At 59.5% G+C, this 57671-nt stretch carries 52 protein-coding genes and 1 pseudogene (2 of these 53 running past the window's edge); 18 read left to right on the forward strand and 35 right to left on the reverse strand.

Annotation, left to right across the window (positions count from 1 at the left end; all coding sequences use genetic code 11):
- From PspS49_RS11285 to PspS49_RS11350, 14 genes and pseudogenes are all read right to left on the reverse strand, one after another.
- Positions 1-1048, reverse strand: a pseudogene (locus PspS49_RS11285) (RHS repeat-associated core domain-containing protein) (its annotated part extends 1427 nt beyond the left edge of the window); the annotation flags it as partial.
- A gap of 277 nt (positions 1049-1325) precedes the next feature.
- Positions 1326-1631, reverse strand: a complete 306-nt coding sequence (locus tag PspS49_RS11290; protein WP_095120213.1) for a hypothetical protein — start codon at positions 1629-1631, stop codon at positions 1326-1328.
- A 211-nt stretch (positions 1632-1842) separates the two neighbouring features.
- Positions 1843-2313 carry a hypothetical protein gene (locus PspS49_RS11295; RefSeq protein WP_160039302.1) on the reverse strand — a complete coding sequence of 157 codons (471 nt, stop codon included), beginning with the start codon at positions 2311-2313 and terminating at the stop codon, positions 1843-1845.
- 343 nt (positions 2314-2656) lie between these two features.
- Complete coding sequence (locus PspS49_RS11300; protein ID WP_160039304.1) at positions 2657-3082, reverse strand: SMI1/KNR4 family protein; 426 nt, start codon at positions 3080-3082, stop codon at positions 2657-2659.
- Positions 3079-8016, reverse strand: a complete 4938-nt coding sequence (locus PspS49_RS11305; RefSeq protein WP_160039306.1) for an RHS repeat-associated core domain-containing protein — start codon at positions 8014-8016, stop codon at positions 3079-3081. The genes PspS49_RS11300 and PspS49_RS11305 overlap by 4 nt, the downstream gene beginning before the upstream one ends.
- Entirely contained in the window at positions 8013-8753 is a 741-nt protein-coding gene (locus PspS49_RS11310) for a DUF4123 domain-containing protein (protein ID WP_160039308.1), read from the reverse strand. Before PspS49_RS11310 ends, PspS49_RS11305 begins: the two co-directional genes overlap by 4 nt.
- Positions 8743-10785 (reverse strand): type VI secretion system tip protein TssI/VgrG, encoded by a 2043-nt coding sequence (tssI, locus tag PspS49_RS11315; RefSeq protein WP_160039310.1) that lies wholly within the window; start codon positions 10783-10785, stop codon positions 8743-8745. Before tssI ends, PspS49_RS11310 begins: the two co-directional genes overlap by 11 nt.
- Positions 10786-10915: 130 nt before the next feature.
- On the reverse strand, positions 10916-11431 hold the full coding sequence (locus PspS49_RS11320; protein ID WP_007919523.1) for an Hcp family type VI secretion system effector: 516 nt from the start codon (positions 11429-11431) through the stop codon (positions 10916-10918).
- Positions 11432-11861: 430 nt separating this feature from the next.
- Positions 11862-13241 carry a VOC family protein gene (locus PspS49_RS11325; RefSeq protein ID WP_160039312.1) on the reverse strand — a complete coding sequence of 460 codons (1380 nt, stop codon included), beginning with the start codon at positions 13239-13241 and terminating at the stop codon, positions 11862-11864.
- 88 nt (positions 13242-13329) lie between these two features.
- On the reverse strand, positions 13330-14550 hold the full coding sequence (gene glcF / locus PspS49_RS11330; protein WP_160039314.1) for a glycolate oxidase subunit GlcF: 1221 nt from the start codon (positions 14548-14550) through the stop codon (positions 13330-13332).
- 2 nt (positions 14551-14552) lie between these two features.
- Complete coding sequence (glcE, locus tag PspS49_RS11335) at positions 14553-15602, reverse strand: glycolate oxidase subunit GlcE (RefSeq protein ID WP_160039316.1); 1050 nt, start codon at positions 15600-15602, stop codon at positions 14553-14555.
- Positions 15602-17101, reverse strand: coding sequence for a glycolate oxidase subunit GlcD (glcD, locus tag PspS49_RS11340; protein WP_160039318.1), 1500 nt, complete (start codon positions 17099-17101; stop codon positions 15602-15604). Before glcD ends, glcE begins: the two co-directional genes overlap by 1 nt.
- Positions 17102-17239: 138 nt before the next feature.
- Positions 17240-18166, reverse strand: a complete 927-nt coding sequence (locus tag PspS49_RS11345; protein WP_150774494.1) for an alpha/beta fold hydrolase — start codon at positions 18164-18166, stop codon at positions 17240-17242.
- Between the two features lie 21 nt (positions 18167-18187).
- The gene (locus tag PspS49_RS11350; RefSeq protein ID WP_160039320.1) at positions 18188-19642 is read right to left on the reverse strand and encodes an NAD(P)/FAD-dependent oxidoreductase; all 1455 of its coding nucleotides are present in this window, start codon (positions 19640-19642) and stop codon (positions 18188-18190) included.
- Between the two features lie 177 nt (positions 19643-19819).
- On the opposite strand from PspS49_RS11350, the gene PspS49_RS11355 reads away from it, so the two are divergent.
- From PspS49_RS11355 to PspS49_RS11365, 3 genes are all read left to right on the forward strand, one after another.
- Complete coding sequence (locus PspS49_RS11355) at positions 19820-20893, forward strand: diguanylate cyclase (protein WP_160039322.1); 1074 nt, start codon at positions 19820-19822, stop codon at positions 20891-20893.
- A 215-nt stretch (positions 20894-21108) separates the two neighbouring features.
- On the forward strand, positions 21109-22347 hold the full coding sequence (locus PspS49_RS11360) for a M20/M25/M40 family metallo-hydrolase (protein WP_160039324.1): 1239 nt from the start codon (positions 21109-21111) through the stop codon (positions 22345-22347).
- A gap of 692 nt (positions 22348-23039) precedes the next feature.
- Entirely contained in the window at positions 23040-23342 is a 303-nt protein-coding gene (locus tag PspS49_RS11365) for a hypothetical protein (protein ID WP_038369113.1), read from the forward strand.
- A gap of 132 nt (positions 23343-23474) precedes the next feature.
- Here PspS49_RS11365 and PspS49_RS11370 read toward each other — a convergent pair whose 3' ends face one another.
- The 8 genes from PspS49_RS11370 to PspS49_RS11405 all read right to left on the reverse strand — a co-directional run bounded on the left by PspS49_RS11370 (position 23475) and on the right by PspS49_RS11405 (position 31732).
- Positions 23475-24344, reverse strand: a complete 870-nt coding sequence (locus tag PspS49_RS11370) for an oxaloacetate decarboxylase (protein ID WP_007919546.1) — start codon at positions 24342-24344, stop codon at positions 23475-23477.
- A gap of 167 nt (positions 24345-24511) precedes the next feature.
- Complete coding sequence (astA, locus tag PspS49_RS11375; protein ID WP_016983246.1) at positions 24512-25546, reverse strand: arginine N-succinyltransferase; 1035 nt, start codon at positions 25544-25546, stop codon at positions 24512-24514.
- 58 nt (positions 25547-25604) lie between these two features.
- A complete protein-coding gene (locus tag PspS49_RS11380; RefSeq protein ID WP_150774497.1) occupies positions 25605-26621 on the reverse strand; it encodes an arginine N-succinyltransferase in 1017 nt (338 codons plus the stop codon).
- A 118-nt stretch (positions 26622-26739) separates the two neighbouring features.
- Positions 26740-28089, reverse strand: coding sequence for an APC family permease (locus PspS49_RS11385; RefSeq protein WP_007919552.1), 1350 nt, complete (start codon positions 28087-28089; stop codon positions 26740-26742).
- Between the two features lie 77 nt (positions 28090-28166).
- Positions 28167-28919, reverse strand: coding sequence for an N-formylglutamate amidohydrolase (locus tag PspS49_RS11390; RefSeq protein ID WP_127926709.1), 753 nt, complete (start codon positions 28917-28919; stop codon positions 28167-28169).
- Positions 28903-30234: a glutamine synthetase gene (locus tag PspS49_RS11395; RefSeq protein WP_160039326.1), complete on the reverse strand. Its 1332-nt coding sequence runs from the start codon at positions 30232-30234 to the stop codon at positions 28903-28905. Before PspS49_RS11395 ends, PspS49_RS11390 begins: the two co-directional genes overlap by 17 nt.
- Positions 30231-30875, reverse strand: coding sequence for an isochorismatase family cysteine hydrolase (locus PspS49_RS11400; RefSeq protein WP_116031288.1), 645 nt, complete (start codon positions 30873-30875; stop codon positions 30231-30233). Before PspS49_RS11400 ends, PspS49_RS11395 begins: the two co-directional genes overlap by 4 nt.
- Positions 30876-30877: 2 nt before the next feature.
- On the reverse strand, positions 30878-31732 hold the full coding sequence (locus tag PspS49_RS11405; RefSeq protein WP_016983252.1) for a MurR/RpiR family transcriptional regulator: 855 nt from the start codon (positions 31730-31732) through the stop codon (positions 30878-30880).
- A gap of 330 nt (positions 31733-32062) precedes the next feature.
- Between PspS49_RS11405 and PspS49_RS11410 the strand changes: the two genes are divergently transcribed.
- Both PspS49_RS11410 and cobF read left to right on the forward strand, forming a co-directional pair.
- Positions 32063-32632: a histidine phosphatase family protein gene (locus PspS49_RS11410; protein WP_160039328.1), complete on the forward strand. Its 570-nt coding sequence runs from the start codon at positions 32063-32065 to the stop codon at positions 32630-32632.
- Entirely contained in the window at positions 32632-33387 is a 756-nt protein-coding gene (gene cobF, locus PspS49_RS11415; protein WP_160039330.1) for a precorrin-6A synthase (deacetylating), read from the forward strand. Before PspS49_RS11410 ends, cobF begins: the two co-directional genes overlap by 1 nt.
- Before the next feature lie 219 nt (positions 33388-33606).
- On the opposite strand, the gene PspS49_RS11420 is transcribed toward cobF, so the two are convergent.
- The 3 genes from PspS49_RS11420 to PspS49_RS11430 are packed head-to-tail and all read right to left on the reverse strand — an operon-like array spanning position 33607 to position 36187.
- Positions 33607-34788 (reverse strand): acetyl-CoA C-acetyltransferase, encoded by a 1182-nt coding sequence (locus PspS49_RS11420; RefSeq protein WP_160039332.1) that lies wholly within the window; start codon positions 34786-34788, stop codon positions 33607-33609.
- 11 nt (positions 34789-34799) lie between these two features.
- Positions 34800-35465 (reverse strand): CoA transferase subunit B, encoded by a 666-nt coding sequence (locus PspS49_RS11425; protein WP_160039334.1) that lies wholly within the window; start codon positions 35463-35465, stop codon positions 34800-34802.
- A gap of 23 nt (positions 35466-35488) precedes the next feature.
- Positions 35489-36187 (reverse strand): CoA transferase subunit A, encoded by a 699-nt coding sequence (locus PspS49_RS11430; protein WP_007919568.1) that lies wholly within the window; start codon positions 36185-36187, stop codon positions 35489-35491.
- 272 nt (positions 36188-36459) lie between these two features.
- Between PspS49_RS11430 and PspS49_RS11435 the strand changes: the two genes are divergently transcribed.
- On the forward strand, positions 36460-37356 hold the full coding sequence (locus tag PspS49_RS11435) for a LysR family transcriptional regulator (RefSeq protein WP_160039336.1): 897 nt from the start codon (positions 36460-36462) through the stop codon (positions 37354-37356).
- Between the two features lie 116 nt (positions 37357-37472).
- Here PspS49_RS11435 and PspS49_RS11440 read toward each other — a convergent pair whose 3' ends face one another.
- Complete coding sequence (locus PspS49_RS11440; RefSeq protein WP_160039338.1) at positions 37473-38315, reverse strand: NAD-dependent protein deacetylase; 843 nt, start codon at positions 38313-38315, stop codon at positions 37473-37475.
- 55 nt (positions 38316-38370) lie between these two features.
- Positions 38371-39417: a class I SAM-dependent methyltransferase gene (locus PspS49_RS11445; RefSeq protein WP_150752207.1), complete on the reverse strand. Its 1047-nt coding sequence runs from the start codon at positions 39415-39417 to the stop codon at positions 38371-38373.
- Positions 39418-39831: 414 nt separating this feature from the next.
- On the opposite strand from PspS49_RS11445, the gene PspS49_RS11450 reads away from it, so the two are divergent.
- Positions 39832-40671: a DUF692 domain-containing protein gene (locus PspS49_RS11450; protein ID WP_160039340.1), complete on the forward strand. Its 840-nt coding sequence runs from the start codon at positions 39832-39834 to the stop codon at positions 40669-40671.
- Positions 40664-41416 (forward strand): putative DNA-binding domain-containing protein, encoded by a 753-nt coding sequence (locus PspS49_RS11455; RefSeq protein WP_160039341.1) that lies wholly within the window; start codon positions 40664-40666, stop codon positions 41414-41416. The genes PspS49_RS11450 and PspS49_RS11455 overlap by 8 nt, the downstream gene beginning before the upstream one ends.
- 128 nt (positions 41417-41544) lie before the next feature.
- Here the strand turns inward: PspS49_RS11455 and PspS49_RS11460 are convergent, their stop codons facing one another.
- Together PspS49_RS11460 and PspS49_RS11465 are read right to left on the reverse strand one after the other, a co-directional pair.
- A complete protein-coding gene (locus PspS49_RS11460) occupies positions 41545-42852 on the reverse strand; it encodes an ATP-binding protein (protein WP_160039343.1) in 1308 nt (435 codons plus the stop codon).
- Positions 42849-43589: a response regulator gene (locus tag PspS49_RS11465; protein ID WP_064392669.1), complete on the reverse strand. Its 741-nt coding sequence runs from the start codon at positions 43587-43589 to the stop codon at positions 42849-42851. Before PspS49_RS11465 ends, PspS49_RS11460 begins: the two co-directional genes overlap by 4 nt.
- A 297-nt stretch (positions 43590-43886) precedes the next feature.
- On the opposite strand from PspS49_RS11465, the gene PspS49_RS11470 reads away from it, so the two are divergent.
- Genes PspS49_RS11470 through PspS49_RS11480 form a run of 3 tightly spaced genes read left to right on the forward strand, consistent with a single transcriptional unit; the run spans position 43887 to position 45724 of the window.
- On the forward strand, positions 43887-44150 hold the full coding sequence (locus PspS49_RS11470) for a DUF2790 domain-containing protein (RefSeq protein WP_077572182.1): 264 nt from the start codon (positions 43887-43889) through the stop codon (positions 44148-44150).
- Positions 44151-44177: 27 nt separating this feature from the next.
- Positions 44178-44474, forward strand: coding sequence for a hypothetical protein (locus PspS49_RS11475; protein ID WP_160039344.1), 297 nt, complete (start codon positions 44178-44180; stop codon positions 44472-44474).
- A gap of 38 nt (positions 44475-44512) precedes the next feature.
- On the forward strand, positions 44513-45724 hold the full coding sequence (locus PspS49_RS11480; RefSeq protein WP_127926721.1) for a cytochrome c biogenesis protein DipZ: 1212 nt from the start codon (positions 44513-44515) through the stop codon (positions 45722-45724).
- Positions 45725-45741: 17 nt separating this feature from the next.
- On the opposite strand, the gene PspS49_RS11485 is transcribed toward PspS49_RS11480, so the two are convergent.
- Positions 45742-46203, reverse strand: a complete 462-nt coding sequence (locus PspS49_RS11485) for a GNAT family N-acetyltransferase (protein WP_160039345.1) — start codon at positions 46201-46203, stop codon at positions 45742-45744.
- A gap of 225 nt (positions 46204-46428) precedes the next feature.
- Here PspS49_RS11485 and PspS49_RS11490 point away from each other — a divergent pair, with 225 nt between their 5' ends.
- Positions 46429-46701: a DUF4242 domain-containing protein gene (locus tag PspS49_RS11490; protein ID WP_095047497.1), complete on the forward strand. Its 273-nt coding sequence runs from the start codon at positions 46429-46431 to the stop codon at positions 46699-46701.
- Positions 46702-46733: 32 nt separating this feature from the next.
- A complete protein-coding gene (locus tag PspS49_RS11495; RefSeq protein WP_127926723.1) occupies positions 46734-47546 on the forward strand; it encodes a class I SAM-dependent methyltransferase in 813 nt (270 codons plus the stop codon).
- A gap of 124 nt (positions 47547-47670) precedes the next feature.
- Here PspS49_RS11495 and pcsA read toward each other — a convergent pair whose 3' ends face one another.
- Positions 47671-48393, reverse strand: coding sequence for a phosphatidylcholine synthase (gene pcsA / locus PspS49_RS11500; RefSeq protein WP_007919592.1), 723 nt, complete (start codon positions 48391-48393; stop codon positions 47671-47673).
- A 257-nt stretch (positions 48394-48650) separates the two neighbouring features.
- Here pcsA and PspS49_RS11505 point away from each other — a divergent pair, with 257 nt between their 5' ends.
- Entirely contained in the window at positions 48651-49424 is a 774-nt protein-coding gene (locus PspS49_RS11505) for a tellurite resistance TerB family protein (protein ID WP_160039346.1), read from the forward strand.
- Between the two features lie 92 nt (positions 49425-49516).
- On the opposite strand, the gene PspS49_RS11510 is transcribed toward PspS49_RS11505, so the two are convergent.
- Positions 49517-49975, reverse strand: a complete 459-nt coding sequence (locus PspS49_RS11510; protein ID WP_160039347.1) for a transposase — start codon at positions 49973-49975, stop codon at positions 49517-49519.
- A gap of 315 nt (positions 49976-50290) precedes the next feature.
- On the opposite strand from PspS49_RS11510, the gene PspS49_RS11515 reads away from it, so the two are divergent.
- Genes PspS49_RS11515 through ligD form a run of 3 tightly spaced genes read left to right on the forward strand, consistent with a single transcriptional unit; the run spans position 50291 to position 55241 of the window.
- Positions 50291-51667, forward strand: a complete 1377-nt coding sequence (locus PspS49_RS11515) for an iron-containing redox enzyme family protein (RefSeq protein WP_160039348.1) — start codon at positions 50291-50293, stop codon at positions 51665-51667.
- An 11-nt stretch (positions 51668-51678) separates the two neighbouring features.
- Positions 51679-52632, forward strand: a complete 954-nt coding sequence (locus PspS49_RS11520; RefSeq protein WP_160039349.1) for a class I SAM-dependent methyltransferase — start codon at positions 51679-51681, stop codon at positions 52630-52632.
- Between the two features lie 17 nt (positions 52633-52649).
- Positions 52650-55241 (forward strand): DNA ligase D, encoded by a 2592-nt coding sequence (gene ligD, locus PspS49_RS11525; RefSeq protein ID WP_160039350.1) that lies wholly within the window; start codon positions 52650-52652, stop codon positions 55239-55241.
- Here the strand turns inward: ligD and PspS49_RS11530 are convergent, their stop codons facing one another.
- From PspS49_RS11530 to sodC, 3 genes are all read right to left on the reverse strand, one after another.
- The gene (locus tag PspS49_RS11530; protein WP_174245054.1) at positions 55242-55643 is read right to left on the reverse strand and encodes a hypothetical protein; all 402 of its coding nucleotides are present in this window, start codon (positions 55641-55643) and stop codon (positions 55242-55244) included. It lies immediately after the preceding gene.
- Positions 55644-55723: 80 nt separating this feature from the next.
- Positions 55724-56038: a DUF2388 domain-containing protein gene (locus tag PspS49_RS11535; protein WP_008082402.1), complete on the reverse strand. Its 315-nt coding sequence runs from the start codon at positions 56036-56038 to the stop codon at positions 55724-55726.
- A gap of 160 nt (positions 56039-56198) precedes the next feature.
- Positions 56199-56720 carry a superoxide dismutase family protein gene (sodC, locus tag PspS49_RS11540; RefSeq protein ID WP_127926729.1) on the reverse strand — a complete coding sequence of 174 codons (522 nt, stop codon included), beginning with the start codon at positions 56718-56720 and terminating at the stop codon, positions 56199-56201.
- Between the two features lie 245 nt (positions 56721-56965).
- On the opposite strand from sodC, the gene PspS49_RS11545 reads away from it, so the two are divergent.
- On the forward strand, positions 56966-57671 hold the 5' end (the start) of the coding sequence (locus tag PspS49_RS11545; protein ID WP_160042496.1) for a methyl-accepting chemotaxis protein. Its footprint extends 908 nt past the window's final position; 706 of the gene's 1614 nt are visible here — the first part of the coding sequence; its start codon is at positions 56966-56968; the stop codon falls past the right edge of the window.

Raw genomic sequence — 57671 nt, forward strand, 5'->3', positions numbered from 1 at the left:
TGAGGTCGATGTTGCTCAGTTGCCCGCCCGGTTAGTGACGGTAATCGAGTTTGCTGCCGTCAGGAAGGCGGCAGTGTTTGACCTGACCAACGCTATCGTACTCGTAGCGCAGGGTGGCCCAACCTTGGTGTTCTTCGATGAGGCGGTCTTGTAGGTCGTATTTGTAGGCGAGCGGCCAGTTGCCGTCATCGACGTTTATGAGGCGACCGAGGGCGTCGTAGCTGTAGTGGATTTCTTCGCCATCGGCCAGGGTTTTCACCAGCAGCCGGCCAGCAGCATCGCGCTGATACTCTGTGACCAGTTCGCTGCCATCGTCGCCGAATTCGGTTTTCTTCAGCAGTTGGCCGTTGAGGTCATACTCGTAAGCCGTGCGACGACCGTCGAAGCCTGTTTCCTGCTGGATCAGGCCGTTTGCGTAGTAGTCGAGGTGATATTGCTCGCCGCGCTCGTTTTCGATTTCAGTCAGCAACAGACGTGAGTTGTCATAGCGATAGCGCAGTTGGCTGCCGTCCGGATTGATGCGGCGGCTGACCAGATGCAGGTTGTCGGCGTATTCGTACCGAGTGATGCGGCCGAGTTCATCGCGTTCAGCGGTGACATTACCGTAGGCGTTATAGGTAAACGCACGGGTTGCACCGCCCGGCAGTGTGACTTGGGCGAGGCGATTGGCTGCGTCCCACTGGTATTGGGTAATGGCGCCGGATTCTTCCTGGCGGGTGATCTGCCGACCCAGCGCGTCGTAACGATACTTGCGCTGGCCGCCATCGGGCAGGCGTTCTTCCAGCAACTGGCCGAGGTTGTTCCAGCCGAGTTGATGACGGCTGCCGTCCGGGTGGAGAATCTCCAGCAGGCGCCCCTGAGGATCGTAGCTGTAGAGCGTGGCATTGCCGTCCGGGTCGATTTGCTGGGTGATATCGCTCTGACGGTTGCGTTGGTACTTCCAACTGGCTTTGCCGCGATGAACATCACTGACGAAGCCGTTGATGTATTCGTACGTTGTGGCTTCGTCTTCCGGCGGGATAACGGCAGTCATCAAGCCGTTGTCGTTGGAGAAAAGGGGACAGATTTATTTTCAGTTTGTAGAAAATAAATCTGTCCCCTTTTGTCCGTCCCCTTTTGTCCAATATTAAGGAATCAAGTCGCGTCTAGAGCTTTAAGTGTTTCGGGCCGTTCTGGTCTTTTGTCTTTCGATTCGGGCATGTTGTACGCGGCAAAGCCGTGGCCTTTATGCGTTTTTTATTGTTGCAATAATAAGTAGTAAAAAGACCTAAGGTTTCCGGGGGGTTACATTTTTTACGAAGGGTCTGTTTTTGACTGCGTAAAGATTACGCTATTTTTATTTTATTCAGGGCGTGATATAACGCTTTTTCAAGTTCGGCCCAGGTTTTCGCACTTTCGCTGTATATTGGCGACTCCCAGTTTTGATCTGAGATTAGCGAGATTCTAAAGGCGCCATTTTCGCTGAATTCTGGGTACCATCCAATATCGATTATTTGTTCGAGTGGCAGTGATGCTTGTAAAAGGTCTTCTTTGAGTTCGTCGGTTATAAGTGTGATGTCGGATCCAACTAGTGTGGAGAGATCATCGAAGGTTATTGTTCCGCCGAGCGTTGTTATCTTATTAATGTTCATCGCTTATTTTTTCTTCTTGGTTAGCCTTTTGAAGGCGTCTTCAGATATCGGATGTCCATGTATGGTATTCGCACTCAATTCCACCCTCATGTACCGGGTTTCTTTTTCGTCGTTAGCGCCGATCAGAAAAGGGGACAGATTTATTTTCATTTTAGAGAATAAATCTGTCCCCTTTTTGGTCACCTTTTTACAGTGGGTTCCGTCGAAAGAGTTAGAGGCTCTCTATATTGGTTGGGCCGCCGTCATCAATGAGTTTTCTCATGCGGCGATTATAGGGTTCAAGGTCTTGAACATTATTGTTGGCTTCGATTGTTTTTCTCAGAAAGGTCATGATATGTGAAATTTTCTGTTTCTCACTATCAGCAGCATCGCGTACAAGATCAAATCCATCTTTTGACAAGAAAGGATGTTTATTTCTTAGGTAGTAATAGCAGCCAATGTTTTCAAGCAGGTCGCTAGCGTCATTTTTTGTAAGCTCAACCGAGTTTAAGTATACGCTAAATGCATTCCTCAATATTTCGATCGGGCTTTCTAGCGATTTTAAATAGCCGCATAGTCCTTGCCAATTTATGATATGCAACTGGGTTCCCCAGTCGGGGTCTCTTGTGAAATATTGGCCATTACCTCTGAAGTAGTCAGGGAGTTCATTCTTTTTCAACGCTATTTCAAAGTTGGTTGTCATTGAAGTTGTTCCCAATCGTCAAATTGGCTTAGAAGCTTGTTCATGTCGGCGCCGTGGTCGATTTTTTCAGAGCCAATAAGAGCGGCCTCTTTTGTGTCGCTCTTCGTCTCACCTCCAGGAACCCATTCTTTAGGATAAGCGCCTGCTTCATTTCCATTTGGTATTTCGTATTTGAATCGTGGATCGTCAGGTTTTATTTTTACTAAATAAATTTTAGCTGATGATAGATCGCAGAAAAGGGGGACAGATTTATTTTCAGTTTGTAGAAAATAAATCTGTCCCCCTTTTGGTCTTTTTATTCGTTTGGTTCGCTCCTTTTTTAAAGGTTTTTAATGGTGTGAGGTTAAGATAAGTACCAAATCAAAAACTCAAAGAAGCTAGCCCATTTTTGCTGTATTTTACCAGCTAGAAAATCATCTCGGTTAGCAAGGCTGAAGTCTAAAACTTCGCCGCTATTTATGTCATACAAGTAACAACCTTCGCCTTGAATGTTGGTGAGGCAGACAAGGTTTTCCGGTAGCTCCCATACTTCGTGGATGAAATTTGTTCCGATTTCGATTTCGTTGCTTGGATCGGCGATGTCACACAATTCTTCATCAGAAGAACTGCTTTTAAAAAAAGTTATTGTGTAGTTTAAAAAAAACTCTGCGAGTTCGCTATTTATGTCTATGTTTAGCTGTTTTAAAGCCTCTGTAACTGATTGCTTGTCTGTTCGAAGGGTATTGCCCGGCTGATTTTCAATTAGTAATTTTAATTTGGTCGGTATCATTTAGCGGCCTCCGCTGCGCGGTCTTTCCAATATTGCGGGACTTCTTTCTTGAAGAGTTCCCTGTTTACAGGCTCATCTGGATGTTGATTGTGGCCATAGGGATGAACCGCTTCCCGGCCTTTACCTTTGAGAGTCGTAAGGTGTGTCTTGCGACTCAACTCAAAAAGCGGTCCCTTTCCGTTCTGCCTTGAGTGATGGAGCTGTAGCTGTTGAGGAACCCCATCTTTCATTATGTAAGGGGCACCGCCTTCTTTTGCTCTGTCTAAGTTCGACATGCCCTTGTGCTCTAAATCCCAGTCAATATCCTGTTGGAAAACCTTATATTCGTTACCGGTGCCTTTACCGCTTGCTTTCCATGTGGTTTCGGTTTTAAAGAACTTTGGATTTTTACCACTCTCGGGTCCAGGGACATCAGGAGCGCCTTCGCTGACCTTTGCGCCATTTTCTGGTGCCTCAAGTCCACTTGGAGGCTTGCACCCATTACCCTCTGGGCAATTATCGAGCCCCAACGGATCCACCCACCCCGTAGGGTTAGGCACATACTGATAGTTGTTCAATCCACCCGCAAGCTTGATCGGATCCGGTGTCAAAAACCGTCCGGTGCTGGGATTGTAATAGCGGTGCCGGTTGTAATGTAATCCCGTCTCGGCATCGAAATACTGACCCTGGAAGCGCAGAGGGTTGTCGATTTCGGCGATGTCCAAGGTGGCCAGATTGCCATAGGCACGGTATTTCGCCGACCACATGATTTCGCCGCTGTAGTCGGTGAGTTCTTGAGGTGTGCCGAGGTGGTCAAGTTGGAAATAGTACGGGGTTGCCTTGACGGGGCCTTCGCCGTCGAGCATTGCCAATGGGCGGAAGCTGCCTGGCTCGTAGATGTAGGTGCGGTAGCGATTTTCAGCGCTCTCGGCAATCAGGCGTTCGCCTTGCCACAGAAATTCAGTGGTCTGACCATCGACGGTCTTCTCAATGCGACGACCAAAGGCGTCGTACTTGTAGCTTGCGGTGCTACCACCGGGCAGCGAGACGCCAATCAAGCGATGCTGGCAGTCGTAGCGGTATTCGGTGACCAGTTGCTGTCCGGTACCACGGCGTTCCCGGGCCAGATTGCCGTAGGCGTCGTAGTCGTAATGTCGGTCGCCTTGCATAAGCAGGCGATTACCTTTGACGTTGGCGAGGTTCGCGGCGGGCAGATCGCTTTGGCCGAGCAAGTTGCCGGCCGGGTCATGAGCGAAGGTTTCGGGAGTGGCGCCGCGAACGCTGACCAGACGATCCAGTGGGTCGTAGTGGTAGCTGCGGTTTCCTTTGCGGCTGTCATCGATGCCGGCCAGGTTGCCGTTTGCATCGTAGGCGTAGCGGCGCTGGAACAGGTTGCGATCCTGCTGACCTACGGTGTGCGCTTGAAGCCTTCCTTGTTCGTCGTACTGGTATTGGCTAAGCAGCACGCCTTGTTGACGCTGTTGTTCGCGGCCAGCGTCGAACTGATGCGTAGTCAGGCGCGACCCGTTGAGGTCGATGCTGCTCAGCCGACCGCCGGACAAGTGGCGGTAATCGAGTGTGCTGCCATCCGGCAGGCGGCAGTGATTGAGTTGGCCGACGCTGTCGTACTCGTACCGCGTGGTGCCCCAACCTTGGTGCTCAGTGATCAGGCGATCTTGTACGTCGTACTCATAGGCGAGGGGCCAGTGGCCGTCGTCAACGTTTACCAAGCGACCCAAAGCATCGTAGCTGTAATGGATTTCTTCGCCATCAGCGAGGGTTTTGACCAGCAAGCGGCCAGAGGCGTCGCGCTGGTACTCGGTCACCAGCTCACTGCCGTCGTCACCGTATTCGGTTTTCTTCAGCAGTTTGCCGTTGAGGTCGTACTCGTAAGCGGTACGACGCCCGTCAAAACCGGTTTCCTGCTGGATCAGCCCATTTGAGTAGTAATCGAGTTGATAATGTTCGCCGCGTTCGTTTTCGATGTCGGTGAGCAGCAGGCGTGCGTTGTCGTAGCGATAGCGCAGCTGGCTGCCGTCCGGATTGATACGACGGCTGACCAGATGGAGATTGTCGGCGTACTCATAGCGGGTGATGCGCCCCAGTTCGTCGCGTTCAGCAGTGACGCGGCCGTATGGGTTGTAGGTGAAGGCACGGGTAGCGCCGCCGGGCAGGGTGATCTGTGCCAGACGGTTAGCAGCATCCCACTGGTAGTGGGTGATCGCACCCGTTTCAGCCTGACGTGTGATCTGGCGACCGAGCGCATCGTAGCGGTACTTGCGCTGGCCGCCGTCCGGCAGGCGCTCCTCCAGCAATTGGCCGAGATTGTTCCAGCCCAATTGGTGGCGGCTGCCGTCGGGATGGCGGATCTCCAGCAGGCGTCCTTGGCGATCGTAGGTGTAATGCGTTGAGTTGCCGTCCGGGTCGACTTGCTCAGTGATGTCACCCTGGTCGTTACGCCAGTAGATCCATTTGGCGGTACCGCGATTCACCACACGGACGAAGCCCTTGTAGTACTCGTAGGTGGTCGGCGCGTCTTCTGGCGGGATCACCGCGATCAAACGGCCGGCCTCGTTGTACTGATATTCAGTGACCGCCCCCATCGGGTCTTTTTCGGCGATCAGTCGGCCTTTGTCGTCATAGGCTTTTAAGTGCTCGGCACCGTCCGGATCAACTTTGGCGACGAGTCGCGCCTTGTCGTCGTGGGTATAGATCTCTTCGCTGCCATCGGCATTGGTAACGGTGACGCTGCCTTTGTCATCCCACGCATAGTGCGCATCCATCTGAGAGAAACTGGCCCAGTGATGGATGCAACGTGCGGACTTGCCTTCCTTTTCCCACTCCCAGTAGAAGCTTGCTCCTCCGGCGAGCTGCCGCTCAAGAATGACGTTCTGTTCGTTGTAGGCATAACGCTCGGACTCTCCCAGAGCGTTTGTGGCTTTGATCAACCGGTGTTGAGCATCGTACTCATAGGTGGTCAGCGTCTGAACGGTGTTCCAGGCGTCTTCGAGATTGTCCGCTGGAATAAACTGCTGATAGTCGATGGCGACAATATGCTTGCGGTCGTACCGCACAAGCAATGCACGACCAGCCCCGTTATCCACGCGCTTGATTCGACCATGGATGTCACGGGTGATGTGCAGGCGATTGTCGTAGTTGTCGCTGATGGCGATCAACGTCGCGCCTTTGCTGTTGAAGCGGAAGTGATAGAACTGCGGCTTTTCGCCGGCTTGAGTCAGTACGAGTTCGGACGGATCGTCGCCAATGAATATGGCTGCTTCCGAAAGGCTATTGGTGATTGCCGGGCGCTGTACGCTGGGCAGCGGAAAAGTGGTGACCCGGTTTTCGTGATCGGTCCACACGACCTCGTCGCCATTGATGTCCACCCGCTGAGCGAGGGCGTGACTCCATCCATAACCTAGACCGCAGTCGATTTCAGCCGCGCTGGTTCGGTAGAGACGAGTCCAGCTGAATGGCAGCAGGCCGCCGAGTTCACCGTCGGTAATGGTTAGCAGCTCTTCACCGGTGACCATCGAGACCGGGCAGCCGTTCGTACAGGTCTTCTTCGCGCAGGTGGCGCTTTTGTCATCGGGCGTCTTGGACTGATCGGGAACGTCGTCGACTTTTTCTTCAGGTTGCAAAGTGGATTGGTTCTTTTTCTTGTCCCTTGGGAACGAAGAGGCGTCTTTGACTTCCTGTTTCGGAGTATCTGCAGTTTTAGGCAGTTGTTTTGCGGGAGACAGTCCCTCTAGTTGGCTTTTGGGTTCAGCCTTGCGCGAGCCAGCCTTTGGCGCTTCAGTGGTAGCTTCATCGATTTTCAGCGCTGCGGTTTTGGCAGGCTTCATCGGCACATTCTTGGCACTGGCGATGATTGGCTTCGATACTTCCGCGTGGGCGGGCAGGGCGTGTTTGTTGCTGAGTGTCATCAAGGTCGACGCAAGGTCTTCAAGATACTTGATGGCTTCTCCGGATTTGACGGTGGAGAGGACTTTGGTGCCCGCTCTCACGGCCAGCCCGGCGCCACCTGTTAGACAGATACCCACCAGTACGTTGATCAGGAATTCCGAGGCAATGGCAGTCATCACGTCGACAACAACCTGCGGCGGCAGCATTCCGACCCAAGCGACAATGGCGGAAACGTAGATGAACATCAGCGGTTCGTCGCTGAGGATCAACAGCCCTGAAGCAATCGACTCCTTGGAAGCAGCGTAAAGCTTGTCGATCTCAATATCCGACAGATACTTTTTAAGTTTTTCGTAGTTTTTCTTTGGATTGGCGAGCAGGTCGAAAAGGCTTTTGATGTCGTCCCACAGCCGCAGCAGCGCTTCTTCGAAACCGTCCAAGGCTCGTTTGAGCAAAATTACCGAACGCCCGGCACGATCCGCTGCAGAGTAACTGGCCCATTGCGGCTTGAACTTGCTCGACCATTCGCTCTGCAACCAGCCATCAAGCTTGCCGATAACGCCTTGATAGGAGTCATAGAGCGCCTTGACGTCGCTCTGGGATACGTTGGGGAAAAAAGTGATGCGGTAAGTCTGACCTCTCTTGGCCCCCTCGATCACTTTGATGCCGCTGGGTCCGATCATGGTTTCGATGACCGGACCGGTAACGTCATCGTAAAAGGTACCCTTGGTGACCGGTTCCAGTTTGACTGGAGTGTTGCCAATCGGCACAAAGCGCGCCGACTCGAACATATGAATCAGCGTGAAATCACCTACCAACGGGCAAGTGGCATAGGTCTTCACCGCACCTGTTTCGGTTTTCCGTTCGGTAATGCTGACTTCGTTGCCGACCTTGAAGGTCTGGTCGACGTCCAGCGCCCAGCCAGTCCAGAAACCGTCTGCCCATTCCTTGTAATCACTCAGGCAGTTTTTGAAGTCTTTGAGGATCAAGCTCACGTCAGGTGTTTTGGCGTCCAGCACACGCAGGACCAGGGTACCAATCGGGGTATTCATGACGTGACTTCCTTTGTCAGCTCTGCGGCGAGACGCTCTGCCATCTCTTCTGTGTTTGGGTTCTGGCGCACGAAGCGCTCAACCTTTCTGCGCAAGTTGGCTTCGGGGAATTCGAAGTACAACTCAGGGCAATCTTCGGATAGCCACTGCATCAGGTTTTCAACGACGGTGGTGTGGTCCTTTTTCGCGAGAGCATCCAAAAGCGTTTGGGGGATCTCCCACCAGGGCCACTCTTTTGCGGGAGGTACCGCTCTTCTGCCGACATCGAGCGTCTGTCCGTTAATCAGGTAGCGTTGGAACACCGGCAGCAATTCACCTGCTGTAGCCCCTAACCCTTCGATGATCGGATGAAAATGTCGACCATCCCAGAACCTGAAAAACACCTCAGTGGCGTCCGGCATTTTTACCTGAGTCAGGCTGCGCAAATGCTCCAGCACCGTTTCCGGCGCGCTGGTGGATACCGCTAGCCAACCCCAATCCAATGCATCGGTTTCAGTAATCCATTGCAGAAAACTGGCATTGGGGCTGATCTCGGCGAGATACGGCATTACAGGAAGCCAATCGGCGTAAGGTGTTCCACCCCATATCGGCTGCAGTTGTGGTGCGGCATCTTGCTGATAGAAAGGCTTGAGCGGCTCGGAATCACTCGCCGCACTGATCACCAGATACAAACGCTCACCAGTCTGCAACGGCTGTTGCGCCAGCCAATCCTTAGGCGTAATTCGATCAGATGGCACAGGCACCTGCCTTGCATTTTTCGCATTCTTCGCAGAATGGCGCGTTGCGTTTGAGGGTGTTGATCTGGGCCGGGGTCAGGACCTGGCCGGCCTTGTCGGCGTCGGCCTGTTTCAGGATGCCGGGCATCAGCGGGGCGGCGCCGGTGCCGCTGCCGGGGCTGCCGCCGGAGTTCATGTTGATCACCGGGCCGCTCAGGGTCACGCCGCCGGCGTCGATCTTGATGAAGCTGCCGCCGCCGATCAGGGTCAGCTCTGCACCGGCTTCCATCACCACTTTCATGCCGCTGCTGAGGTGGATTTCCTGGCCGGCGTCGATGAACTGGCCAGTACCGATCTTGATGTGCTGATTGACGCCCACGGTCAGGTGGTCGTTGGCGCGCGCTTCGACTTTGCGGTCGGCGTAGACGGTGTGGTGTTCTTCGGCCTTGAACTCGCTGTAGCTGTTCTTTTCGACGGTGTCGTGGCGTTCGTTGCCGACGCGGATTTTCTGGTCGTGCTCGACGTTTTCATCCCAGTCGCGCTGGGCGTGCAGGTAGATCTGTTCCTGACCTTTTTTGTCTTCGATGCGCAGTTCGTTGTAGCCGCCACCGCCCATCGAACTCAGGGTCTTGAAGGTGCTGCGGGTCTTGTTCGCCGGCAGCTCATACGGGACGGTGTTTTCCTTGTGGTACAGGCAGCCGCTGATCAGCGGTTGATCGGGATCGCCTTCAAGGAAGGTGACCAGCACTTCCATGCCGATACGCGGGATGGCGATGCCGCCGTACTGGGCGCCGGCCCAGGCGCTGGAGACGCGCAGCCAGCAGCTGGTCTTGTCGTCGGCCTGGCCTTCGCGGTCCCAGTGGAATTGCACTTTGACGCGGCCGTACTCGTCGCAATGGATCTCTTCGCCTTTCGGGCCGGTGACCACGGCACTTTGGCTGCCGAGGATGCGCGGTTTTGGATGGCGCAGGGGCGGGCGGTTCGGCACGTCCCACGGCGTGGCCTGGAAGCGGTTGCGATAGCCCTGGTGGAAATCGTCTTTCAGCGCGGTGGTGTCACTGGTCACCGACTCTTCGAGGACTTGCGGCTGCTTGCCTTCGTGGAGGACTTCGGTCAGTAACCAGAGGTCGTTCCATTTGGCTTTCGGGTGCGCGGTCAGGGCGAGGAAGTGGCCGCTGACCAGCAACGGTTGATCGCTCTTGCCTTCGGCGAGCTGGAAGTCGCTGCGGTGACGTTCGAGGGCGCGTTTGGCCAGGTGTTTGCCGCGTTCGCGGTCGATGAAACGACCGGGGTAATCGTAGTCTTCGAGGTCGGGCAGGGCGTCGCCACGGTTTTCGCTTTCGAGGGTGAGGCGTGGTTTTTCGAAGTCGTAATCGCGACGGGTGGTGCGGCTGGTGCGGGTTTCCAGGCGCAGGTCGAAGCGCTTGATCACCGGGTCGCTGGCGACCATGCCGGAGTCTTGCTGATAGGCCACAGGCTTGAGTTTCGGGAACACCGTCTGGTCATCGCCGAATACCAGTTTGTGCGCCGTCGCCGTGTGCTCGAAGTGGTAGTGGATACCTTCTTCCTCGCACAGGCGCTGGATGAAATGCAGGTCCGATTCATCGTATTGCACGCAGTAGATGCGCTCGGGATAAATCGAACCGGTCTTGAATTCGTAGGCGTTGCTTTGAATACCGTGCTCTTCGAGGACCATACCGATGATTTTCGGCACGCTGAGGTTCTGGAAGATGCGCTGGTTGACGCGATGCGCCAGGTAGGACAGTTGCGGGCGCAGGGTCACCGAATAACGGGTCAGGCGTTTGCCGGAATCGCCTTGCGCGGCGCGGTAGATCTGGCCGTGAATGCCGCTGCCGTCGGGCGACAGCTGCAGGAAGGCCGGTTTGTGCAGCAGGGTTTCGAGGTCCAGCGACGGCTGCTCACTGACCAGCTCCACCTCGAACACAAAAGGCTGGCTGATGGCTTCGCGACCTTGCAGGGTGAATACCTGAAAGTCAGCAGAAAGACCTTCGATGGTCAGAGCAAAGTGGGTTTCATTGGCCGGCGCGAACATCCCTTGTTCCTCGTGCTGTACAGCGGCGTACGTCGACGACCGCAAAACGGCTCAACTTACGCGAAATTCTGGAGGGCGAAAACAACATCGACCAGCAGAGCTGGCCGATGCTTGTAACGATCAGCCGTAATTAAACGACTGGAGCACGCCAGTCATCGGAACCCGAAGTACCGGATACTTCGTGGGTCCAGGTGATTTTACGGTAGGTGAACTGCACTTCTTCCAGGTGGGTGAAGTGCGAGTTGCCTGGATCCTGGCAGTTGTGCATTTTGTTGTTGATGGCGACGATGATCGCGTCTTCCAGTTTGGTGGTGTAGTAGTGCTCTTGGGTGCCTTGAGCAGAAGTACGGAACCACTGGATAACGATTTCGCTCATGCGCTCGCCGGAGGTCAGAGCAGCTTGCAGCAGAGGCGAAGCCTTGTCGTAGACCTTGGTGATCACAACTGGCTTGTGAACGCGCTGACCGGTTGGCTGACCGGATTGTGGGTCACGCGGGATGATCACGTCGTGGCTGAAAGCCTGAACCATAACCTGGTCTTCGTGGCCTTCCTGGTAGGTGTTGCCTACGGAGTCAGCGGTGAAAGCGCCTGCAGTGATCAGGCCTTGTTTTTCGCCGGTAACCGACATGTACGCTGGTGTTGCCATGGGGTGCTCTCCTTGCGGAATAATTTAAGGTGCCCGGGAGGCGAAATCGCCCGGTGGGTGCCTGACTGTTATCAAGGAGCGTGCCAACAATTGTGGCGGCCATACGGGCCGGGGTGTTTGCCCGGTTTTTCCGATGGACGTGCGAAATAGAGCGGCCATCCAAGGCAAAAGTGCGCAAGAAGTTGCGCAGTACTGCGCAACTTCTTGCGCACTTGGCTGCAGGCCTTGTACCACGGTGCTTTCAGAGGTTTTTCCGGTCGATTTTGCAAAACAAGTGCGCAACTTCTTGCGCACAATGGCCACGCGCCATTGTTTGGTCGAGGCGGCTGCTTAAAACTTTTAGATCAAAAGATCGCAGCCTGCGACAGCTCCTACAGGGGAAATGCATTCCAAATGTAGGAGCTGCCGAAGGCTGCGATCTTTTGATTTTTCAACGCGTAAGTTGGGTCAGACACTCATTGATCGAACGCCGCTGCGTCGCCGCATACAACCCCAACTCATCAATGGTCGCGCGCCCCAGCGCCTGCTCGAAGGTCTGCCGATTGGAATGCTCGCCATAATGCGCCTGCGCCGCGTCGCCAAGGTTCGACTGAAAAATCCCTGCCGCACTCACCGGCAGGAAATCTTCGTACACCAACGGTTCCGCTTTCACATAACCATCGCGCAACAAGTCCTCCAGTGACGACTGTCCAAGCCCTACAGCAGCGAGACCTTTTTCCGTGGCGAAATAGCGAAAGTACGCCAACCCTTGTTCTCGCATACCCTCGACACTGTCAGGGAATTCGCCAAAGTGCTGAGCCATCAGCGCGTTGTAACGTACGGCGTTGGCTTCGTTGGGGAAGTCGCCGAGTTCATCGCGTGCGGCATTCAGCAAGCGGTCATACAGCGCCCTGCCTTTGGGCGTGAGTGCCGCGCCGCGCTGTTCGATTTCGCCGAAACGCGCGCTGTGACTGCCACGGGTCACGCTTTGATCGGTGAAGGCAATCGGCTCGTCCAGCGCCTTGAAACTGGTCTGGCGCAAGAGGATCGGGCATTGCCGGCGCGGCGGGCCTTCGATGACCGCTTTCGGGGTGATGCCATGGGCTGGCATTTGCTCCTGGACGCGGTCGATGTCCAGCGTGCGTGGCGTCAGGTGATTGATGTGCGGGCCTTTGAACGCCACGACGTCGGCGATCAAGCGATGTTGCGCGCTCAACGTCTGATATTGCGCAGCGGTCACCGTGGCGCTGTGATGCCAGCGAAAAGTTTCCAGTGCCTGTAAGACGAATGCATCGGCCTCACTTTCACTCAGTCCACCCGCGTTTTCAGCTTGCGCGATCAGGCGCAACGCCTCCGAGGTAAAGATCGAACGCTTGGCCAGCACTGATTCGGCAAAGGCGCGCAGTTGCGCATCCTCAATCAACTCGAGGCGCAACAGCGACGTAAACACCCGAAAAGGGCTGACTTGCAGCGCCTCTTCATGCACCGCGCGAAACGCTGTGGAGTGCACCGGCACGCCCGCCGGGGTCAGGTCGTAATAACCCACCGGTTGCATGCCCATCACCGCAAACAGGCGGGCGAGGGTGGCCAGTTCCGTCGCGGTGCCGACGCGAATGGCGCCATGACGCTCCATGTCCAACCGTTGGATTTCGCCGGTGCTGTCGAGTTGCCGGGCGATGTCTGGCTGACGTGCAAGCACTTCGTGATTGGTTTGTTCCACCAACTCCATCAGCGCGCCGTACAGCGGCACTTCTTCGCGGTACATGTCGGACATCGCTTTGGAGAAGTGTTGGCGGATCAGGTCGGGGCTGACGAACGGCTGCACGGTCATGAAAAAAATTCCTGCCACGGTCACGGAATGGATGAGGGAAAAGATCGCAGCCTTCTCGCACGCGGGCAAACGAAGAATCCTACGAACTTCATTCTGCCAACGACTGATCCACCAGTTCGATCCAGTGCATCACCCGCGTGCGTCCGGCACTGGCCAGATGGCTCTGGCAGCCGACGTTGGAAGTGACGATCAGCTCAGGGCGGCCGCTCTCCAGCGCATTGAGGCGGTTGTCGCGCAGTCGCCGGGCCAGCACCGGTTGCGTCAACGAATACGTACCCGCCGAGCCGCAGCACAAATGGCCGTCGGGCACGGCGGTAAGATTGAAACCCAGGCGCGTCAGCACGGCTTCCACTGCACCGCCCAGTTTCAACGCATGCTGCAAGGTGCAAGGGCAATGCACGGCAATCCGCCGTTCAGTGGCGGCGCAGATCTGTTCGAGCGGTTCCTGCGCGAGTATCTGCACCAGATCCAGCGTCCGCTCGCTAATTTCCCGGGCCTTGGCCGCATACAGCGGATCGTCTGCCAGCAAATGCCCGTAATCCTTGATGAATGCGCCGCAACCGCTGGCGGTCTGCACAATCGCTTCGGCACCGTTTTGCAGGTGCGGCCACCAGGCGTCGATGTTTTGCCGGGCGCGGTCGAGGCCTTTGGCTTGCGCGTCGAGGTGATAGTCCAGCGCGCCGCAACACCCGGCCTCGGCCACCGGCGTGACACTTATGCCCAAGCGATCCAGCACCCGCGCCGTGGCGTCATTGGTGTTCGGCGACAAACCCGGTTGCACGCAGCCTTCCAATAACAACACTCGCCGGGCATGGCGCGGGGCGGGGCGCAAACCGGAAAGCGGCAAGTGCCGCGGAAGTTTGCTTTCAAGCAAACGCGGCAACAGCGGCCGAAACGTCGTGCCCATGCGCAGCAAGCCTTTGAACAACCCCGGATTCGGCGCCAATGCGCGCAAACCTTCGCGCAACAGGCGCTGAGCTGCCGGACGCGGCACCGCTTGATCGACCACCGCGCGGCCAATGTCGAGCAGGTTGTGATAGTCGACGCCGGACGGGCAGGTGGTTTCGCAGTTGCGGCACGACAGGCAGCGGTCCAGGTGCAGTTGCGTCTGCGCCGTCGCGGGTGCGCCTTCGAGCACTTGCTTGATCAGGTAGATGCGCCCGCGCGGGCCATCGAGTTCATCACCGAGCAACTGATAGGTCGGGCAGGTCGCGTTGCAAAAGCCGCAATGCACGCAGGTGCGCAGAATCTTTTCTGCCTCGGCGGCGCGTGGCAGTTGTCGCGATTGTTCGCTGAGGGTGGTTTGCATGACTAAAACTCCGCGTACATGCGCCCGGGGTTGAACAGCCCTTGCGGGTCGAGTTGCGCTTTGAGTTGGCGGTGATAGCGCAGCAGTGTCCAGGCCAGCGGCTGGAACGGCGAAGAGCTGGCGCCGTGGGTGAAGCAGGTGGCATGGCCGCCGAGTTCCTGAGCGAGAATATGCATGTGCTCAACGTCGGATTTCAGCCAGCGTTGTGCACCGGCCCAGTCGATCAGTTGCTCGCCGGGCAGATCCAGTGGCCCGAGATTGTTCGGCAACGACAAGCGCCACAGCGGCAGACCTTCGTTGAAAAACCCTAGACGCTGCTCATTCAGATCGCGCCAGAACCCTGAGTCCAGCGGCTCACCACCAAGGCGTTGATGCGCCGCCGTCACCGAACCTTCGCCGCCCTCGAGACGCAGATACAGACTCTGGCCATCGTGGCAGGCGGCACTGATTGGCAGCGGTTGCTGACCCCATTCGGCAAGCCTGGTCAGTGCCCGCACGCATTCCATATCGAGGCGAATGCTCAGGCACTGGCGCGGTTTCGGCAGCACTTTCAGCGAGACTTCGGTGAGTACACCGAGGCAGCCGTAGCTGCCGGCCATCAGCCGCGACAGGTCATAACCGGCGACGTTTTTCATCACTTCGCCGCCGAAACGCAGGTGCTGACCAAGGCCAGTGATCACCCGCGTGCCAAGGACGAAGTCGCGCACCGAGCCCGACCATGGCCGCCGAGGCCCGGACAACCCCGTGGCGATCATGCCGCCGACGGTGGCGCCTTCACCGAATGCCGGCGGTTCGCACGGCAGCATTTGTCCGGCGGCATCCAGCGCCGCCAGCAGTTCGGACAACGGTGTACCGGCGCGCGCCGTGACCACCAGTTCGGTCGGCTCGTAACGGACGATGCCGCAGTGGGCGCGGGTGTCGAGCACTTCGCCGGCGACCTCGCGGCCGAGAAACGCTTTGCTGTTGCCACCCTGAATCTTCAGCGGCGTGGCATTCGCCCGCGCCTCGTTGACCTGATCGAGCAGGGCGCTGGCGGCGTCGACATCGGCCATCAGAAGCGCTCCAGTTCGGGGAATGGCAATTGCCCGGCGTGAATGTGCATCGCGCCAAATTCGGCGCAGCGGTGCAGGGTCGGAATGTTCTTGCCGGGGTTGAGCAGGCCTTGCGGGTCGAACGCGGCTTTTACGGCATGGAACAGGCTAAGTTCGTCGCTGTTGAACTGCGCGCACATCTGGTTGATTTTCTCGCGACCGACGCCGTGTTCGCCGGTGATGCTGCCGCCGACCTGCACGCACAGTTCAAGGATCTTGCCGCCCAAGGCTTCGGCGCGGTGCAATTCGCCGGGTTGATTGGCGTCGAACAGAATCAACGGGTGCATGTTGCCGTCGCCGGCATGGAACACGTTGGCCACGCGCAAACCGTATTCGTCGCTGAGTCGGGCGATGCTTTGCAGTACACCGGGCAATTCGCGGCGCGGGATGGTGCCGTCCATGCAGTAATAGTCAGGTGATAGACGGCCGATGGCCGGGAAAGCATTTTTGCGCCCGGCCCAGAAGCGCACGCGCTCGGCTTCGTCGCGGGCCTGACGCACTTCGGTGGCGCCGGCCGCGGTCATGACCTCGCGCACCCGTTGGCAATCGTCGTGGACATCGGCTTCGACGCCATCGAGTTCGCACAGCAGAATCGCCTCGGCATCGACCGGGTAACCGGCGTGGATAAAGTCTTCAGCGGCGCGAATGGCGAGGTTGTCCATCATCTCCAGCCCGCCGGGAATGATCCCCGCCGCGATGATTTCGGCGACCGCGCGGCCAGCCTTTTCCACGGAGTCGAAACTGGCCAGCAGGACTTTTGCGACTTGCGGTTTGGGCAGCAGCTTGACCGTGACTTCGGTGATGATCCCCAGCAGGCCTTCGGAACCGGTGAACAACGCGAGCAGATCGAAACCGGCTGAATCGAGCGCATCCGAACCGAGGGTCAGGCGTTCGCCTTCGATGGTCAGCACTTCGATTTTCAGCAGGTTGTGCACGGTCAATCCGTACTTGAGGCAATGCACGCCGCCAGCGTTTTCGGCGACGTTGCCGCCGATCGAGCAGGCGATTTGCGAGGACGGATCCGGCGCGTAATACAGACCGAAAGGCGCGGCTGCCTGAGAGATCGCCAGATTGCGCACCCCCGGTTGAACCCGCGCGGTGCGGGCGGCGGGGTCGATGTGCAGGATATTGTTGAAGCGCGCCATCACCAGCAGCAGGCCCTGTTCCAGCGGCAAGGCGCCGCCGGACAAGCCGGTGCCGGCGCCACGGGCAACCACTGGGACGTTTTGTTGATGGCAGAGTTTGAGCAGGGTTTGCACCTGCTCGAGTCGACGGGGCAGGGCGACCAGCATCGGCGTGGTGCGGTAGGCGGAGAGACCGTCGCATTCGTAGGGTTTGAGTTCTTCGTCTCGCCACAAGATGTCGAGGTCTGGCAGCGTTTGCTGCAATGCCTTGAGGAATTCGGCCTTGTTCACCTGCGGCAATGGACCGTCGAGGCGTTCGTCATAAAGAATATTCATCTCAGGCTTACCCCTTGCTGATCGTTCCCACGCTCTGCGTAGGAATGCAGCCCGTGACGCTCCGCGTCACTGGACGCGGAGCGTCCCTTGAGGCATTACCACGCAGAGCGTGGGAACGATCAGGGGCCGGGCGCGTTGTCATCTCTGGCTTCCCAAAAACTCGCGATAAAGCTCTGCCGTATTCCCCGGCTGTTCAACCATCGGCATGTGCCCGACGTGATCCCAGACATCCACGCGCAAATTGGCGATGCCCTTGCTCCAGACCGGCACGCTGCTGACATCGATCAGCCGATCCTTGCGGCCCCAGAGCAACAGCGCCGGGCATTTGATGTCGGCGAGTTTCGGCTCCATCGGCGGGCTGGCGCGAAAATCGCGGAAGATTTCCTCCAGTTCGTCGCGTTGTTGTTCGTAGCGCTGGGCGATGGCGTCCAGCACCAGGTTCGGTACCCACGGCGGCGATTCCATGGTCATTGCATAAAACCGGCGAAACTCCTCCCGGGAATTGATCAGAAACGGGTTATGCCCGCGCGCCAGATGCCGCTCCATGTCGCTGACCTCGGGCGCGGTGACGCCCGCCGGGTCGATCAGCGCCACCGAGGCGATGCGGTCGGGATAAGTCGCCGCCAGCCACGCGGCAATGTAGCCGCCCATCGAGTTGCCGATCACATGGACTTTCTCCACGCCGCAGACGTCGAGCAACTGGATCATGCGTTTGGCCTGCAACGGAATGTCGTAGCCGCCGCCCGCCTTGAAGCCGGTTTCACCATGGCCGGCAAGGTCCGGGATGATCACCCGATACTGGCGCACAAAGTGCCGGGAAAAGCGCAGCCACAGGTTCTTGTCGGCGCTGTAGCCATGCAGCATCAGAATCGCGCTGGCCGCTTCGTACGGCCCGCCCTGCCAGGTCGAGACGGTCATCTCGGCGATCGGCACTTCGATCTTGTGCAATTTGTACAACTTGGCCTCGATGGCCATGTTCAGGTCGTACAGCCAATGACCGACCGCCGGATAACTCAACCAGCTCCAGGCCACGAAAACCGCGAGGGCGACAAACAGCAAAAGCATCGACGTCTTCCTTTTACGTGTTCAGGACAGAATGTGGTCGGCCGGTTTCAGCGCTCGGGTCAAGCGGTGATAGCTGAAACTGAAGCCGGGAAACATCGCGATCACATGACCGCTCTTGCTTTGATACCAACTGTGGCAGCCGCCGGACTTCCAGACCGTGCGCTCCATCTCCCGATGAATCATCTCAGTGTAGGTACGTTCCGCATCACGGCGCACTTCGATGCTGCGCAGACCCTTCGCCCGCACGGTGCGAATGCAGTCGAGGATGTAGTTCATCTGCGACTCGATGATGAACAGCGCCGAGGTGTGGCCGATGCCGGTGTTGGGGCCGGTGACGATAAACAGGTTGGGAAAGTCCGGCAGGCTGGTGCCCAGATACGCGCGCGGGTATTGCGCCCAGACCTCTCTGAGTTGCACGGCGTTTTTTCCGCTGACCGGGTAGGAAATTACGCCGTCGGTGGCGTCGTAACCGGTCGACCAGACGATCAGATCAACATCGATGTGTTGGCCGTCCTCAGTGTTGATGCCGCTTTCGTCGATGGAAGCGATGCCTTGTTCGCGGGTATGCAAGGTGACATTGGGACGGTTCAGCGCCGGGTAATACGTGCTGGAAACCAGTACCCGTTTGCAGCCGATGGTGAAGTCCGGGGTGAGTTTTTCCCGCAGCGCCGGGTCCGGCACCTGGCGTTTGAGAAAACGCAGGGCGTGCTGCTGGACCATGTGAATCGCCGCTTTCGAGTATTTGAACGCGATGACCCGGGTTTCGAATTGCCAGTAAATCAGCCAGCGCAACAGTTTGTAGGCGGGTTTGCGGCCAAGCAGCCAGCGTTGCAACGGCCCGAACTGGCGATCGGCGCGGGGCAGCACCCAATGCGGCGTGCGCTGGAACACGTGCAGTTGCTCGACCTGCGGCGCAATCGCCGGAATCACCTGCACCGCACTGGCGCCGCTGCCGACGATGGCCACGCGTTTAGCGCGGTAGTCGTAGCTGTGATCCCAATTGTTTGTATGAAACGTCTTGCCTTGAAAGCGCTCCTGGCCGGGAAAGTGCGGGATGACCGGTTGGCTCAATGGCCCGGTGGCATTGATCAGGAACTGCGCATAAAAGGTGCCTTTGCTGGCGGTGTGCACAGCCCAGCGTTTTTCCGTGTCGTCCCATTCGACGCGCTCGACATTGGCCTCCAGCTCCACGCGGTCACGCAAACCGAACTGCTCGATGACATGCTCGGTGTAGCGCTGCAGTTCGGCCTGTCCGGCGAACATCTGCGACCAGCGGTACGGCGCAAACGACAGCGAATACAGCGGCGATGGCACGTCCACCGCAGCGCCGGGGTAGGTGTTCTGGCACCAGGTGCCGCCAAAGAAGTCCCGTCGCTCCAGCAGGCGAAAATCGTCGATTCCGGCCTTGAGCAGGTTGACCGCAGCACATTGACCGCCAAAACCGCTGCCGATGATCAACACGTGGTAGGTGTGCATGGGCCTCCTTCTTATAGTTGTTTTTCCATTTTGCTCCTTTCATGTATAGCCAAATATTTGCACGGCGTGTGGCCCTGATGTCGCTCTATTCAGCCCGCTGGCCGGTGATGGCTATTTAACGTCGCCCTGTTAGACTTCCAGCACATCCGTCCTGCGGTGTGCGTGATCGAGGTCCTTATGGGAAATACCGGAGGAAAGGGACTTTCATTGGCCAGGAGGCTTTATACATCGCGCATCCTCGGGTTGATTCTGGGGCTTGTGTGCGTGAGCGTGTCGATGTACTCGCTCGATCCGCCGCTGTGGGTCTGGGCACTGATGTTCTTCAACGGCCTGGTCTGGCCGCATCTGGCGTTTCAATGGGCGCGCCGCGCCCGGGTTCCTTACCACGCAGAACACCGCAATCTGTTGATCGACGCCTTTTTCGGCGGCTTTTGGCTTGCCGCCATGCATTTCAATCCGTTGCCGACTGCCACGACCATTTCGATGATGGCGATGAACAACGTCGCTATCGGTGGTTCACGTTTTCTGTTGGCAGGTTCTGCGGCGCAGTTGCTCGGGGTCGGCGTCGGGCTGGTGGTGTTTGCTCCGGCATTCGTTCCGCAGACCACGCCTGCGCAAATGTATGCCTGTTTCCCGTTACTGCTGTTGTACCCGCTGGCGCTGGGCTGGATTTGCTTTCGCCAGGCCTACACCCTCGGTCGACATAAACGCGAATTGCTTGCCCTGAGCCGCACCGACAGCCTGACCGGGCTGCTCAACCACGGCGCCTGGAAGGATCAACTGGAGATCGCTTTTCAGCGCTGCAAGCGACAGAAGCAGGGCGCAGCGATTGCGTTGATCGACATCGATCACTTCAAGGCAATCAACGACACTTACGGCCACGTTGCGGGCGACATCGTGTTGCGCCAGTTGAGCAAGTTGCTCAAGCAGAACCTGCGTGCGACAGACGTTGCCGGGCGTTATGGCGGTGATGAGTTCTGCGTGATTTTGCCGGATCTGCCGCTGTTCAATGCCGCGCAGGCCATGGAGGCTTTGCGTGAGCGTTTTGCGATTCTGGGTTATGAGCAGAATCCGGCATTGAAGGTCAGCTTGAGTATTGGCCTGGCGGCTTACGATCCGGCGCATGCCGACGCGACGCGCTGGCTCAATGATGCCGATCAGGCGTTGTATGAAGCCAAGGCAGGCGGGCGTAATCGGGTGATCTGCAATTGCGATGACAAGCCCCGGCAGACATTGCTGGATTCGGTTTGATCCGCATCACAACAAATCCATTGTGGGAGCGAGCCTGCTCGCGAAAGCGCTGGGTCAGCCAACATTGATATCGCCTGACACGACGCCTTCGCGAGCAGGCTCGCTCCCACAGGGGGTTGTGTGTTGTCGGTTAGATCAGTGTCGCATTCGGTGTAGAGCCACGCGCCGATGTCGGGTACGGTTAAATCCCCCCGACGCGAAACAAGGATCGCTTCATGACGTTCTCATTTTCTCGCTCCCTGCTGGCCGCCAGCCTCGGCCTGTCTCTCGCTTTCTCGGCTGCCCATGCCTTCGCCGAACCGCACAAACAAGTGCTCGCCGATGCCGAGCAATACCAGCCAGAAGCGCTGAAATTGCTGGAGCGGCTGGTCAATATCGACTCCGGTTCCGGCTATGAACCGGGCCTCAAGCAAGTCAGCGACATCGCCATTGATGAGTTGAAAAAACTCGGCGCGACCATCGAACTGGTGCCCAATACGCCGGAAAAATCCAACCATGTACTGGCCACGTTCAAAGGCACCGGCAAGGCGAAAATCCTGCTGATGGCGCACATGGACACGGTGTTCAAGGAAGGTTCGGCGGCCGAGCGGCCGTTCCACATCAAGGACGGCCGTGCTTACGGGCCGGGGGTGATGGATGACAAGGGCGGCATCGTCGCCGGGATCTATGCGCTGAAAGTCCTGAAAAACCTCGACTTCAAGGACTACGCGCAAATCACCTTCCTGCTCGACGCCAGTGAAGAAACCGGCTCGGACGTCGCCACCGACCTGATCAAGAAAACCGCCAAACAGCACGACGTGACCCTCAACCTCGAGCCGGGCCGCCCGGCCGATGGCCTGGTGGTGTGGCGCAAGGGCAGCGCGACGGCGCTGGTCGAGGTCAAGGGTAAAGCCGCGCACGCCGGTGTCGCGCCGGAGCTGGGGCGCAACGCCGCGATGGAGGCCGCGCACCAGATTCTGCAACTGGGCAAACTTGGCGATGAGGCGAAGAAAACCACCATCAACTTCACCGTGCTCAAGGCCGGTGACCGCACCAACGTGATTCCCGATCAAGCCACGGCCAAGGCTGACGTGCGCGCGGCGGTGCCGGAGGAGTTCGACCGGATCGAGAAGGATCTGGCGCGGGTGTCGCAGGATAAATTGATTCCTGAGACTGAAGTGAAGACTTCGTTGCAGCGCGGCTTGCCACCAATGCCGCAGACGCCGGAGTCGGATCGTCTGATGGCCATGGCTCAGGGGATTTACGGGGAGATTGGCCGCAAATTGACCGAGGAGGGCAGTGGCGGTGCGGCGGATGCGAGTTTGTCGGCCGGGGTCGGCACGCCGACGCTGGATGGTTTCGGGATTGTTGGCGGCAATATTCACACGCCAGAGGAATACGCCGAAGTGGCGAGCGTGGCGCCGCGGATTTATCTCTTGTCGCGGATGATTATGGAGTTGGCCAAGCCGCGGTGAAGGGGTGATCGTTCCCACGCTCTGCGTGGGAATGCCTCAACGGACGCTCCGCGTTCGGCTTTGTGTGGGACGCAGAGCGTCCTGGGCTGCATTCCCACGCGGAGCGTGGGAACGATCATTAAGCCGCGGTGAGGTGGTTTGCGGTGTGATGAGGTCGGCGGGGTGCCAGATAAATCGGCCCCTCACCCTAACCCTCTCCCAGAGGGAGAGGGGACTGATCGCGTTGTTTCTGGTCCATGTGGCAACCGGCAGATCAAGTTGAATGCAAATTCGCATTCAACGCGGTCTCTCACGTCGGCGTAGCTCCCGAGCATCCCCCAATCAGTTCCCTCTCCCTCCGGGAGAGGGCTAGGGTGAGGGGCTTTTGTGGGAAAAGTGGAAGGCGCGGACGGCGTACAACTTTCCAAGACGTTTCCTACAACGTACCCTGTTGCCGCATTTCGGTATCGACCCCTATAGTTCGGGCTCGCGGAAAAACACCGCGAACGACCTTGGCCGGTCGATACAGAGACGTACAGTCTGCCCAACATATTCAGTCGATGTTTGTCTGTGATGTTGTGTTATGGCGGCTGTGCGTGGGACACCTTCGGGTGTGCCGGTTCCTGTATCCGGTCGGCCAACCCGCGTACGGCTGCCACCTTCCTCGTTTGGCCGCGACTGGTGGTAGCTCTCTCAATACAGGAGTTATACCAATGTGTGATCAAGTAATGCCCCGCTTCCTCCCCATCGACACCTACGACGCCGAATCCCCGGTGCTCTTCCTCAACACTCACTCAGAACTCAGCGACATGGCCGCCTGTGCGATGCACCGGTTTGTGGTTGTGCGCGATCTGGCCGACACCTTTGCCAGTCTCAATCTCAAGGGCATTTCCGATTGTGATCTGACGCGTGTGACCAGCGCGGTGCATCTGTTGATGCGCGAGGGCTGTGCGATTCTGAATGTGATTCAGGCGCGGGCGGTGCAGAGGGAGGAGGCTTACAAGACGCCGGTTTAGCGGTGTAGCGGCAGGCCTCATCGCTGGCAAGCCAGCTCCCACAGGGTTTGGTGTTGAACCATCAATTGATGTCGAACCGCATAACCTGTGGGAGCCTGGCTTGCCAGCGATGGCGTCAGCCCGGCCAACCCATCACTCCTTGACGCTCATGTATTCCTTGGCCCAGAGAATGTATTCCTCCGGTTGGGTATAGGTGTGCGTCAACTCGGTCGCGCTCAAATCGGACGCCTGGGTAAAGATCTGCCGCTGTTCACGCAAGCTGTCATACGTCGCTTTGATCGCCGCAAAGTACGCACCATGCCCATCAATGGTCACGCGCACACCGAGTTCGGCCAGACGTTTGTCATCGCGCAACGCCGGGTTGCCGTAGGTCACCAGCATCAGCGGAACGGTCAGGTGTTCGGCGATTTGCTCGAGCTGATCGAAATCCTGAATCCCGACCATGCAGATGCCGTCAGCCCCGGCAGCCTGATACTGGCGAGTGCGGCTGATGATTTCCTGGTTCGGCAGGATGCCGGCGTTGGTACGGGCGATGATCGCCATTTCCGTATCAACCCGGGCTTCCAATGCCGCGCGGATCTTGCCGACGCCTTCGGCAACGGTGATCAGGTCGGTGGATTTGCGGCCGAATTGGGCCGGCAGCAAGGTGTCTTCGATGGTCAGGGCGGCGACCCCGGCGCGTTCCAGTTCAACGATGGTGCGCATCACGTTGAGGGCGTTGCCGTAGCCGTGGTCGGCGTCGGCGATCACCGGCAATTGGGCGACGCGGCCGATGCGGGTGGCCTGTTCGGCGAACTCGCTGAGGGTGATCAGGGCAAAGTCCGGGGCACCGAGCACCTGCAACGAGGCCACGGAACCGCCGAGGATCCCCACTTCAAAACCGAGGTCAGCGGCAATGCGCGCGGACATCGGATCGAACACCGACGCCGTGTGATAGCAGGTGTCAGAGGCCAGCAGTTGACGGAAGTTACGGCGCAAATCTTGATGGGAAAGCCTGGTCATACGAGTTCCACCAATACAAAGGAATGGAAAGGCTTGAACAAAGGTGTCAACGCCGAAGAATGAAAAGGCTATCACGCGAATGGGTCAATGATCATGACGAATTTGCAAGGGACAGGTTGTCGCGGACTCTTTTGCTGAAAGGATTTACCTTTTTGCGGTGATGACCGTCAGGCCGCCACCGCCTGTTGCTGTTGATTGGGCAACATCGCCGCGCGCACCGAATTGCCCGGTTGCAGTTGCAGGCGCTTGGCGGTGAGGCGGTCGATCACCAGGCTGCTGCCGACCCGGCGGGCGCGGGCGACGGTGATGCGGCAGTTTTCCAGACGGCGGTTGTGAATCAGCCACAACGGTGCCTGTTCATCCGGGCTGCCGAGGCTCAGGGTCAGCTCGACGCTCTCGCGCACGGTGCGGATATTGCGCACCGGCGCTTCGATTACCGGGCCGCCGTCGAAGATGTCGATGTAGCCTTTGTGGGTAAAACCTTCGGCCTGAAGGATTTTCAGCGCCGGCTCGGTATTCGGGTGTGCCTGGCCGATCGCCGCCTGGGCTTGTTCGGTGAGCATGCAGGTGTACAGCGGCTGGCGCGGCATCAGTTCGGCGATGAACGATTTGTTGCCAAGGCCCGACAAGTGATCGGCATGGCTGAAGTCCATCTGGAAGAAATGCCGGCCCAGACTGTCCCAGAACGGCGAACAACCGTGTTCATCGGCGCTGCCGCGCAGTTCGGCAATCATCTTCTCGCCGAACAGGTGCGGAAACTCGGCAACGAACAGCAAACGCCCCAGCGACAACAGGCGGCCATTGCTGCCGTGGCGCTGATCATGGCCGAGAAACAACGAGCACAGCTCCGATTGGCCGGTGAGTTCGTTGTTGAGAAACAGCGTCGGTATCTGCCGTTGAATGCCCAGATCCGGCGCCGAACTCACCGTTAACCCGACCCGATAGTTGTACCAGGGCTCGCGCAGGCCGACCGCCCCGGCCAGTGCGCTGACGCCGACCACGCGCATGTCGTCGTCTTCGAGCACAAACAGATAGTCCGCGTCGGCCCGTTCCACCTGTTCGGCGAACGCTCGTTGCGCCCAGCGGACCCGGTGGGACAGGCGATCTTCGTTGGCCGGCAGGGTGGTGAACCCCGGGCCGGCCTGTTGCACCAGCGCCATCAAGGCTGGCAGGTCGCTGACTTTGACCGGGCGGACAATCATGCTGTAACTCCTTCGCGCCTGTTCGGGCACTGTCGTTGGCTGCGCAACCGGGCGGGTTTCACAGGGCAATCAGCCGAATCGGGCTGCCATTGGTCACGTTCAGCGCCGCACACATTGCAGGGGTGAGGGACAGCGGTTGATCGGGTTGGTAATCGAGTTCGGCAATCATCGCCCGGAAGCCGTGCAGCGCGTCATTGCTCAGCAGATAACGGCCACGGGCATCGATCTGTGGCTGTTGCTGCACCGTTGCCATCTGGCTACGCGCGATCGAACGGATATTGGCGGTGCGCGCATACAGAGTCGGGCCCGCGTCGAACAGGTCGATGTAGCTGTTGGTTTCGAAGCCTTCACGCTCAAGGATGTCGAACGCTTCCTGACCGTCCGGGTGGATACGACCGATACAGTCTTGCGCCGCTTGCGGCAGCATCGGCACGTAAATCGGGTATTGCGGCATCAGTTCGGCGAGAAAGGTGCGGCTCTGCAGCCCGCACAGGCGTTCGGCTTCAACGTAGGGCAGGTCGAAGAAGTGTTTGCCCAGTGCATCCCAGAACGGCGAATGACCTTCCTCATCGCTGTAGCCGACGATTTCGGTAATCACCGCCTCGGCGAAGCGCGGCGCATGAGCGGCCATGAACAGCAGGCGCGCCCGTGACAGCAACTCGGAGAACGGCGTGCGCACCAGATTGGCGTCGATGTGAAAGCCGCGCAGCAGTGTGTGATCGTTGAGATCGTGGCACAGCGACAGCGCTGGCACGCCGTGTTCAATGTTCAGCTCGCGGGAAGCACTGGTGAAGTGGCGGTTGCGCAGGCTGTAGAACGGCTCGTCAAAACCCGCCGTCGCGAGAATCTCCGAGCAGCCGACCAGTCGCTGGTCGTCCAGGTCTTCCAGCACGAAGAAGTAGTTCTCCGGGCCGTGGGCCGCCGCCGCGCTGGCAAACGAGGCGCAGGAACCGGCGATTTTCGCGCGCAGGCGCTCGCTGTCGTCCGGCAGGGAGGTCACGCCCACCAGACTGTCGCGGGCCAATTGTTGGAGCTGGGGCAGGTCAGTCTGCTCGACTGGGCGTAAGACCAGCATGGATGTACTCCTGTATCAAAAGGTTCGGCAAAGTCGCCGAACCTGACTATCACTGTCGGTTTCCACGCGATAAATCGGCGGTCGCCTGATTTGTTGTCAGACGCCGCTCTTTTTCTTGTCAGCCGTTGCTCGGGTCAGGCAGCGCGGTACTGGCGCCGAGCTTGTTGAGGAAGAACAGGTACACCAGACCCAAGGCAATCCAGATCAGCCCGAGTTTCTGCGCATCGACGCCCATGTTGTACATGATGGCCGCGACGATGATGAAGCCGACCACCGGGCAGATCAGGTGACGCACGACCTGACCGGACTTTTGCCGACGCCAGTAGTAGTTGATCACTGTCAGGTGCAGCAGCATGAAACCGCTGAGCGCGCCGAAGTTGACCAGCGAGGTCAGGGTGTCGACCGAGTTGATGAACAGATAGCAGATGACCAGCGACAGCACCGCCACCAGATAAATGCTCAGGTACGGCGTGTTGTGTTTCGGGTGAACCTTGGCCAGCACTTTTGGCAATTTGCCGTCGCGCGCCATGCCGAACAGCAAGCGCGAAACAGCGGCTTGCGAGGTGATGGCCACGGCCACGCCCCAGGCCAGCGCCGTCGCGACAGCGGTCAGAGTCGCCAGCCAACTGCCGGCGGCGATTTCGGCGATTTCATAGAACGCGGTGTCGGCGGACTTGAAACCCATGCCCGCTGCCAGATCGGTGGCGATCCAGGTTTGTGCAACGAAAATCACGCCCATGACCACCAGGGTGATCAACGCGGCTTTGCCAACGCTTTTGCCCGGATCACCTTTGATTTCTTCGGCGAGGGTAGAGATCGCATCGAAGCCGAGGAATGACAGCACGGCAATCGACACCGCTTGCATCAGCAGGGCGAAGTTGAAGGTTTCCGGGTGATACAGCGGCGCCAGGGTCAGCTCGCCGTTACCGCCACCGTTGTGCAGGGCATTCCACGCGTAGAACAGGAAGATGCCGAGTACTACCAGTTGTGCCAGCAGGAAGATGATGTTCATCCGCGCGGTGAAGGTGATGCCGCGCAGGTTGACGAAGGTCGCGCTGACCAGGAACGCCAGAATAAAGCCGACTTTCGGGATGTCCGGGTACAAATGGTTGAGCGCCATCGCCGCGTAGACGTAAAGCAGCGGCGGAATCAGCAGGTAATCGAGCAGCATCAGCCAGCCGGCGATGAAGCCGACGTGCTGATTGAGGCCGCGTTGCGCATAGGAATACACCGAGCCGGCAATCGGAAAGGCCTTGGCCATGCTGCCGTAGCTCAATGCGGTGAACAGCATCGCCACCATGCCGATGATGTACGCCAGCGGCACCATCCCCGGGGCTTCGGCGTTGACGTAGCCGTAAACCCCGAACGGGGCGATGGGGATCATGAAGATCATCCCGTACACCACCAGGTCGGTCAGCGTCAGGCTACGTTTCAACTCTTGCTTGTAGCCGAATTCTTCAATTTCCATGAAGCGCAACTCCTTGTCAGCCAGTCGGTCGTTTTAGTTGTTATCGGTCCATCGTTTACAGCGTTAGCAGTCTTTCATTACAGCAATGGCGCGAGGTATCCGGCCCAGCGCGATACGGCTTCGGGGCTGCGCAGCAAGTCGTTGCGCACCTCGATCAGCACCGAGTCGAGGCCACGGGCATCGCCGTGCACGGGCACGGTCATGTCGCCCAGCGGATCAATCCTGTACGGCTGATTACCGGCCACTTTCAGCGGGTGTTCGCCGAGTCCATCGAGCAAACGTTGCGCGTAGGCCTTGGCCTGCCCGAACAGCACGCCGGCTTCCAGTGGTCGCGGCTGGCCGTAATACACCGGGGTGAAACTGTGAATCCCCACCACACGCACTGCCTGGCCCTGAGCAACACGCTCGTCGATCAAGGTTTGCAAGCGCGCGTGAAACGGCTTGAACAGGGTCTGACGGCGGTATTCGCGGGTGGCTTCGTCCAGCTCGCGGTTGCCCGGCACCTGATAAATCTCGCTCTGCGCCGGAATGCTGTCGGGGGCGTGGCGTGGCCGGTTCAGGTCGATCAGCAGGCGCGAATAATTGGCGCTCAACAGGGTGGCGCCGAGCCTTTCCGATAACTGCTCGGCCAGTTGCAACGCGCCGATGTCCCAGGCGATGTGTTCGCGGGCGGCGCTAGCGTCCAGGCCCAGATTGTTCAGGGCCTCGGGGATGTAGCGGCTGGCGTGTTCGCACACCAGAATCAACGGGTGCGTGGAGTCGGCGCGGCTCAGGTTGTAGGCCGGACGGGTGTACAACCCCAGTTCGGCGGATTCAGTACAGGCGTGCATAGTGCTCACACAAGTCAGCGGGCGAGAGCTGTTCCGTCAGCGCCAGTTCCTCGGTTTTCAGGGCGTAGTAGGTGTCGAGCAGCGGCTTGGGCAGCCATTCGGTGAAGGCGCCACTGTTGCGCAGGCAATCCAGCGCCTGGGCCAGCGAGGCGGGCAGGGCGACGATGCCCCGGGCCTTGCGTTGCTCGTCGTTGAGTGAATCGGGAATTTCATTGGTGATCGCGTTCAGCGCGAGGCGTTGTTCGATACCCAGTCGCCCGGCGATCAGCAGTGCAGCCATGGCCAGATGCGGTGAGGCAGTGGCGTCCATGGCGCGGAATTCGAGGTTGAACTGGTTGGCCACGGGCTTGCCGCCGAGGGTCACTGTCGGGCAGATGCGCAGCGCTGCTTCACGGTTTTGTTGGCCGAGACAAGCGTAAGAGGCGCTCCAGTGATGCGGCTGCAAGCGTTCGTACGACACCGGAGTCGGTGCGGTAAACGCACACAGAGCCGGCAAGTAATGCAGGATCCCCGCCGCCCAATGCTGGCCGAGGCTCGACAGACCATTGCTGGTACCAGCGTCGTAGAGCATCGGCAGACCGCCCAGATCGAGCAGGCTGACGTGCAGATGCACGCCGTTGCACACCGCGTCGGCGGCGGTCTTCGGCGCAAAGCTCAAATCGAGACCCATTTGCCGGGCGATCTCGCGGCTGATCTCGCGCACGTTGACGGCACGATCGGCCGCCGCCACGCCGAGCGTCGGGCGGCAGGTGATTTCGTACTGGTGCTTACCGTACTCGGGCAGAAACATTTCCGGCTCGACACCGCCGGCGCGCAGGGCACTGAGCAGCCAGCCGCCGAACTCGGCACCTTGGCGCTGGGCTTCGAGGGAGAACGCCAGATGCTCGGCAAAACCGGCGTGCAGGTTGAATTCATGTTCGAACGCGGCGTTGACCTGCAAGCCCAGTTCATCGCGATAACGTTCGATTTCGTCACGCAACAGCGTGCGCGGGCAGGCGCCCCACGGCCGGCCATCGGTTTCGCGAATATCGCCATGGATGAAGTCCAGCGCCGGTGCGTCGACGTCCGGGCCGTTGCCGACGGTGACGCGGCTGCTCAGATCGGGAATCAACCGCAGGTCGCCATAAGCGCCCCACGGATTGGTCGAGGCAATGATGTCCTGCGGCGTCAACGCGCTGTTGGCCGGCACCCAGCCGCACCCGGCGGCCTGATAATGCTCCAGCTCATCGGTGGGAAACGAGCGGCCACGGGTGATGCCGATCAGGTCAGTGGTGACCAGCGTGGTCATCGGCAGCGGCGTCAGGCGCGTGCTCATGGCCGCATCTCCTGCAGGCGGGCGAGCACGGTGTCGGTGTCGGTAATCCAGCAGTAACCCTTGATCGCATTCAGGCAGGCATGGTGGCGTTCGGCGCTGTAGGTGGCGCAGGCATCTTCGACCAGTGTGACCAGATAGCCACGGTCGGCGGCGTCGCGCACGGCCATGTCCACGCATTGGTCGGTGACGATGCCGGCGATGATCAGGTGGCGGGTTTCGAGGTTGCGCAGCACGTAGTCGATGTTGGTCGAGTTGAACACCCCGGACGAGGTCTTCGGCAGGACGATTTCGTTTTCCACCGGGCTCAGGTCTTCAATGATCCGCGCCTGCACGCTGCCTTTGGGCAGGTGCATGTCCGAGAGCTTGTGATCGAGCGAACGGTCGCGGCCATCGGCGGTAAGGCTTTCGATAATGGTGTGCAGCACGTTCTGCCGCGCCTCGCGAAAAGCACTGAGCAAACGACGTTGATTGGGTACCACCTGCATGTGCGCGCGGGTCAGGAAATACTCGGCTTCAGGACCGTTGAGGTGCGCGTCGAACTGCGGCTCGAGCCAGGCACGCTGCATGTCCACCAGCAACAGCGCGGTGTGATCGGTGACAAACGGCAAGTCCCGCGGCGAGCGGTGGGGAAGGCTGAACATCCTTATTTATCCTCCAGCAGGTGGGTGTTGAAGTCATTGCGCAGGGCATCGATGCCTTCCAGGCGATCGGCGAGGTTTTCGGTGCGCAGGGTCAGGCAGGCAATCAGTGCTTCGACCTGAGCCAGCGCCGGCACCATGGTGTCGAACGGCGAGGCCGATTCGACCGGGGCGCTGATGATCAGGTCGGCCAGTTCGCGCAGCGGCGAGGCGTAGATGTCGGTGAACAGCACCACACGGGCGTTGTTGTTCTTCGCGGCACTGGCGACGCGCAGGGCCTGAGTCTGATAGCGGCGATAATCGAACACCAGCACGACGTCCTGGCGTTGCAGATCGAACAGACGATCGGGCAGTTGCGCGTTGTCTTCCAGAGCGAAGCAACCGGGGCGCAGCAGGCGCAAGTGATTGAGCAGGTAAGTGGCCATCAGGCTGCTGAAACGCCCGCCGAAGCAATAAACCTGATGCCGCGCGTCGAGCAGCCAGTCGGTGAGAATGCGCACGTCTTCGGGTTGGGTCAGCGATTGGGTTTCGACCAGCAGGCGATGGCTGTCGCCCAGATAGTGGCTCCAGGCGTCGTCCTTGTGCTGATGGGCGCGCGGTTGCAACAGCGTACGCGGCGAGCGCAGACGATGATCCATGTCGCTGAGCAGGGCATCCTGAAATTCGGCATAACCGCCGAAGCCGAGTTTTTTTACCAGCCGCACAATGGTCGGATCGCTGACGCCGGCGTGTTCGGCCAGACGCGCCATCGGCCCCAGACCGTTACGTGGGTACTGATCCAGCAAGGCGCGAACGACTTTGCGCTCCGACGGCGTAAGATCCAGGCCGGGGTCGGTGATCAGGTCTCTGAGAGGGGGCATCCGGGCTCCTGCTGGATGGAGGGTGTTGAATTCGCTTCATAATCCGTTAAAACAGTATTTATGTAACTGACGTTACATGTCTAGTGAATTTTTCAGTGTGTTGAAAAGGCTCCAGAATGGAGCGAGATGCCCGTGTAACAAGGGCTACACGTAATTCGATCGCGCTTGTAGTCCATTGCCCACAACGCTGTCAGATATTGCCGTATTCCTGGCGTCGTCGTTTTTTGCCGTGGCGATCCAGAAGCCCCGCAACCCCCGGTTTACGGCACAATTGCCCACAGAGCGGCTTGGCGCCGTTGATTTTCATGAAGGCCTACCGGAGCGATCCCTGTGCAGACCACTCGTTTGACATTGATTTGCCATGCACGAACCGTCGCACAGAAATTGGCGTGTTTTCCTACGAATGAACCTGTTGAAAATAGTGGGTTGGCGCCAGGATCTCTGGCCGACCGTTTCGATGCCTCGCGGCGCTTGATTTGCGCGCCGGAATTGCGCACGCAACAGACGGCGGCATGGTTTGGTGCGGATGCGCAAATTGAAGAGGCGCTGCGCGATTGCGACTGGGGCCGCTGGCATGGGCTGTCGATCAAGTCCCTGCAGGGCTCGGAAGACGCCGCGCTGCATGCCTGGCTGGAAGATCCCCACGCCATACCCCATGGTGGTGAGTCGGTGGCGCAGTTGTGTGAACGCGTGGCGCAGTGGCTGACCAGCCTGCAAGCCACGCCGGAGCATGTAGTGGCGGTGACGCATCCATTTGTCATCCGCGCCGCGCTGATCCACGTGATGCGCGGCACCGCGTTTCATGACATTGATGTCGAACCATTGTCGATGGTCGAACTGCGCTTCACCGGGCGTTGGCGGCTACGCTTGCCGGGCCTGGACGTTAAAGGAGCACGTTGATGAAACAACTGCTGGTGATCGGCATCGGTGCCGGTAATCCCGACTACATCACGATGCAGGCCGTGAAGGCGCTGAATCAGGTCGACGTGTTCTTCCTGATGGATAAAGGCCAGAGCAAAGACAAACTGATCGACCTGCGCCGTGAGATCTGTGAGCGCTACATCGACGACCCCGACTATCGCTTCGTCGAAGCCCACAGCCCGGAACGCGAGCGCGGTGATGTTGACTACACGGCCAGTGTCGATGAGCTGAACCGTGCCAAGCAGCAGACCTTCGAGCGGCTGATCAATGACGAATTGTCTGACGGCCAGTGCGGCGGTTTCCTGGTGTGGGGCGACCCGGCGCTGTACGACAGCACCGTGCGCATCCTCCAGGCCATTCTGGCCTCGGGTGCGTCTGCCTTCGAGTTTGCGGTGATCCCCGGGATCACCAGTGTTCAGGCGCTGGCGGCGCAACACAAAGTGCCGCTGAACACGATCGGCCGTTCCATTGAAATCACCACCGGGCGGCGTTTGGCGGCAGGGCAGGTGAGTGATGCGGACAGTCTGGTGGTGATGCTCGATGCTGAAGATTCGTATCACCACGTCGCGGATCGGCAAACCGAGATTTACTGGGGTGCCTACCTGGGCACGCCGGACGAGATTCTGATCAGTGGCAGGCTGGCGGATGTCGCGGATGAGATCGAGCGGGTGCGCAAGGCGGCGCGGGCGGAGCATGGGTGGATCATGGATACGTACTTGCTGCGTAAGCCTTAGATTTTCGCTGGCCGGGCTGGCCCCTTCGCGAGCAGGCTCGCTCCCACAGGGGAACGCATCTCAAAATGTAGGAGTGAGCCTGCTCGCGATAGGGCCGGAACATTCAACGCAGATTTCGAACAGGCAAAAAAACACCCGGTGCAACGCAAGTCGCACCGGGTTTTTGTTGCCAGCGAGCGGCGGATGTCGTGGATCCGCCATTCACCGTTGAACCCTGGGTTAAACGCGTTCCAGCGCCAGCGCCACACCCTGGCCGCCGCCGATGCACAGGGTCGCCAGACCCTTCTTCGCATCACGCTTGATCATTTCATGCAGCAAGGTCACCAGCACACGGCAACCCGATGCACCGATCGGGTGACCGAGGGCGATGGCGCCGCCATTGACGTTGACCTTGTCCAGATCCCATTGCAGATCTTTGGCCACCGCCAGCGATTGTGCGGCGAACGCTTCGTTGGCTTCGATCAGGTCAAGTTGGTCGATGTTCCAGCCAGCCTTGTCGAGGCAGCGGCGGGTGGCCGACACCGGGCCGATGCCCATGATTGCTGGATCAACGCCTGCGTTGGCGTAGGCGGCGATTTTCGCCAGAACCGGCAGGCCAAGGGCTTTGGCTTTCTCGGCGCTCATCAGGATGACCGCAGCAGCGCCGTCGTTCAGCGACGAAGCGTTGCCAGCCGTGACGCTGCCGTCCTTTTTGAAAGCCGGACGCAGTTTCGCCAGGGATTCGGCAGTGGTGTCGCCACGCGGTTGCTCATCAACCTTGAACGCCACCGGATCGCCTTTGCGCTGCGGGATCAGGATCGGGGTGATCTCATCGACAAAGCGGCCGGCTTCAATCGCGGCGGCGGCTTTCTGCTGCGAGGCTGCCGCAAAGGCATCCTGCTGCTCACGGCTGATCTGGTATTTGTCGACCAGATTCTCGGCAGTGATGCCCATGTGGTAATCGTTGAATGCATCCCACAGACCGTCACTGATCATGGTGTCGACGATTTGCGCGTGGCCCATGCGCAGACCGGTGCGTGCGCCCGGCATCACGTAGTTGGACAGGCTCATGTTTTCCTGACCGCCAGCGATGATCACATCAGCGTCTCCGCAACGGATCGCCTGTGCGCCGAGGTGCAGGGCTTTCAGGCCCGAACCGCACACTTTGTTCAGGGTCAGCGCTGGTACGGCGTGGGGCAAGCCAGCCTTGATCGCCGACTGACGCGCCGGGTTCTGGCCGGCGCCGGCAGTCAACACCTGGCCCATGATCACTTCATCAACCTGCGCACCGTCCAGACCGGTCTGCTCGAGTAGCTGGCGGATCACCGCCGCGCCCAGATCAACGGCGGAAACGCTGGCCAGGGAACCCTGGAAACTGCCGATCGCGGTACGCGTGGCGGCAACAATTACGACGTCTTGCATTTTCGAATTCCTCACTCGGCAGCGAACTGCATTTCCGGTACGTGATCCGGGACGATCAGTTTACCAGCGGTTTTGGCGACGATTTCCTCGACGCTGACGCCAGGTGCGCGTTCCTTGAGGACAAAAGCGCCATTTTCGATTTCCAGGTACGCGAGGTCGGTCAGCACGCGCTTGATGCAACCGGCGCCGGTCAGCGGCAGGCTGCACTTGGCCAACAGTTTCGACTCACCGTCCTTGGACGCGTGGGTCATGATCACGATGATGTTGTCGGCGCCGGCCACCAGGTCCATCGCGCCGCCCATGCCCTTGACCAGTTTGCCGGGGATCATCCACGAGGCAATGTTGCCCTCGACGTCGACTTCGAACGCGCCGAGCACGGTCAGGTCGACATGACCGCCACGGATCATCGCGAAGGATTCGGCGGAGTTGAAAATCGACGCGCCGATGCGCGCGGTCACGGTCTGTTTGCCGGCGTTGATCATGTCGGCATCAATGGTGTCTTCGGTCGGAAACGGGCCCATGCCGAGCAGGCCGTTTTCCGATTGCAGCATGACTTCCATGCCATCGGGAATGTAGTTGGCGACCAGGGTCGGAATGCCGATGCCGAGGTTCACGTAAAAGCCGTCCTGCATTTCGCGGGCGACGCGCTGAGCCATTTGTTCGCGGGAAAGTGCCATTTTTTATTCTCCGTCAGCCTGAATTATTTGCGGATGGTGCGCTGTTCGATGCGTTTTTCGAACGTGCCGCAAATGACCCGATCGACGTAGATGCCCGGAGTGTGGATCTGCGAGGGGTCGAGTTCGCCGGGTTCGACGATTTCTTCGACTTCAACCACGGTGATCTTGCCGGCGGTGGCGGCCAGCGGGTTGAAGTTCTGCGCGGTGTGACGGTAGACGACGTTACCGAAGTGGTCGGCTTTCCAGCCTTTGACGATGGCGAAGTCGCCAGTGATGGATTCTTCCATCAGGTACTTGCGACCCTTGAATTCACGCACTTCCTTGCCTTCGGCGACCGGAGTGCCGACACCGGTGGCGGTGAAGAAGGCCGGAATGCCGGCGCCGCCTGCGCGCATCTTCTCGGCGAGGGTGCCTTGCGGGGTCAGGATGACTTCGATGTCGCCCTTGAGCAGTTGCTCTTCGAACAGCTTGTTTTCGCCGACGTAGGAGGCGATGACTTTGCTGATCTGGCGATCGGTGAGCAGTACGCCGAGGCCGAAACCGTCGACGCCGCAGTTGTTGGAGACGACGGTGAGGTCGCGGGTGCCTTTGCGTTTGATCTCGGCGATCAGGTTTTCCGGAATGCCGCACAGACCGAAGCCGCCGGCGATGACGGTCATGCCGTCCTCAAGCCCGGCCAGGGCTTCCTCGTAGGAACTCACGCGCTTGTCGAAACCTGCCATATGCACCTCTTTTATTATTTGCGGGCGGCTGGCTAGCCGAATGGTTGGAGTGTCGCGCTGAAGGATATATTTGTTAAGTTGATTTTTAAGGTCGATTGATTGATAAAGCTCAATAGTCGCGTTATGGCGTGCCGCTTAACGCTTGATCGTTCCCACGCTCTGCGTGGGAATGCCTCTAGGGACGCTCCGCGTCCAGTGACGCGGAGCGTCACGGGCTGCATTCCCACGCAGAGCGTGGGAACGATCATCACCGACGATCCTGAGGCTTCAGTATGACCATCAAACAGATCCGCGCCTTCCTCGCCGTCGCCCAGAGCTTGAGTTTCGCCGTGGCCTGCGAGCGTCTGCACCTGTCGCAATCGGCGTTGAGCCTGACCATCAAAGCGCTGGAGGAGGGCCTGGGCGGACGCCTGTTCAGCCGCAACACGCGCAATGTGGGGCTGACCGCAGAAGGTGAATCCTTGCTGCCTCTGGCGCGACGGCTGATTGCCGACTGGGACAATGCCGAAGACGAAATGCGCCAGCGCTTCAGCTTGCAGCGCGGGCGAGTGACGCTGGCGGCGATGCCGTCGTTTGCCGGTAATCTGCTGCCGCCGATCCTCAAAACGTTTCGCGCGCGCTATCCGAACGTCAACGTCACGGTCAATGACGTGATCAACGAGCAAGTGCTGGAGATGGTTCGTGATCGTCAGGTGGAACTGGGCGTGGCGTTCGAGCCGATGCAAAACACGGCGATGACGTTCACGCCGTTGTACATGGATCGCTTTGTTGCGGTGGTATCGAAGGATTCGCCGTTGGCCCAGCGCGCTGAGATCGATTGGCAGACGTTGCTTCAGGAGCCGTTTATCACCTTGCAGCGGCCCTCGACGGTGCGGGTGATGCTCGAAGAGCACTTGCAGGCCCGCGGCATGAAGTTGCCGGTGGAATTTGAAAGCCATCAATTGGCGACGGTCGGGCGCATGGTCGCCAGCGGTCTGGGCGTCAGCGCCGTCCCGGCGTTGTGTGCCGAGCAGATGCAAGAACTGGGCGCCCATTGCCTGACGCTGGACGACTCGGTGGAGCGGGCGATTGGTGTGCTGACCGAGCCGGGCAATGAACTGTCGGCAGCGGCGCAGGCGTTGTTCGATATCCTCCAGCAAGAGAACCTGAGCCAACGCCTGTCTCCCTGATTGCCCCGATCCCTGTAGAAGTGAGCCTGCTCGCGATAGCGGAGTATCAGTCAGACTTGCTGTGGCTGACAGAACGCTATCGCGAGCAGGCTCACTCCTACAGGGGATCTGTGTATTCAGTAGGTGAGGCGTTGTGTCAGCAGGGGCAACAGCTGTTCACACGACGCTTCAATCTTCAAATCCAGCAAATCATCCGCCCGGGTCTTGCCCAGATTTATCGCAATCAACGGCTTGCCACGATCGGCAATCAACCGGCACAAACGAAACGCCGAATACGCCATCAACGAAGACCCCACCACCAACATCCCCGAAGCATTTTCTGCCGCCATCATCGCCCGAGCCGCCGTATGCTGCGCGACGTTCTCGCCGAAAAAAACCACGTCCGGTTTCATCCGCTCTCCAGCGCAATGCGGACACTGCGGCACCTGAAAACGCGCCTCGAACGCCGGATCAAGCAGAGTGTCGCCATCCGGTGCCTGCACGGCATCGACCCCGGCCAGATACGGATTTTGCCGTTCCATCAATTGCTGAATCGAGTCGCGCTCGCTGCGCTGACCGCAATCCAGACACAGAACGCGATGCAGGCTGCCGTGCAGCTCAATGACATCCTGACTGCCGGCCTGATCGTGCAGGGTGTCAACGTTCTGGGTGATCAAGTTGCTGATCAGGCCATGGCGCTGCAAACCGGCCAATGCCTCATGAGCCGCATTCGGCTGCGCCTGACGCACCCTCGGCCAGCCGAGCATCGCACGCGCCCAGTAGCGGCGGCGTGATTCGGCGGCGGCCAGAAACTCCTGATACATCATCGGTTGTCGGCCACGGCGTACACCGTCGCTGTCGCGGTAATCCGGAATGCCCGACGGCGTGCTGATACCGGCCCCGGTCAGCACGAGGAAGTCGCCATCGGCCATCACCTCTTGCAAGGTGTCGAGGTGTTCGCGGGTCGGGCTGTCGAGCATGGTCAGCGCTCCGGAGAAGGACGTTGCCAGCAGGTTAGCACGCGACCCGCGCGGGTTACTTGCGTGCCTCCAGAATCAGGTTGAACGGTGTTTGCGTGGCCCGGCGGAAGTGCTTGAACCCGGCCTCGACAAACACTTTGCGCAAACGCATTTCCCCCGCCTGCGCACCCAGGCCGAGGCCGACTTCCTGCGACAGCGAGTTCGGTGTGCAGATAAACGTCGAGGCCGCGTAGAACAGGCGTCCGACCGGGTTGATGTTGTCGTCCAGCGTGTCGTTGGCGAATGGCTCGACCAGTAACACCGTGCCGTCATCTTTCAGCGAGTCATAGGCGTGACGCGCGGCGCCGACCGGGTCACCCATGTCGTGCAGGCAGTCGAAATAGCAGATCAGGTCGTAGTCGTTGCCGGGGTAGCTCTTCGCCGAACCCTGAAAGAACTTCGCCCGGCTGCTGACCCCGCCTTCCTCGGCGCGCTGGGTGGCGACAGTGATCGAGGGCGCGTGATAGTCGTAGCCGACGAAGCGCGAGTTGGGATAGGCCTGGGCCATGATCACCGTCGACGCACCATGGCCGCAGCCGATATCGGCGACTTTGGCGCCTTCCTCCAGTTTGGCCACCACACCGTCCAGCGCCGGCAGCCATTCGGCGATCAGGTGGCCTTTATAACCCGGCCGGAAGAACCGCTCGGTGCCGGTGAACATGCACGGATGGTGATCACCCCAGGGCAGGGCGCCGTTGCCGCGCATGGCTTTGACCAGTTTGTCCTTGTCGTGGAAAAACGACGCCACCACTCCAAGGCCACCGGCGACGTAGACCGGCGAGTCTTCAACGGCCAGCGCCAGGGCCTGCTCTTCCGGTAAACGGAACTGGCCGTCGTGGTGTTCCATATAGCCGGACGCCGCGTGAGCGCTAAGCCATTCGCGCACCAGACGCGGGTTACAGGTGGTTTTCGCCGCGAGGGCATCGGCACTGATCGGCTGACTGTCGGCCATTGCCCGGTACAAGCCGAGTTCTTCGCCGACGATGACATTGGCCAGCATCGCCGCGCCGCCCATGTCGTTGACCAGTTTGCCCATGAATTGGTTGAGCTTCGCCTCGTCCATCATGTGTGCTCCTGAAACAGGATCACGGTCCGGCGGCGTCGAAGGTCGAGGCGTGCGCCACCGGGCGGTGGTCACGGAGTTGAGCAGGGCACGGCTGACGTCCTGCATCCCCCTCGACTGGGTAATAAAGGAGTCTAGCCCCGGTCCGCGACTGCCGCTGTATTTGTAAACACTGAAGAACCTGTGGGAGCGAGCCTGCTCGCGAAGGCGGCATTTCAGGCAGTTCCTATATTGGTAGTGCCGACGCTTTCGCGAGCAGGCTCGCTCCCACAATATTGATCGGCAGCAAGTCTGTATCACCGTGTATCGCCGTCATCGCCGGATACACAGGGCTGCAAATGCCCGGTCATCTGCACACAACCGCGATACAGCCAGCGGCTCAAATGTGGAAAATCCACTGCTGAGACACATCCCATGCAAACGCCGCCCTCATCACGGCCACCCAGCGTCGGCCTCGGCCTGCGCCGTGGCTTGCTGAAAGACCTGCAAGCTGCCCGCACCGGCGATTTCGATTTTCTCGAAGTTGCCCCGGAGAACTGGATCGGCGTCGGCGGCGCCCATGGCGCGGCGTTGCGTGAACTGGCCGAACGCTATCCGTTGTCCTGCCACGGTTTGTCGCTATCACTTGGCGGGTCGGCACCGCTGGATGTCAGCTTCTTGCAGGAAGTCCGAGTGTTTCTCGATCGTTACAACGTGCCGCTGTACAGCGAACACCTGAGTTATTGCAGTGATGACGGGCATCTTTACGACTTGCTGCCATTGCCGTTCACCGAAGAGGCAGTGCACCACGTCGCCGCGCGAATCCGTCAGGCTCAGGACATTCTCGGTCGGCGTCTGGCCGTGGAAAACGTCTCCTACTACGCCGCCCCCCGTCAGGATATGGATGAAGTGACTTTCACCAACGCCGTGCTGCGTGAGGCCGATTGTGACCTGCTGCTGGACGTCAACAACGTGTACGTCAATGCGATCAACCACGGCTTCGATCCGCAATCGTTACTCGCCGCTATCGAGCCGGGCCGGTTGGTCGGCATGCATGTGGCCGGGCATTTCGATGAGTCGGATACGCTGAAAATCGACACCCACGGTGCCTCGGTAAAACCGGCAGTGTGGTCGCTGCTGGCCGAGGCCTATGCGCGGTTTGGTGCGCAGCCAACGCTGCTCGAGCGGGATTTCAACTTTCCGGCGTTTTCCGAGTTGGTCGTCGAGTTGCAGACCATTCGCCACTTGCAAGCGGAGGGTAGCCTTCGTGGATAACCTGATGCAGCAACAACAGGCGTTGACCCGCTATTTGCGCGACCCCGAGCATCAATCGCCGCCGGCCGACATGAACGCGGCGCGGGTCAACGTCTATCGCGATCTGGTGTTCAACAACGTATCGCAACTGTTGAGTGGCACCTTCCCGGTGTTGATCCAAATCATTGGTGAACAACGCTGGCGCTTGCTGGTGCGAGGTTTCTTGCGCGACTGGCGGGCGCAGACCCCAAAGTTTGGCGAGATTGCCGAGACGTTTCTCGACTATCTGGCCACGCCACCGCAGGTAATGCGCGAAGGTGAGTGGCCGGCGTTTTTGCTGGAGCTGGCGCATTACGAATGGGTCGAGATGGTTTTGCAGCAGTCCGATGCTCAGGCGCTGCCGGCGACCGATCCGGCGCTGTTGCTGGACCGCCCGTTGCAGATATCGGCACTGGCCTGGCCGTTGGCGTATGCGTGGCCAGTGCATGAACTCGATCCAAACCATCAGCCCGCCACGCCACCGGACCAACCGACGTTTTTGCTGGTGCGGCGTGCGGCGGACTGGAGTGTGAAGTTTTCCGAGTTGAGTCCGCTGGCCTGGCGGTTGCTGCAGCGCATCACCGAGTTTGCACCGTTGACAGGGCGCGAGCAGTTGCAAGGTCTGGCGCAAGAGGCCGGGCAGTCGGCGAGCGCTTCGTTCATGGACAGTGGACTGGCGTTGTTGCAGCAGATGCATGAGGACCAGGTGATCGGTCTGGCATCTTGAACACTTAAACCGCGCCGCACACTGTGGGAGCGAGCCTGCTCGCGAAAGCGATCTTTCAGTCAACTTGAGCATCGACTGACAGGACGCCTTCGCGAGCAGGCTCGCTCCCACAGGGACTTTCGCTGTTCTCAGGGGTGCAGGGGGAGTTTCAGTTCCGCACACAACCCGCCGCCCTCGCGGTTGCTCAAGGTCAGCGCCCCCCCCAGCGCCATGGCCAGTTGCTGGGCGATGGCCAAGCCCAGTCCGGTGCCGCCGGTATCGCGATTGCGCGAGTTTTCCACGCGGTAGAACGGTTGCAGCACCTGCGCCAGTTCGGCATCGGCGATGCCCGGGCCACGGTCCATGACGGTAATCGCCAGACTGCCCTTGTTGGCTTCGACCCAGACTTCGGCGGCGCCGGCGAATTTCAGCGCGTTGTCGGTCAGATTCACCAATACCCGGCGCAAGGCATGGGGCCGGGTGTCGATGACCACCGCACTCTTGCCGACCAGGTGCACCTGCTTGCCCATATCCTGATAGTCGAACACCAGGCTTTCGAGGAAGGAGTCCATGTTGGTGCGGCGGCTTTCCTCGGTCGAGCCGTGGATGCTGCGCGCATAGGCCACGCCTTCGCGCACCAGATGCTCCATCTCGCTGAGGTCATTCCAAAGTTTGTCTTTCTCGGCGCAATCGTCCATCAGCTCGGCGCGCAGTTTCATCCGCGTGATCGGCGTTTGCAGGTCATGAGAAATCGCCGCCAGCAATTGCATACGCTCTTTGAGGTAAGCGGCGATGCGCGCCTGCATCGCGTTGAATGCACGGGCGGCGTAGATCACTTCGGTCGGGCCGCTTTCGTCGAGGTTGATCGGGTGGGCGTTGGGGTCGAGGGTTTCCACGGCGTTGGCGAGGCGCGTCAGCGGACGCACCGCGATGCGCACCGCCAGCCAGCTGCAGGCGATCATCAGCGCCAGTTGCCCGAGCAAGACCACCGGCAACCAAGGCGATAACGGGACCATGGCGGGGCGCACGTCGATGGTCACCGGGCTGCCGTCGCTCAGGCGCAGGTGGCCCTGAAAATGTTTCTTCGGCCCGGGAATGTCGGTAAAGGTCAGCGGATAGCGTTCACCAATGGCTTCGGTAATCGAGGTGACGGCTACCGGCACATCACTGGCCTCGATCGGCGTGCCCGGTTCACCTTCGCTCAACAGGTAGCCATAATTTTTTCGCGCCAGACGCTCGAGCCAGGCCGGGCGCTCTTCGGCAGGCAAGCGATCGAGGATCGCAATCGAGGTCGACACGTCGGTTTCCAGATTGCCGAGCATGGTGTTTTTCGCACTCTGGTAACGCTCGTAATACTGCGCGCCGAACGACAATGCCTGGGCCAGCAGCAAGCCGATCAGGAAAATCAGCGACAGGCGCGAGGCGAGGGTACGTGGCCAGTGCAGATTGACGCTCATGCCGGCGCCCCGAGAATTTCGACTGGCAGCGAGAACACATAACCTTCACTGCGCACGGTCTTGATGTAGGCCGGCTCGCGCGCATCATCCAGCAGACGCTGGCGCAAACGGCTGACCAGCAAATCGATCGAGCGGTCGAACAGATCAGCGTCACGGCCTTGGGTCAGATTGAGCAGTTGATCGCGGCTGAGCACCCGTTGCGGGTGATCGAGAAACACCCGCAGCAAACGGTATTCGGCGCCGCTGAGGGCGACCATGGTGCCGTCCTTGTCGAGCAGGTGGCGGGCTGAGGTGTCCAGCTGCCAACGGCCGAAAGCCAGCAAGCGACCGGCCTCGGTGACCACCAGATTCGGCGGCAGCATCCGCGTGCGGCGCAGCACGGCGTTGATCCGCGCCAGCAACTCACGGGCGGCGAACGGTTTGGTCAGGTAATCGTCGGCGCCCATTTCCAGGCCGATGATGCGGTCGGTTTCATCGTTGCGCGCGGTCAGCATCAGTACCGGCGTGGCCTTGTGTTTGCCCACGCGCAGTTCCCGGCACAGCTGCAGGCCATCGTCGCCGGGCATCATGATGTCGAGCACGATCAGGTCGACGGTGTTGGCTTCGAGAAAGCTGCGCATCTGCCGGCCATCGGCGACCACGGTGGTGCGCAGGCCGTTTTTCTTCAGGTAGTTGCCCACCAGTTCGCGGATCTCGCGGTCGTCATCGACGATGAGAATGTGATCGACATGTTCCATCGGGTTCGAACCTCTATCAAAGGGGAATGCCGTGCAGTCTATCGAGCCTCGCGCGGCTCGCCTGCCTGCCTTTGTATTGCAGTGTATCTGCCGTGACGACGGATACATGAACACGCAAAAACACAGTTTTTTCAAGGTTTTGTATCGCTGTGTATCCCCCGCCGAGCGGGATACACAGCGATTGAAACGCGGCCTTTCCTGACACAGACGCGATACCTCGCGGGCCTCAAATAGGCTCCATCGAGGCCCACACAGATCGCCTCGGCTCAAACCCACTGAAGCCTTGAGGAAAACGCTATGAACAACAAATCCGTAATCGCCGCCTGCCTGTTTGCCGCGCTCAACATCTGCACGCTGTCGGCCCGTGCCGAAGCCGCTGTCACCGCGCAAACCTACACCTACGGCACCCACCTGGATATCCAGAAAGTTCTCTCGCTGAAACAGGACAACTCGGTGACGTGCGGGATTGTCGAGGCGCGCATGACCTACCTCGATTCGGCCGGTCAGACCCGCGTGCTCGATTACAGCAAATTCGCCGACGGCTGCAACAACGACAATTGAGTCATCACTCTTTAGAAGGAAACAACCATGAACAACGTATCGCGCTTTTTGACCGCTATCGCTTTCTCCCTGGCCGGCGTCGCCGCCCATGCCAACGCTGCGGTTGAACAGCATAGCTGTCACAGCAGCACCTGCTTCCAACTGACGCCGGTGGCCAAGCAAGGCACCGATGGCTTGATTGCCGCGGACGGTTCCAGCCGCACGCCGCAGGGCCAGATGTTTGCCGCAGACGGCTCCAGTCGCACGCCGCAGGGCCAGATGTTTGCCGAGAACGGCGCCAGCCGCACACCGCAGAGCCATTGGCTGGAAAGCCAGAACGTCTGAATGCTTCATCACAGTCATTGAACCAGGGTGGACTCACTATGTACCTCATCGCATTCCTCGGCGGTCTGCTGACCGTGCTCAGCCCCTGCATCCTGCCGGTGGTGCCGTTTCTGTTTGCCGGTGCCCAACGCAGCCGCACCTCGATTCTGCTGACCCTCGGCGGCATGGCGCTGACCTTCGCGCTGATTTCCAGCCTGGCGGTGGTCAGCAGCGAATGGGTGATCCAGGCCAGCAACAGCGGGCGTTACGTCGCGTTGATCGTGATGAGTGTGTTCGCCCTGTCGCTGATCTCGGCGCGCGTCGGTGACTGGTTGACGCGACCTTTGGTGATGCTCGGCAACCGCCTCGATCCGGACTCCCGGAAGAAGGCCGGGCCGATGGCTTCGATCATGCTCGGCGTAGCCACGGGGCTGCTGTGGGCACCGTGCGCCGGACCGATTCTCGGCGTGATCCTCACCGGCGCCATGCTGCAAGGGGCGAATGCGCAGACCAGCCTGTTGCTGCTGGCCTACGGTGTCGGCAGTGCATTGTCGCTGGGTACGCTGATCTTCACCGGGCGCGGTTTGGTCAATCGCCTGAAACCGTCGATTCCGTTCACTGGCTGGTTGCGCCGTGGTGCCGGGGTTGCGGTACTGGCGACGGCAGCGGTGATTGCCACCGGCTTCGATAAAACCTTGTTGGCGAAGACCTCCTCTGAAGGCGTCGCCAGTGTCGAAAAAAACGTCTTGGAGAACGTGCCGAAAGTGCTCGACTACTTCATCAGCAAAGTCCGCGCGGACTCGCCGATGGAGCAGGGCAAAGGGCCGATGCCGTCGCTCTCCGGCGCGGTGCAATGGCTGAACTCGCCCGAGCTGAGCGCTGAGTCCCTGCGCGGCAAAGTGGTGCTGGTGGACTTCTGGACCTACGACTGCATCAACTGCCAGCACACCCTGCCGTACGTCAAAGACTGGGCGAAGAAATACGAAAAGGACGGGCTCGTGGTGATCGGCGTCCACACCCCGGAGTACGGTTACGAGCGGATCATCGACAACGTCAGGGATCAAGTGAAAAAACTCGGCATCACCTACCCGGTGGCCATCGACAACAACTACGCGATCTGGCGTAACTTCGACAATCAATACTGGCCAGCGCACTACCTGATCGACGCCAAGGGGCAGGTGCGTTACAGCCACTTCGGCGAAGGTCGCTACGAAGCGCAGGAGCAGATGATCCAGCAGTTGCTGCAGGAGGCGAAGGCGCCGGCGGCCTGATCAGCAACAACAATGGCTCAGAGGTCACGCACCATGAGCCATTGCTCGTTGTCCCAGGCGCGAAAACGCTCCAGGACCTGCCAGCCGCGCTTGGCGTAGTAGTCCTGCTTGCTCTGCGTATGCAGATACAAACGCGCAAAGCCGCAGTCTTTCGCCTCCTGACAAATCCCTGCAATCAAGCGTTCCGCCAACCCTCGCCCGCGTGCTTCAGGGCTGACGAACACGCAGGCCAGCCATGGGCCGAGGTCGGGACGCAGGTCGAGGTCATCGCGTGCCAGTGCGGCGCCGCCGAGCAGATATTCACCGTCCATGGCGATCAGGCAGGACCAGTCGCCATTGCTTTGCCCCTCGGCAAATTCACGCTGCCACTCGGCCAGCGGATGGTCGACGTATTCGTAGGGGAATTGTTGGTGGATCCATTGGGCATAACGGTCGCTGTGGTGCATGTGATGCGCGAGCCAATCGAGTTTCAGTGACATCAGTCGAGTCCTTTCCAGAAGCGAGCGAGCATCAGAAACCAATCCCCCAACCTTGGCAATCCTCAAGGTGTTCCAGACGCTTTACAGATTTCCACCGCTCATCGGCAAACCCCCGGTTTTACCGGGTTGCCAGACGATTGGCAGGGACGCCGCGCGGTCTCGGCGCGATAGTGCGTGAGCAGGGTCACTGCCGGCCTTGCCCCATAACAAGAGCGCGAGGTTGCCATGCCTAAATTCGTGATTGAACGCGAGATTCCAGGGGCTGGGAAGCTGTCGGAAGCAGAACTCAAAGCCGTGTCGAAAACGTCCTGTGATGTATTGCGCGAACTCGGCCCGCAGGTGCAGTGGCTGCAGAGCTATGTCACCGCAGACAAAATCTATTGCGTGTACATCGCGCCGGATGAAGAGCAGGTGCGCGAACACGCCAGGCTTGGAGGATTTCCTGCCAACAGTGTGGCGCGTGTGATGACGGTCATCGATCCGACGACGGCCGAATGATCACCGACCCACCCGCAGCGGAGTTCACGCTTATGAGCACCCCGATTGATCTGACTGCCTTGAAAGAACGCCAGAAAGTCGCCTGGGCCAGTGGCGACTACGCCGTGATTGGCACGACGTTGCAAATCGTCGGCGAAAACCTCGCCGAAGCCTGCGACCTGCGTTGCGACGAGGAGGTGCTGGATGTCGCTGCCGGCAACGGTAATGCAACGCTGGCGGCGGCGCGGCGCGGTTGCCTGGTCACCTCGACCGACTATGTCGCGGCGCTGCTGGAACGGGGGCAGGATCGTGCCCGCGCGGAGCATCTGGACGTGACGTTTCAGGTGGCCGATGCCGAAGCGCTGCCGTTCGCCGACGAGAGCTACGACGCCGTGCTGTCGACCTTTGGCGTGATGTTCGCACCGGATCAGGACCAGGCTGCTGCTGAACTGGGCCGGGTTTGTCGCCGTGGCGGGCGGATCGGTCTGGCCAACTGGACGCCGGAAGGTTTCGTTGGCCAGATGTTCAAGATTCTCGGCCGGCATCTGCCACCGCCTGCCGGTGCTCAGCCGCCGTCGAACTGGGGCTCTGATGCGTGGCTGCACAAGCATTTCGATGACCGCGATTTTCTGCTGCGTGTGACGCGGCGCGAGTTCAATTTTCGCTATCGCTCGGCCGCGCACTTCATCGACATCTTCCGCCATTGGTACGGGCCGGTGCACAAGGCCTTCGCGGCACTGCCGCCGGAGAGCGGGCAGGCGCTGGAAAATGATCTGGCGGATTTGCTCAACCGTTTGAATCGGGCGGGGGAGGAGTCGCTGGTGGTGCCGAGCGAGTATCTGGAGGTGGTAATCACTAAACGCTGAATGAAGATCCCTGTGGGAGTGAGCCTGCTCGCGATAGCGGTCTTTCAGTCAAAAATATTCAGCTGACAGACCGCTATCGCGAGCAGGCTCACTCCTACATTGGATGTGTGTTTGGCTCTGGGGCCTATTTCACCTGCGGCCGATCAAACCACTCCAGCGCCGTGCGCCAGATGCAGATCCCCAGAAAGTACGCCGACATCAGCAACCACAAGCCCATCACCAACGGGTTGATCACCGGGTGGTTGAGCACCAGCGACAAACTGCACAGCAGCCAGATCGCCGTCACCGCAATGTTGATCGGCATGAACCGCCGTACACGGAATGGATGGAGGAACTTCATCCGCGTCACGGTCAGCAACGCCAGGCCGATCACCGTCAGAAAAGTGATCCACGGTCCGGGCCCGATGATGTACAGACACAGCGCGACCACATTCCACGCCGCCGGAAACCCGACAAAGTAGTTGTCCTTGCTCTTCATGTTGACGTTGCAGAAGCAGAACAGCGACGACACCAGAATCAGCGACACGGTCAGCAGCAGGGTGTAGTCGGGCAACGGAATGTAGCGATAGATGAACAGCGCCGGGATGAACACGTATGTCAGGTAATCGATCACCAGATCAAGGATCGAGCCGTCGAAGCTCGGCAGCACCGATTGCACGTTGACCTTGCGCGCCAGTGCGCCGTCGAGGCCGTCGACAATCAGCGCCACGCCCAGCCACATCAGGCAGTGGGTCGGCTGGTTTTCCAACAGGGCGAGGGTGGCCAGAAAAGCGGTGACCACGCCAGTCGCGGTAAAGCCATGGGCGCCCCATGCTTTGAGCCTGGCGATGTGTACGGTCGATATCACGGGGGCGTTCTCCAGAAAGTGATGCAAGCCGGGTATCACCCTCGGTTAGAAGGGCGCCGGCAAACCGGGTTGGGGTTGCAGCTATCGACCGGTCTGGCCGGGATAAGGTTCAGCATCCTTGAATCTTAGCTGGCCGGTGCAAAAATACGCAGGCGAAATCCGCCAAGGTTTTGCGTGTCAGCCAAACGGTGCTGGCGCTCTGGCTTCAGGGGGCTATCGTTGCCAGACGGTCACTGCCCTTGCCTGAGGATGACGTCATGAACACCAGCGATTTGCTTGAACAACTGCTGCGAGGCCAAGCCTCGGCGGGACAACAATCTTCAGCCTCCGCCGGTGCTGGTTTGGGTGGCCTCGGTGGCTTGCTGGGTGGTCTGCTCGGTGGCGCGGATTCAACCGGTACACGCGGCGGTGCGCCGGCGGGCGGGTTGGGTGGATTAGGCGGTTTGCTCGGTGGTTTACTCGGCGGCGGTGCCGGTGGTGGCCTGGGCGGCGCGTTGGGTGGGGCGCTGGGTGGCGGTGGCGGTACGCAAAGTCGTTCCGGCGGCAGCAATTATGCGGCGCTGGCCTCGCTGGGAATGATGGCGTTCCAGGCGTATCAGGCCTGGCAACGCAGCCAGGCCAGTTCGGCCCCGCAACAAACGCCGCAAACGGCTAACCTCCTGGCCGGCCCGGAGATTGAAGAGCACGGCCACGCGGTTCTGCGCGCGTTGATCGCCGCGGCCAAGGCTGACGGGCGTATCGATGAATCCGAGAAACACCTGATCAGCAGCGAAATCGGCAAACACACCGACGATCCGCAGTTGCAGCAATGGCTCGATGCCGAAGTCGCCAAGCCGCTGGACCCTGATGACGTGGCGCAGGCGGCCAATGGGGATCCGGCCGTCGCCGCCGAAATGTACCTGGCCAGCGTGATGCTGGTGGATGACCAGCAGGACGCCGAGCGCAGTTATCTGGATGAGCTGGCAGCAGCATTGCAGATCGACCCGGATTTGCAGGTGCATCTGGAGCAGCAAGCCAAGGGCCAGGCCTGAAAGCAACATCAAAAGATCGCAGCCTTCGGCAGCTCCTACCGGGTGTACATCATTCCATGTAGGAGCTGCCGAAGGCTGCGATCTTTTGATCTTCAAAGCCAAATTGCATCCCATAACGGGTAGTCCCCCACACGCCGAGCCAATCCGGCGCGTATCGGGTTCATAACGATATATCGGGCCGCCGCTTTAAGATCTTCATCGCGACGCAACGCTCGGTCGTAGTAGCCGCGTTGCCATAACCGTCCCTGACTGCCGCGCTTGAGATTGATCGAGCGACAACTGCGCGATTTGACGCGGCACATGAGCGCTGCCAATGAACCTTGTTTCAATTCGATCAGCCAATGCAGATGATCCGGCATCACCACCCACGCCAGCGACTGAACCATTCCCTCGTCACTGGCTGCACGCATTTGCTCTACCAGCAGTCTTCCCAAACGCCAATCCGAAAACACTGACTGACGTTCGTGAACGGCGGCGGTGAGCAGATAAATACGTCCAGCCTCGCTATAGCGTCCCTTGCGTAATCCACACGCCTTTGCAGCAACAGGCATTCCTTTGCCCTCCCAAAAACATCGTCCCTGAACGTTAGCCATCCCTCACCGTTACGCGAACTCAACCCATTGCACGATGTAACCTGTAGGAGCTGCCGAAGGCTGCGATCTTTTGATCTTGTTTTTAAAATCAAAATCAAAAGATCGTCCGATCGCGGCCCGAGCCTTCGGCAGCTCCTACACGGTGTTTCAGTGCATTTGACGGCCGTCCGTCCGGGCAATTTTCACGTCGATTGAATTTTTCGCAGGCGCTGCCTCTCTGCTGCTGTAGAGGCGTGTGGAACAGCGTCCTGCCAACCGACCGAGAATTTTGCCATGACTGTCCTGACACATCTGCAAGCTGCGCCTGCCCAACCGCATCTTATGAATGCCACCGGGAACATCCGACAGGTCTATGACGCGTTGTTGCGCGATGACAACTCCCAAGACCTTGCACAGGCTTTTTTACAGGAACAACTGCAACACGCCGCGCAACTCAACGACTCCCTGCCCGAAGATCCCACGACCTGGCACGCCTGGGTGGCCGGGCATTGCGCCGATGTCGCCCGGCAATACGCCGACTATCTGCAACAGCGCAAGGCCGGCGGGCCACGGCAATTTTTCCGTGGCAAGGCGCAGGCGCTGTATTTCCTGCAAGCGGTGGCACCGACCAAACTGGTCGACGGCGCCTGGCTGTCTGGCCTGCTGCCGCGCTGGCAGGATCCGCGTTTCCAAGGCCTGCTACGCACCTTTCTGGAAGAACTGGGCGAGGGCAATCCGGCGCAGAACCACGTGGTGATCTACCGCAAACTGCTCGCCGAGCACGACTTGCAGGACAGCAGCGCGATCGACGATGAACGCTACCTGCAAGGCGCGATACAACTGGCGCTCGGTGTCTGTGGCGCGGATTACTTGCCCGAGGTGATCGGCTACAACCTCGGTTATGAACAACTGCCGTTGCACCTGTTGATCAGCAGCTACGAACTCAGCGAACTGGGCATCGATCCGTACTATTTCACCCTGCATGTGACCATCGACAATGCCAGCACCGGCCATGCGCAGAAAGCCGTGCAGGCGGCGCTCGATCTGCTGCCGCTTGAGGCCGATCGCGGCGAATTTCTGCGTCGGGTGGCGCTGGGTTATCGGCTCAACGACTTGGGGCAGGGCAGTCGTGCGATCATTGAAGGTTTCGACCTTGAGCGGGAGTTGCTGGCGATGCTCGAGCGCAAATGTCCGTTCGCCCAGCACATGCATTCCGATTACTGCCGCTTCGAAGGGCAGACCGTCAATCAGTGGCTGGCTGCTCCGGAGCAATTACCCGGATTCCTGCAGGCATTGCAGAACAAAGGCTGGATCAAACGCCACGAAGACCCGCAGGCCAGTCGCTTTTGGCAGCTGATCGCGGGCGATGGTGCGGCGATGTTTGGCGTGTTCAATGCCTACGAGAAACAACTGGTGCACGACTGGATTGCTGGTGACTGGACCTCTTCGGTAAAAACCAAACCCGCTCGACGGCACAGTCAGACCGCAGCGGCCATCGAAGGGCTTGAACAGGATCCCGACGTACAGGCGCTCAACGCCGCGCTGCAAGGTAAGGATGCAATCGCGCAGATGGCGATTCTGATCCCCTGGCTTGCTCCGGCCCGCCACGCACATCCGGCCGGACTGCTCGCTACCCGCCGTTTTATCGAACTCAAATCCCGCTTGCCTTAAGGACGTCACCGATGAATCAGGAAGAACAACTCTGCCCCAACGATCTTGTGCTGCTGCAACTGGGCCGGCGTTTGTTGGCAGACGGCTATCGGTTCACCACGCCGACGCCGTTGACCCATCAACGGGTCAACCAGCGTGACGAGGGCCAGATGGCCGACTCGTTGCGCGACGTTTTTGGCTGGTCGCGTCCATTCGCGCCGGGGTTGTTGTCCGCCGATGAACAGCGGCAACTGCAGGACGCGCAGGTCATTGATAATTACGAAGGCCACCTGAAGAGTCGCGTGCGCTGGTCGAGTCTGGATGATTTGCTGTTCGTGCATTCGGCGTTCCCTACCGACGCGGCCGACGCGGTATTTTTCGGCCCGGACACCTATCGTTTCGCCCAATTGATTCATGCCCACTTGCAACAGAACTTCGCGCCCATCCATCGCGCGGTGGACATTGGTTGTGGGGCGGGCGTCGGGGCGATTCTGATCGGCCGTGCCCGTCGTGAGGCGCAAGTGCTGGCGCTGGACATCAACCCCGCAGCGCTGCGCCTGACTTCGATCAACGCCGCACTGGCAGAAGTCGCCAACGTCGAGGTGCATGCCAGTGATCTGTTGCAGGGGGCCGACGGCGAGTTCGATCTGATCGTCGCCAACCCGCCGTACATGGCCGATCCGGCTGAGCGTGCTTATCGTCACGGGGGCGGGACGCTGGGGGCAGGGCTGTCGCTGCGCATCGTCGAGCAGGCGCTGAACAGGCTGGCGCCGGGCGGCTCGCTACTGCTCTACACCGGTGTGGCGATGGTCGATGGTCGCGATCCGTTTCTCGACACCGTGCTACCGCGACTCGATGAAAAGCGCTTCGGTTGGACGTACCGCGAACTCGATCCGGATGTCTTCGGCGAAGAACTGCTGAATCCCGGCTATCAACGGGTCGACCGCATCGCCGTCGTGGCGTTGACCGTGACCCGAATGGGCTGAAGCAAGGCAGGTGCGCGATGAACAGAAATCTCGACGACTACAACCGCATGCGCGACTTCTCGGCGACGTCGGAACCGGCGGCCGTCAAGCGTTCGGGGCGCAAATCCGCCACGGATCATGCCTTGCAGTTCTGCATCCAGAAGCACGATGCGTCGCACCTGCATTACGACTTTCGCCTGGAACTCGATGGTGCGTTGAAGAGTTGGGCGGTGCCGAAGGGGCCGTCACTCGACCCCAAGGTCAAGCGGCTGGCGGTGCATGTCGAGGATCATCCGCTGGATTACGCAACGTTCGAGGGCAGCATTCCCGAAGGGCATTACGGCGCCGGAGATGTGATTGTCTGGGATCGTGGCGTGTGGATTCCGCTGGAAGATCCGCACAAGGCCTACGAAAAGGGCAAGCTCAAGTTCGAGTTGCAAGGCGAAAAGCTCGGCGGCATCTGGAACCTGGTGCGCACGCACATGCCGGGCAAGAAGGAACAATGGTTTCTGATCAAGCATCAGGACGATGCCGCGCGGCCGCAGGATGATTACGACGTGCTGCTGGCCGAGCCGGACAGTGTGCTGAGCGAACGCACGATCGTCGACAAACCCAAACTGGCCGCCGAGCAAAGCAAACCGCTGAAGAAACCTGCGGCGAAAACCCGCAAGCCCGCGAGCGGCAAGCTCACCGGAGCGCACAAGGCCAGACTGCCGACGCAGCTCAAGCCGGAACTGGCCACCCTGGTCGACAGCGCGCCCGAAGGGCAGTGGAGTTACGAGATCAAATTCGACGGCTATCGGATCATGGCGCGCATTGATCATGATCAGGTGCAGTTGTTTACCCGCAATGGTCATGACTGGACGCACAAGTTGCCGCAACAGGCCGCAGCCCTGGCCTCGCTCGGTCTTGAATCAGCGTGGCTGGACGGTGAAATGGTCGTCGCCAACGAACACGGCGTGCCGGACTTTCAGGCCCTGCAAAATGCTTTCGAGGCCGGGCGCAGCGGTAACATTCTCTACTACTTGTTCGACCTGCCGTATCTCAACGGCGTCGACCTGCGTGAAGTACCGGTCGAGGAACGTCGCGCCGCACTGGCCACGGTGCTTGGCAGCCATGAGCAACCGTTGTTGCGCTTCTCCGAAGCCTTTGACGAAACGCCGGACGCGCTGCTCAACAGCGCCTGCCAGATGCAGATGGAAGGCCTGATCGGCAAACGTCTCGGCTCGCCGTATGTGTCGCGGCGCAGCAGCGACTGGATCAAGCTCAAGTGCAAGCATCGTCAGGAGTTCGTGATCGTTGGTTACACCGATCCGAAAGGTTCGCGCAGTGCGTTCGGCGCCCTGTTGCTGGGGCTGCATGATCGTGACAGTGGCGAGTTGCGTTACGCCGGCAAGGTCGGCACTGGCTTCAGCGAGTCAACGTTGAAAAGCATCCTCGCCCAACTCAAACCCTTGCAGGTGAAGAAAGCCGCTGTGGTCAATCCGCCCAGCGGTTTCGAGGTCAAAGGCGTGCACTGGCTCAAGCCAAAGCTGCTGGCGGAGGTTGCGTTTGCCGAAATGACCAAGGACGGCTCGGTGCGTCACGCGGTGTTCCATGGTTTGCGCGATGACAAACCGGCCAAGGGCATCACTGAGGAGCGAGCGAAACCGGTGAAGACTGCAGAGAAGAAAACCGCCGCGAAAAAAACCACGGAAAAAGCCCCGGCGAGCAAAGCCGACACCGCGCCGTCGCAACTCGGACTGGCCACCGGCAAGGTGCGCATCACCCACCCGGATCGTGTGATCGACGCGGTCAGTGGCACCACCAAAATGCAACTGGCCGAGTATTACGCCAGCGTCGCCGAATGGATCCTGCCGCAACTCAAGGATCGCCCGGTGGCACTGGTGCGCGCGCCGGACGGCATCGCTGGTGAATTGTTTTTCCAGAAGAACGCCGAACGCTTGGCAATACCCGGCATCACCACGCTGGACAAAGATCTCACCGGGCAACCGGTGATGCTGATCAACAACGCCGAGGCGCTGATCGGCGCCGTGCAGATGAGCACCGTCGAACTGCACACCTGGAACGCCACCACTGTCGATCTGGACAAGCCTGATCGCTTCGTCCTCGACCTTGACCCGGATCCGGCGCTGCCGTGGAAAAGCATGGTCGAAGCGACGGCACTGACGCTGACTGTGCTTGATGAACTGGGATTGAAAGCGTTCCTGAAAACCAGTGGCGGCAAGGGCATTCATCTGGTGGTGCCATTGACCCGCAAACTCGGCTGGGATGAGGTCAAGGACTTCAGCCATGCCATCGTCAGCCATATGGCCAAGCTGTTGCCGGATCGCTTTTCGGCGGTGTCCGGGCCAAAGAATCGTGTCGGGCGGATCTTCATCGATTACCTGCGCAACGGTCTGGGCGCCACCACCATCTGCGCTTACGCCGCGCGCACCCGCGAAGGTCTGCCGGTGTCGGTGCCGCTGTTTCGCGAGGAAGTTGCCGAGATCAAGGGCGGTAATCAATGGAACGTGCGCAACGTTCATGAGCGTCTGGCGGAGGTCGGCGACGCGCCATGGGCCGAGATGAAGAAAACCCGGCAGAGCATCACCGCCGAGATGCGCAAGCGGGTCGGGCTGAAAAAGTGATCAGGTGTCGCGCAGCAAGTCGTGGGCGTTGAGCAGTTCGAAGGCGATTTCGGGATGGTTTTCCAAGCCGCGACGAATGGCGGCGGGGATGGCCGCGCGCGTCTTGCGGCACAGGCCAGGCAACTCTTCGATCTGAATGGCAATGCCGCGCATGGTGCGCACTTCGTTGAAACCGGGGGCGACTTCGACGCGCAATCCCAGTTGTTCATACATGCGTTGTTTCAGGTGTTCGAGATCGGCGAGGTCTTTGAGTTTTTCCAGCCGCGCCAGCAGGATTTTCTCTTCTTCGCGGGTCAGGCGCAGGATGCGCAAATCCGCGCCGGGTTTCTCCAGCAACGGATCGCGCCCGCAAATGCAGGCGCCGGGCGGGCAGGGTGAGCGCAGAGGCGCAGAAGTCGTCATGGCCTCCATCATAGAGGCCGTCGGACAGTTTTGCCTATGCGCCTTCAGCGGCCGTCCATCGGCTGCTTCATCCGTGACGGCTACTGATTCAGGCCTTCGTAATGCACCAGAATCGCGTTGGCGAGATCTTCATCACTGGCGTTCAGGCCAGGATTGTCTTGGCGAACCTGTTGCAGCACCGACTCAAGATAAACCCCACGAATGGCCCCGCCACTGGCGACAAATGCAGACAAGTCGTCACGGGCCGGAATCACCATTTTGTGATCCTTGAAGGTCGAGTACAGCGACGCGGAGACACCGGCCGACGTGGCGACATCTCCGGCATCGACTTTGGCCAGAGCGGAACCAACGGGCAGGCATAGGAGTAAAGAAGAAACGAGCACTAACTTGCGCATGACGGTGTTCCTCCACAAGCGCGAAGCAAAAAGGGAAGGACTACATAATGTGAGAGGGGCGCGGCGAGCGGGAGTTCCGTGGGGCTGGAAAGTCTGCGTTATTGCAAAACAGACGCGGGCAACGCGATTACGGGTTGCCCGGCCTTTAGACTGCGACGGCTCAGATCACCCCGCAGGCCATGCGATCACCGCCACCGCCCAGCGGTTTGGGCATGTCGGCGTGGTTGTCGCCACCGGCATGGATCATCAGCGCATGGCCCTTGATCTCGGAGATCTTTTTCAGGCGCGGCGCCAATACCGGGTAGTTGGCGATACCGTCCGCCGTCACGTAAACCGCCGGCAAGTCGCCCAGATGGCCGTCGGCGTAGGGGCCGAGGTGCTTGCCGGTTTTCTGCGGATCGAAATGCCCGCCAGCGGCGAGTGCGGCGCCTTTCACGCCATCCTTCATACCGGCTTCGCAACTGCCGTTTTCATGGACGTGAAAACCATGGATGCCGGCCGGCAGGGATTTCAGATCCGGGGTAAACAGCAGGCCATACGCGGTTTCACTGATGGTGACCGAGCCGATCGCTTGCGGTGCACCGTCGGCGCTGACCAGATTGATGGCGACTTTTTCCGTCGCCGCCTGTGCGCTGCCGATGGCCAAAGTGCCAAGCAAACCCAACCACAATGCGCGTTTCATAGCGTTTCCTTTTGCTGCATGAGAATTCGGAACGACGGACTCAATAGCCTGTCGGCATTAACCGGCGATGAAGGCGTTGGCCGTGCGCGTTGAAAATTGAGACTTGTCGCGCAATCCGAAAGTTTTGCGGCATTTGGCCCTCATGCCGACACCTGCTGACACGCTCTGGCACGGCAGACCTGCGCAAATAGGCTTAACTGAAGGTCTGACAGGCGTTTGCGGGCGTGGCCAAGGAGGAAAAACCGGTGTCGATCAAACTGCGTTTAGTGTTGCTGATTGTGACAAGTCTGCTGACGGCCTTGATCGTGAGTCTGGTCAGTTACGTCGGCAACCAGCGGATGGCTTCGGCGGTCAGCGACAACGCGGTCAGCATGAGCGCGCTGCGCAACCACATGGAAGCCGACATGATGCACGACGCCCTGCGCGCCGATGTCTACTCGGCAATGCTTGTGGGACTGAGCAAAAGCACCAGCACGGCGGCCGAGGTGCGCGATTCGATCAACGAACATGCGGGGCATTTTCGTGAGGTGCTCGAGGAGAACCTCAAGCTGCCGATCAACCCGACATTGCGTACCGCACTGGAGCAGATCAGACCGAGCCTCGACACCTACATCAACACCGGCGAGCGGATTGTCAGGCTGGCACTCGACAGTCCCGATGCCGCTCAACAGGAACTGGGCACGTTCAACACGGCGTTCAGTCAGCTCGAAGAGCAGATGGCCGCGCTCAGCGAATTGATTGAAACCAATACACGGCAGACCAGCGCAGGCACCGAAGCGGCGATCCGCAATGCCAACGTCGCGCTTGGCGTGGTGTTGCTCGCCAGTCTTGTGCTGCTGTTGATTCAGGGGCGCTGGGTGATTCTGAGCATCATGGGACCGTTGAAGACCGCCAGTCGCATCGCCGAAAGCATCGCCCATGGCAATCTCGGCGAGCCGATCGCCGAGCCGT

The sequence above is a fragment of the Pseudomonas sp. S49 genome, assembly GCF_009866785.1.
Classification (GTDB): domain Bacteria; phylum Pseudomonadota; class Gammaproteobacteria; order Pseudomonadales; family Pseudomonadaceae; genus Aquipseudomonas.

Bases quoted from the DNA above. Each gene is read 5' to 3' on its own strand.
- PspS49_RS11290 (WP_095120213.1), bottom strand. From the start codon at position 1,631: ATGAACATTAATAAGATAACAACGCTCGGCGGAACAATAACCTTCGAT.
- PspS49_RS11295 (WP_160039302.1), bottom strand. From the start codon at position 2,313: ATGACAACCAACTTTGAAATAGCGTTGAAAAAGAATGAACTCCCTGAC.
- PspS49_RS11300 (WP_160039304.1), bottom strand. From the start codon at position 3,082: ATGATACCGACCAAATTAAAATTACTAATTGAAAATCAGCCGGGCAAT.
- PspS49_RS11305 (WP_160039306.1), bottom strand. From the start codon at position 8,016: ATGAATACCCCGATTGGTACCCTGGTCCTGCGTGTGCTGGACGCCAAA.
- tssI (WP_160039310.1), bottom strand. From the start codon at position 10,785: ATGTTCGCGCCGGCCAATGAAACCCACTTTGCTCTGACCATCGAAGGT.
- PspS49_RS11320 (WP_007919523.1), bottom strand. From the start codon at position 11,431: ATGGCAACACCAGCGTACATGTCGGTTACCGGCGAAAAACAAGGCCTG.
- PspS49_RS11325 (WP_160039312.1), bottom strand. From the start codon at position 13,241: ATGACCGTGCAGCCGTTCGTCAGCCCCGACCTGATCCGCCAACACTTC.
- glcF (WP_160039314.1), bottom strand. From the start codon at position 14,550: ATGCAAACCACCCTCAGCGAACAATCGCGACAACTGCCACGCGCCGCC.
- glcE (WP_160039316.1), bottom strand. From the start codon at position 15,602: ATGGCCGATGTCGACGCCGCCAGCGCCCTGCTCGATCAGGTCAACGAG.
- glcD (WP_160039318.1), bottom strand. From the start codon at position 17,101: ATGAATATTCTTTATGACGAACGCCTCGACGGTCCATTGCCGCAGGTG.
- PspS49_RS11345 (WP_150774494.1), bottom strand. From the start codon at position 18,166: ATGCTTTTGCTGTTTGTCGCCCTCGCGGTTTTCGTGGCCTGGAGCTGG.
- PspS49_RS11350 (WP_160039320.1), bottom strand. From the start codon at position 19,642: ATGCACACCTACCACGTGTTGATCATCGGCAGCGGTTTTGGCGGTCAA.
- PspS49_RS11355 (WP_160039322.1), top strand. From the start codon at position 19,820: ATGGGAAATACCGGAGGAAAGGGACTTTCATTGGCCAGGAGGCTTTAT.
- PspS49_RS11360 (WP_160039324.1), top strand. From the start codon at position 21,109: ATGACGTTCTCATTTTCTCGCTCCCTGCTGGCCGCCAGCCTCGGCCTG.
- PspS49_RS11365 (WP_038369113.1), top strand. From the start codon at position 23,040: ATGTGTGATCAAGTAATGCCCCGCTTCCTCCCCATCGACACCTACGAC.
- PspS49_RS11370 (WP_007919546.1), bottom strand. From the start codon at position 24,344: ATGACCAGGCTTTCCCATCAAGATTTGCGCCGTAACTTCCGTCAACTG.
- astA (WP_016983246.1), bottom strand. From the start codon at position 25,546: ATGATTGTCCGCCCGGTCAAAGTCAGCGACCTGCCAGCCTTGATGGCG.
- PspS49_RS11380 (WP_150774497.1), bottom strand. From the start codon at position 26,621: ATGCTGGTCTTACGCCCAGTCGAGCAGACTGACCTGCCCCAGCTCCAA.
- PspS49_RS11385 (WP_007919552.1), bottom strand. From the start codon at position 28,089: ATGGAAATTGAAGAATTCGGCTACAAGCAAGAGTTGAAACGTAGCCTG.
- PspS49_RS11390 (WP_127926709.1), bottom strand. From the start codon at position 28,919: ATGCACGCCTGTACTGAATCCGCCGAACTGGGGTTGTACACCCGTCCG.
- PspS49_RS11395 (WP_160039326.1), bottom strand. From the start codon at position 30,234: ATGAGCACGCGCCTGACGCCGCTGCCGATGACCACGCTGGTCACCACT.
- PspS49_RS11400 (WP_116031288.1), bottom strand. From the start codon at position 30,875: ATGTTCAGCCTTCCCCACCGCTCGCCGCGGGACTTGCCGTTTGTCACC.
- PspS49_RS11405 (WP_016983252.1), bottom strand. From the start codon at position 31,732: ATGCCCCCTCTCAGAGACCTGATCACCGACCCCGGCCTGGATCTTACG.
- cobF (WP_160039330.1), top strand. From the start codon at position 32,632: ATGAAACAACTGCTGGTGATCGGCATCGGTGCCGGTAATCCCGACTAC.
- PspS49_RS11420 (WP_160039332.1), bottom strand. From the start codon at position 34,788: ATGCAAGACGTCGTAATTGTTGCCGCCACGCGTACCGCGATCGGCAGT.
- PspS49_RS11425 (WP_160039334.1), bottom strand. From the start codon at position 35,465: ATGGCACTTTCCCGCGAACAAATGGCTCAGCGCGTCGCCCGCGAAATG.
- PspS49_RS11430 (WP_007919568.1), bottom strand. From the start codon at position 36,187: ATGGCAGGTTTCGACAAGCGCGTGAGTTCCTACGAGGAAGCCCTGGCC.
- PspS49_RS11435 (WP_160039336.1), top strand. From the start codon at position 36,460: ATGACCATCAAACAGATCCGCGCCTTCCTCGCCGTCGCCCAGAGCTTG.
- PspS49_RS11440 (WP_160039338.1), bottom strand. From the start codon at position 38,315: ATGCTCGACAGCCCGACCCGCGAACACCTCGACACCTTGCAAGAGGTG.
- PspS49_RS11445 (WP_150752207.1), bottom strand. From the start codon at position 39,417: ATGGACGAGGCGAAGCTCAACCAATTCATGGGCAAACTGGTCAACGAC.
- PspS49_RS11450 (WP_160039340.1), top strand. From the start codon at position 39,832: ATGCAAACGCCGCCCTCATCACGGCCACCCAGCGTCGGCCTCGGCCTG.
- PspS49_RS11460 (WP_160039343.1), bottom strand. From the start codon at position 42,852: ATGAGCGTCAATCTGCACTGGCCACGTACCCTCGCCTCGCGCCTGTCG.
- PspS49_RS11465 (WP_064392669.1), bottom strand. From the start codon at position 43,589: ATGGAACATGTCGATCACATTCTCATCGTCGATGACGACCGCGAGATC.
- PspS49_RS11470 (WP_077572182.1), top strand. From the start codon at position 43,887: ATGAACAACAAATCCGTAATCGCCGCCTGCCTGTTTGCCGCGCTCAAC.
- PspS49_RS11475 (WP_160039344.1), top strand. From the start codon at position 44,178: ATGAACAACGTATCGCGCTTTTTGACCGCTATCGCTTTCTCCCTGGCC.
- PspS49_RS11480 (WP_127926721.1), top strand. From the start codon at position 44,513: ATGTACCTCATCGCATTCCTCGGCGGTCTGCTGACCGTGCTCAGCCCC.
- PspS49_RS11485 (WP_160039345.1), bottom strand. From the start codon at position 46,203: ATGTCACTGAAACTCGATTGGCTCGCGCATCACATGCACCACAGCGAC.
- PspS49_RS11490 (WP_095047497.1), top strand. From the start codon at position 46,429: ATGCCTAAATTCGTGATTGAACGCGAGATTCCAGGGGCTGGGAAGCTG.
- PspS49_RS11495 (WP_127926723.1), top strand. From the start codon at position 46,734: ATGAGCACCCCGATTGATCTGACTGCCTTGAAAGAACGCCAGAAAGTC.
- PspS49_RS11505 (WP_160039346.1), top strand. From the start codon at position 48,651: ATGAACACCAGCGATTTGCTTGAACAACTGCTGCGAGGCCAAGCCTCG.
- PspS49_RS11510 (WP_160039347.1), bottom strand. From the start codon at position 49,975: ATGCCTGTTGCTGCAAAGGCGTGTGGATTACGCAAGGGACGCTATAGC.
- PspS49_RS11515 (WP_160039348.1), top strand. From the start codon at position 50,291: ATGACTGTCCTGACACATCTGCAAGCTGCGCCTGCCCAACCGCATCTT.
- PspS49_RS11520 (WP_160039349.1), top strand. From the start codon at position 51,679: ATGAATCAGGAAGAACAACTCTGCCCCAACGATCTTGTGCTGCTGCAA.
- ligD (WP_160039350.1), top strand. From the start codon at position 52,650: ATGAACAGAAATCTCGACGACTACAACCGCATGCGCGACTTCTCGGCG.
- PspS49_RS11530 (WP_174245054.1), bottom strand. From the start codon at position 55,643: ATGACGACTTCTGCGCCTCTGCGCTCACCCTGCCCGCCCGGCGCCTGC.
- PspS49_RS11535 (WP_008082402.1), bottom strand. From the start codon at position 56,038: ATGCGCAAGTTAGTGCTCGTTTCTTCTTTACTCCTATGCCTGCCCGTT.
- sodC (WP_127926729.1), bottom strand. From the start codon at position 56,720: ATGAAACGCGCATTGTGGTTGGGTTTGCTTGGCACTTTGGCCATCGGC.